This is a genomic window from Halorubrum sp. B53 (assembly GCF_059752395.1).
This window is the reverse complement of sequence record NZ_MWTH01000007.1, coordinates 1-46,384: the sequence shown is the minus strand read 5'-3', so window position 1 is coordinate 46,384 and position 46,384 is coordinate 1. Positions and strand designations below refer to the sequence as shown.

At 55.9% G+C, this 46,384-nt stretch carries 42 protein-coding genes and 2 pseudogenes; 18 read left to right on the top strand and 26 right to left on the bottom strand.

From position 1 onward, the window contains the following. The 4 genes and pseudogenes from B4V06_RS07425 to B4V06_RS07410 form a co-directional block, all read left to right on the top strand. Nucleotides 1–821, top strand: a pseudogene (locus B4V06_RS07425) (hypothetical protein); the annotation flags it as partial. Nucleotides 822–985: 164 nt separating this feature from the next. Further along, nucleotides 986–2,710, top strand: coding sequence for a DUF2254 family protein (locus B4V06_RS07420; RefSeq protein WP_498168768.1), 1,725 nt, complete (start codon nucleotides 986–988; stop codon nucleotides 2,708–2,710). Beyond that, entirely contained in the window at nucleotides 2,707–2,934 is a 228-nt protein-coding gene (locus B4V06_RS07415; RefSeq protein WP_498168765.1) for a DUF8139 family protein, read from the top strand. The genes B4V06_RS07420 and B4V06_RS07415 overlap by 4 nt, the downstream gene beginning before the upstream one ends. Before the next feature lie 200 nt (nucleotides 2,935–3,134). Next, a complete protein-coding gene (locus B4V06_RS07410) occupies nucleotides 3,135–3,302 on the top strand; it encodes a DUF1931 domain-containing protein (RefSeq protein WP_498168763.1) in 168 nt (55 codons plus the stop codon). Nucleotides 3,303–3,316: 14 nt separating this feature from the next. On the opposite strand, the gene B4V06_RS07405 is transcribed toward B4V06_RS07410, so the two are convergent. Both B4V06_RS07405 and B4V06_RS07400 read right to left on the bottom strand, forming a co-directional pair. Continuing rightward, nucleotides 3,317–3,940, bottom strand: a complete 624-nt coding sequence (locus tag B4V06_RS07405; RefSeq protein ID WP_498168761.1) for a hypothetical protein — start codon at nucleotides 3,938–3,940, stop codon at nucleotides 3,317–3,319. 194 nt (nucleotides 3,941–4,134) lie between these two features. Beyond that, entirely contained in the window at nucleotides 4,135–5,214 is a 1,080-nt protein-coding gene (locus tag B4V06_RS07400; protein WP_498168759.1) for a transcription initiation factor IIB, read from the bottom strand. 580 nt (nucleotides 5,215–5,794) lie between these two features. Here B4V06_RS07400 and B4V06_RS07395 point away from each other — a divergent pair. Then, a complete protein-coding gene (locus B4V06_RS07395) occupies nucleotides 5,795–6,316 on the top strand; it encodes a hypothetical protein (RefSeq protein WP_498168757.1) in 522 nt (173 codons plus the stop codon). 132 nt (nucleotides 6,317–6,448) lie between these two features. Here B4V06_RS07395 and B4V06_RS07390 read toward each other — a convergent pair whose 3' ends face one another. Together B4V06_RS07390 and B4V06_RS07385 are read right to left on the bottom strand one after the other, a co-directional pair. Next, nucleotides 6,449–6,778 carry a DUF8158 family protein gene (locus B4V06_RS07390; RefSeq protein WP_498168755.1) on the bottom strand — a complete coding sequence of 110 codons (330 nt, stop codon included), beginning with the start codon at nucleotides 6,776–6,778 and terminating at the stop codon, nucleotides 6,449–6,451. A 5-nt stretch (nucleotides 6,779–6,783) separates the two neighbouring features. Continuing rightward, complete coding sequence (locus B4V06_RS07385) at nucleotides 6,784–7,170, bottom strand: DUF8105 family protein (RefSeq protein ID WP_498168753.1); 387 nt, start codon at nucleotides 7,168–7,170, stop codon at nucleotides 6,784–6,786. An 818-nt stretch (nucleotides 7,171–7,988) separates the two neighbouring features. Here B4V06_RS07385 and B4V06_RS07380 point away from each other — a divergent pair. Beyond that, nucleotides 7,989–8,957, top strand: a complete 969-nt coding sequence (locus B4V06_RS07380; RefSeq protein WP_498168750.1) for a hypothetical protein — start codon at nucleotides 7,989–7,991, stop codon at nucleotides 8,955–8,957. 267 nt (nucleotides 8,958–9,224) lie between these two features. Here B4V06_RS07380 and B4V06_RS07375 read toward each other — a convergent pair whose 3' ends face one another. The 4 genes from B4V06_RS07375 to B4V06_RS07360 all read right to left on the bottom strand — a co-directional run bounded on the left by B4V06_RS07375 (nucleotide 9,225) and on the right by B4V06_RS07360 (nucleotide 12,187). Further along, a complete protein-coding gene (locus B4V06_RS07375; RefSeq protein ID WP_498168747.1) occupies nucleotides 9,225–9,947 on the bottom strand; it encodes a hypothetical protein in 723 nt (240 codons plus the stop codon). A 65-nt stretch (nucleotides 9,948–10,012) separates the two neighbouring features. After that, entirely contained in the window at nucleotides 10,013–10,969 is a 957-nt protein-coding gene (locus tag B4V06_RS07370; RefSeq protein WP_498168744.1) for a phage NrS-1 polymerase family protein, read from the bottom strand. Nucleotides 10,970–11,434: 465 nt separating this feature from the next. Next, the gene (locus B4V06_RS07365; RefSeq protein WP_498168742.1) at nucleotides 11,435–11,806 is read right to left on the bottom strand and encodes a hypothetical protein; all 372 of its coding nucleotides are present in this window, start codon (nucleotides 11,804–11,806) and stop codon (nucleotides 11,435–11,437) included. 147 nt (nucleotides 11,807–11,953) lie between these two features. Continuing rightward, nucleotides 11,954–12,187 (bottom strand): SWIM zinc finger family protein, encoded by a 234-nt coding sequence (locus tag B4V06_RS07360; RefSeq protein ID WP_498168740.1) that lies wholly within the window; start codon nucleotides 12,185–12,187, stop codon nucleotides 11,954–11,956. A 39-nt stretch (nucleotides 12,188–12,226) separates the two neighbouring features. On the opposite strand from B4V06_RS07360, the gene B4V06_RS07355 reads away from it, so the two are divergent. Beyond that, nucleotides 12,227–12,352 carry a hypothetical protein gene (locus B4V06_RS07355; RefSeq protein ID WP_498168737.1) on the top strand — a complete coding sequence of 42 codons (126 nt, stop codon included), beginning with the start codon at nucleotides 12,227–12,229 and terminating at the stop codon, nucleotides 12,350–12,352. A 31-nt stretch (nucleotides 12,353–12,383) separates the two neighbouring features. Here the strand turns inward: B4V06_RS07355 and B4V06_RS07350 are convergent, their stop codons facing one another. Together B4V06_RS07350 and B4V06_RS07345 are read right to left on the bottom strand one after the other, a co-directional pair. Beyond that, nucleotides 12,384–13,103, bottom strand: coding sequence for a hypothetical protein (locus B4V06_RS07350; RefSeq protein WP_498168735.1), 720 nt, complete (start codon nucleotides 13,101–13,103; stop codon nucleotides 12,384–12,386). A 261-nt stretch (nucleotides 13,104–13,364) separates the two neighbouring features. Continuing rightward, nucleotides 13,365–13,814 carry a hypothetical protein gene (locus B4V06_RS07345; protein WP_498168732.1) on the bottom strand — a complete coding sequence of 150 codons (450 nt, stop codon included), beginning with the start codon at nucleotides 13,812–13,814 and terminating at the stop codon, nucleotides 13,365–13,367. A gap of 160 nt (nucleotides 13,815–13,974) precedes the next feature. On the opposite strand from B4V06_RS07345, the gene B4V06_RS07340 reads away from it, so the two are divergent. Beyond that, nucleotides 13,975–14,679: a tyrosine-type recombinase/integrase gene (locus B4V06_RS07340; RefSeq protein ID WP_498168730.1), complete on the top strand. Its 705-nt coding sequence runs from the start codon at nucleotides 13,975–13,977 to the stop codon at nucleotides 14,677–14,679. Between the two features lie 33 nt (nucleotides 14,680–14,712). Here the strand turns inward: B4V06_RS07340 and B4V06_RS07335 are convergent, their stop codons facing one another. Continuing rightward, complete coding sequence (locus tag B4V06_RS07335) at nucleotides 14,713–16,467, bottom strand: hypothetical protein (protein WP_498168728.1); 1,755 nt, start codon at nucleotides 16,465–16,467, stop codon at nucleotides 14,713–14,715. Between the two features lie 77 nt (nucleotides 16,468–16,544). After that, nucleotides 16,545–17,270, bottom strand: a complete 726-nt coding sequence (locus B4V06_RS07330) for a DUF8102 family protein (RefSeq protein ID WP_498168726.1) — start codon at nucleotides 17,268–17,270, stop codon at nucleotides 16,545–16,547. A 369-nt stretch (nucleotides 17,271–17,639) separates the two neighbouring features. Between B4V06_RS07330 and B4V06_RS07325 the strand changes: the two genes are divergently transcribed. From B4V06_RS07325 to B4V06_RS07315, 3 genes are all read left to right on the top strand, one after another. Further along, nucleotides 17,640–18,272 (top strand): hypothetical protein, encoded by a 633-nt coding sequence (locus B4V06_RS07325; protein WP_498168723.1) that lies wholly within the window; start codon nucleotides 17,640–17,642, stop codon nucleotides 18,270–18,272. 148 nt (nucleotides 18,273–18,420) lie between these two features. Then, complete coding sequence (locus tag B4V06_RS07320) at nucleotides 18,421–19,335, top strand: nucleotidyltransferase domain-containing protein (protein ID WP_498168720.1); 915 nt, start codon at nucleotides 18,421–18,423, stop codon at nucleotides 19,333–19,335. Between the two features lie 50 nt (nucleotides 19,336–19,385). Further along, nucleotides 19,386–19,967, top strand: coding sequence for a Cap15 family cyclic dinucleotide receptor domain-containing protein (locus tag B4V06_RS07315; RefSeq protein WP_498168718.1), 582 nt, complete (start codon nucleotides 19,386–19,388; stop codon nucleotides 19,965–19,967). A gap of 697 nt (nucleotides 19,968–20,664) precedes the next feature. On the opposite strand, the gene B4V06_RS07310 is transcribed toward B4V06_RS07315, so the two are convergent. Further along, nucleotides 20,665–21,054, bottom strand: coding sequence for a DUF8115 family protein (locus B4V06_RS07310; protein WP_310931009.1), 390 nt, complete (start codon nucleotides 21,052–21,054; stop codon nucleotides 20,665–20,667). Then, entirely contained in the window at nucleotides 21,047–21,913 is an 867-nt protein-coding gene (locus B4V06_RS07305; RefSeq protein WP_498168715.1) for a ParA family protein, read from the bottom strand. Before B4V06_RS07305 ends, B4V06_RS07310 begins: the two co-directional genes overlap by 8 nt. 195 nt (nucleotides 21,914–22,108) lie before the next feature. On the opposite strand from B4V06_RS07305, the gene B4V06_RS07300 reads away from it, so the two are divergent. The 3 genes from B4V06_RS07300 (at nucleotide 22,109) to B4V06_RS07290 (ending at nucleotide 23,947) form a co-directional block, all read left to right on the top strand. Continuing rightward, nucleotides 22,109–22,333 (top strand): ribbon-helix-helix domain-containing protein, encoded by a 225-nt coding sequence (locus B4V06_RS07300; RefSeq protein ID WP_425499664.1) that lies wholly within the window; start codon nucleotides 22,109–22,111, stop codon nucleotides 22,331–22,333. Next, complete coding sequence (locus B4V06_RS07295) at nucleotides 22,323–22,709, top strand: PIN domain-containing protein (RefSeq protein WP_498168712.1); 387 nt, start codon at nucleotides 22,323–22,325, stop codon at nucleotides 22,707–22,709. The genes B4V06_RS07300 and B4V06_RS07295 overlap by 11 nt, the downstream gene beginning before the upstream one ends. A gap of 176 nt (nucleotides 22,710–22,885) precedes the next feature. Then, on the top strand, nucleotides 22,886–23,947 hold the full coding sequence (locus B4V06_RS07290) for a hypothetical protein (protein WP_498168709.1): 1,062 nt from the start codon (nucleotides 22,886–22,888) through the stop codon (nucleotides 23,945–23,947). Between the two features lie 99 nt (nucleotides 23,948–24,046). Here B4V06_RS07290 and B4V06_RS07285 read toward each other — a convergent pair whose 3' ends face one another. Next, nucleotides 24,047–25,159, bottom strand: a complete 1,113-nt coding sequence (locus tag B4V06_RS07285; protein WP_498168707.1) for a hypothetical protein — start codon at nucleotides 25,157–25,159, stop codon at nucleotides 24,047–24,049. A 263-nt stretch (nucleotides 25,160–25,422) separates the two neighbouring features. On the opposite strand from B4V06_RS07285, the gene B4V06_RS07280 reads away from it, so the two are divergent. Further along, nucleotides 25,423–26,001, top strand: a complete 579-nt coding sequence (locus tag B4V06_RS07280; RefSeq protein WP_498168705.1) for a DUF8170 family protein — start codon at nucleotides 25,423–25,425, stop codon at nucleotides 25,999–26,001. Between the two features lie 18 nt (nucleotides 26,002–26,019). Here B4V06_RS07280 and B4V06_RS07275 read toward each other — a convergent pair whose 3' ends face one another. Both B4V06_RS07275 and B4V06_RS07270 read right to left on the bottom strand, forming a co-directional pair. Continuing rightward, on the bottom strand, nucleotides 26,020–26,358 hold the full coding sequence (locus B4V06_RS07275; protein WP_498168702.1) for a DUF6788 family protein: 339 nt from the start codon (nucleotides 26,356–26,358) through the stop codon (nucleotides 26,020–26,022). A 382-nt stretch (nucleotides 26,359–26,740) separates the two neighbouring features. Continuing rightward, nucleotides 26,741–28,066, bottom strand: coding sequence for a Cdc6/Cdc18 family protein (locus tag B4V06_RS07270; protein ID WP_498168700.1), 1,326 nt, complete (start codon nucleotides 28,064–28,066; stop codon nucleotides 26,741–26,743). Between the two features lie 1,038 nt (nucleotides 28,067–29,104). On the opposite strand from B4V06_RS07270, the gene B4V06_RS07265 reads away from it, so the two are divergent. Then, entirely contained in the window at nucleotides 29,105–29,773 is a 669-nt protein-coding gene (locus B4V06_RS07265) for a helix-turn-helix domain-containing protein (protein ID WP_498168698.1), read from the top strand. A 174-nt stretch (nucleotides 29,774–29,947) separates the two neighbouring features. Here the strand turns inward: B4V06_RS07265 and B4V06_RS07260 are convergent, their stop codons facing one another. The 4 genes from B4V06_RS07260 to B4V06_RS07245 all read right to left on the bottom strand — a co-directional run bounded on the left by B4V06_RS07260 (nucleotide 29,948) and on the right by B4V06_RS07245 (nucleotide 34,128). Next, on the bottom strand, nucleotides 29,948–30,823 hold the full coding sequence (locus tag B4V06_RS07260; protein WP_498168695.1) for a DUF8172 family protein: 876 nt from the start codon (nucleotides 30,821–30,823) through the stop codon (nucleotides 29,948–29,950). A gap of 31 nt (nucleotides 30,824–30,854) precedes the next feature. After that, nucleotides 30,855–31,715: a type IV toxin-antitoxin system AbiEi family antitoxin domain-containing protein gene (locus B4V06_RS07255; RefSeq protein ID WP_498168692.1), complete on the bottom strand. Its 861-nt coding sequence runs from the start codon at nucleotides 31,713–31,715 to the stop codon at nucleotides 30,855–30,857. A 145-nt stretch (nucleotides 31,716–31,860) separates the two neighbouring features. Further along, on the bottom strand, nucleotides 31,861–33,399 hold the full coding sequence (locus B4V06_RS07250) for a hypothetical protein (RefSeq protein WP_498168690.1): 1,539 nt from the start codon (nucleotides 33,397–33,399) through the stop codon (nucleotides 31,861–31,863). Between the two features lie 39 nt (nucleotides 33,400–33,438). Then, entirely contained in the window at nucleotides 33,439–34,128 is a 690-nt protein-coding gene (locus B4V06_RS07245; RefSeq protein ID WP_498168687.1) for a hypothetical protein, read from the bottom strand. A gap of 73 nt (nucleotides 34,129–34,201) precedes the next feature. Between B4V06_RS07245 and B4V06_RS07240 the strand changes: the two genes are divergently transcribed. Further along, nucleotides 34,202–36,619 carry a DUF262 domain-containing protein gene (locus B4V06_RS07240; RefSeq protein ID WP_498168685.1) on the top strand — a complete coding sequence of 806 codons (2,418 nt, stop codon included), beginning with the start codon at nucleotides 34,202–34,204 and terminating at the stop codon, nucleotides 36,617–36,619. Between the two features lie 98 nt (nucleotides 36,620–36,717). Here B4V06_RS07240 and B4V06_RS07235 read toward each other — a convergent pair whose 3' ends face one another. The 5 genes from B4V06_RS07235 to B4V06_RS07215 all read right to left on the bottom strand — a co-directional run bounded on the left by B4V06_RS07235 (nucleotide 36,718) and on the right by B4V06_RS07215 (nucleotide 45,415). Continuing rightward, nucleotides 36,718–37,266, bottom strand: coding sequence for a TATA-box-binding protein (locus B4V06_RS07235; RefSeq protein WP_498168682.1), 549 nt, complete (start codon nucleotides 37,264–37,266; stop codon nucleotides 36,718–36,720). Next, complete coding sequence (locus tag B4V06_RS07230) at nucleotides 37,267–40,233, bottom strand: DEAD/DEAH box helicase (RefSeq protein WP_498168679.1); 2,967 nt, start codon at nucleotides 40,231–40,233, stop codon at nucleotides 37,267–37,269. It lies immediately after the preceding gene. 175 nt (nucleotides 40,234–40,408) lie between these two features. Further along, nucleotides 40,409–40,954: a TATA-box-binding protein gene (locus B4V06_RS07225; RefSeq protein WP_498168676.1), complete on the bottom strand. Its 546-nt coding sequence runs from the start codon at nucleotides 40,952–40,954 to the stop codon at nucleotides 40,409–40,411. Between the two features lie 162 nt (nucleotides 40,955–41,116). Beyond that, nucleotides 41,117–45,220, bottom strand: coding sequence for an Eco57I restriction-modification methylase domain-containing protein (locus tag B4V06_RS07220; protein ID WP_498168674.1), 4,104 nt, complete (start codon nucleotides 45,218–45,220; stop codon nucleotides 41,117–41,119). A 3-nt stretch (nucleotides 45,221–45,223) separates the two neighbouring features. Further along, entirely contained in the window at nucleotides 45,224–45,415 is a 192-nt protein-coding gene (locus tag B4V06_RS07215; protein WP_049908457.1) for a hypothetical protein, read from the bottom strand. Between the two features lie 182 nt (nucleotides 45,416–45,597). On the opposite strand from B4V06_RS07215, the pseudogene B4V06_RS07210 reads away from it, so the two are divergent. Next, nucleotides 45,598–46,384: pseudogene (locus tag B4V06_RS07210) on the top strand (hypothetical protein); the annotation flags it as partial.

Genomic DNA, 46,384 nt, shown 5'->3' with positions numbered 1-46,384 from the left:
CGAAACACAATTCCGAGCATACGGGCCTCGACCTCAGCTGGACTGGGAATCAAGCGCTTTCCGAAGCGGCCGCGATCGCGAAACAGGTCGTTACGGCACTCCGGCTTTGGGCCCCGAAAGAGTACGCTGGGCTTGGCCCAGGGTATCTTCTCCGTGATTCCTGGAAGACGTATCGCGGTATCAGCGCCGACGTCGACCGGGTGATCATTCCGGAGTTCGGGCAGCGCGGGAAGTCCTTCCACCGTGACTCAATTGAACTCCCGGAAGCCGAGCAAGACGTCCTTCGTGAGCACTGGCAACGGATCGGGCCGTACTGTACGTTGGAAGATGAGACGTCGAATACGCTCTATCGGTGCCTCACTCGGTTCAACCGAATGTACGAGCGGTCGACGTCCGAAGACCAGATCGTAGATGCCTTTCTCGGCTTCGAAACCACGCTTATTCGTGGTGATCCTGGCTCAACGCTCCCAAACCGGGCTGCAGCTCTCCTCCGCAACCAGGATGGCTGTGACCTTGATGAGGTGCGGACGTTCTTAGAGGGAGTACGACGCATCCGGAACCGAATTGTCCACAACGATGCGAGTCTCTCTGAGGAGCTGTCTGGCGACTATCCTGGCCCGAATGAGACTCAGGCGTATCTCAAAGAGGTTCGCTGGTACTTGGCGCAGGTTGTCATCGCTTATTCGGTGTTACTGGACACACCTAGTGATTCCATCCAGGCTGTCAATCAAACGATCGTGGATTCGAGGATCGACGAGATGGTTGAGGATAATCAGAAATCGATCCTGCATACGCTCCTACGTACGTTGATTGGTCGCTAAGGGCTGCATTAGTCGGAGGTCAATATCGCAGTCCGGGCTGACGGAACACGGTTGTCTTACCAAATAATTCGGAATTTTTCTCGCATTATGTTTGGTAAGACACGAGAACCAGACATCACAGAATTATGTAGGGGTGGTGAGGAAGCCTGTATGAGACTGACTTTATGAGCAATCGGAATTGGCGAGAGAGAATCTCGACGTGGGCCCATTCACTCACAGTTCGATATCTCCTCCTCACGCTTACCGCGGCGGGGGTGGTCGCGACGCTGACTGCTCTCCTCAACCCGGGTGTTCAGACCGAGAATATCAGGGCGCTATTGACGACCTTAGCGACGGCGGAAGCCTCCGTTCTGGCAATCGTGTTCTCCGTGACTGTCGTCGCCCTACAACTCGTTGTGACGCGATATTCGGCCCGCCTCACCTCGCTGTTCGTCAAGGAGCCGTTGTTCCGTACGACGTTCGCGCTCTTCGTCGGCGCCATCGCGTTCAACCTGCTGGTCGTCTATCTGCTCCCGATACAGAACAGCCGCCTGCTGAACGCAGTCGTCGGAATCGCATTTGCGCTTGCTGCTGTCTCTACGTTTGCGCTCTACCAATTCATCCAGCTAATGATCCAGCGCAGCTCGCCCGACGATCTCATCTCGGTGTTGGTCGAACGGGAACTCGCTCCCGACGAATACCTTCCAGCGACCGCAACGGAATTCACCGAAATCGAGGTCCATCCGATTCGGCCACTGTACCGAACGATTGCTCGAGCCATCGAGCTGGGCGAATACCAAACCGCAGAGCAGGGAATCGACGGACTTCGAACGGTTTTCACCCGGACGTTCGAGTACCTCGAGAGCGAGCACACCGAGGAAGACGCCGCCCAGTACGCATCGGCTGTTTCGACTGAGGCCCTCACGGAGTATGTCCCGCCGATCTTGGAGCAGGCATACACCCACGAGCAATACGACCTGGTTTCGGACGTAGTCGACGATGTCGAGGCGGTCGCTCTCGACGGGCTCGACCACGGCTTTACTGACGTCGTCGAGGACGCTGCTGAGGGACTCGGAGACGCGTTCGATGCGGCGCCCTTGACGTGGGAGGGGAATCGGCTTCGGAGCCCAGTCAAAGAGGTGCTGCTCGAACTAACGAAAGCCACAGCGAACGACGTCGACTATTCGACGTTTCGAGCAGTCTACCACCCACTGAATTTTCAAATGGGACTTCTCTTACGACGCAGACCGGACGCGAACGTCACGCACAGTCTCGTTGGGGACTATTACGGCCGAGAGGTGGCCGAGATATTCGAGGTGCTCATCGACCGGCACGGTCCTGCCGTAGAAAATCAAGACATCGATTGGATTTCGCCGACCAAGGATCGAAAGTGGACGCTTCCAGATGAAGCGAAACCACTGAGGCACTTCTGGCGAGAATACGTTAGCTTCACCCAGACAGTCCTCCGATATCGTGTCTCGGAAGAGGAGTACCCGTTTGTCGAAGGGTCAATCGATGACGGCTGGAAGCGGATTACAGAGTGTGCCGCTGATGCTGGGATAGATGGCCTGGCAACGCTGTGCTGTATTACGACGATCCAACTTGCCTACCGTGTTGATCAGCTTGAGGACGGCCGTCTTGGGAGGTGGACGAACAACCTTGGAGTCCTCAGGCGAGATTACGATTCAGCCATCGTCGATCGGGCATTTGCGCTCCTCAAGGCGGGTGAGCAACCGGAGGGACGCAACATCTCAGTTCGAACCTTTGATCCGACCTCGGATGACACAGACGGAGGACTGATCGAACGGTTCTTCGGAACTGAAGAGGAAGACACACCATTCGAGGAGTGGCTCGTTGAGTTCGAGGAAGACGTCCACGAACGAACGGAGTACCTTCGGGAGCGAGAATGACTAACCACCAGTTCGAGGAGGGCGACCGTGTGCGAATCGATATTCCTGATGAGACGGATCCGGACTACAACCGGCTCCACGGGCGACACGGCGAGATCATCGCTATCTTAGAGGACGACGCCGGCGCCGTCACGGGTGATGATCGTGATGCCGTGTTGTACCGTGTTCAGCTGAACGACGGGACAAAAACGGATGTTCGGTGGCGCGATCTCCGGCCACCCTGAGGTATCGTCTCACGTAATTGTCCAAGCGGTGGCTGTATTTGGACAACACACTCTTACCAAACCCGATGTCTACTATACACTCCTACTGTTTGGTAAGATACTGTCGGACCTCACCAAATCACCTGCTACACCGACGATTCACAGTTGAGAGACGCAATCGAATATCTACACTTATGTAAACGATGGCTGAACTGGGGTGTATGGCAGACCTGATTGTCAAATCAGCCGTGAAGGACGCACTCGACGACACCAACGTCTCCGCAGACTTCTACGAGGCGCTGGACGACGAAGTCGCCGAACTGCTCGACGACGCCGCACGACGAGCTGAGGCGAACGACCGGAAGACGGTCCAGCCGCGCGATCTGTAACTGACGCGTTGCGATCAGTCCTTTCTGAGCGGCGTGGGAATCCCGCCTGCAGTAAAGCGAGCGACCGCTCCGCAGCTGGGACACTCATCGACGAACGCACAGACTCGAAGCGAGGTTTCTAACTCACGAACGTTCCGACACACGGAACACTCGTACGCGGTTCGATACCGGACTGACGGACGGTGGTGTTGCCGTCGTGTACGGGGGTTCGCTGACGGTGTCGTCTTGCCGTGAGACGTTGCGCTCGGGGATCGCTCCCGGTTCGTCGTGGACTGATCGTGATCGAGCTGCCAGGCCGAATCGGGAAGCGTGTCGTAGATGCGATCTGACTTGCTGATACCCATATCGAGAGCATCAGGCCCAGCTGGTTCGCGTGCGTCATCTGATCGGGATTCATCGACTGGGCTCCCGTCAACACGTGATGTGTCTCGGTGGCCCAGAGGACCCGCCCGTGCCCACGCACCGAGTTCGACGGCCTCTGCCTGCTCGTAGAGCACGCCGTCGATGGCAGCTGCCAGTTCGGCGAGTGGCTCGGAGATCTCGGACTCGCCGTGTTTCTCGACAGCGTGCTCGAACAACCATTCTCGAAGCGTCGCTGCGGTCTCTCTATCGACCGTGTACGATGGAACAGCGTTCATTCGTCACTCACTCCGCCCCTCTTGGATGCGACAAACCACACACTGTCTCCATCCCCTTGATGAGGCTCTACACAGGTGTTAGCGAGGTTGTGGCTGCGCGCGCAGCGACCGCAGGGAGCGAGCACGGAGCGGTGGGTGGGGCGGTGGGGCGTCTACGGGCGGTGGTCGCCAATAAAAACGGGGGAGTGCCCCGCTCAGCGCAGGGTGTCCCGTTCCTCTTCAAGGCCGACACCCGGGTCGTCGGTGCCGTGTTCGGCTTCGTAGGCGTCGACGAGCTCCCGACTGTACCGCGCGATCCGGTTTCGGGACGTCGGCACAATCGTGCTCGCCGCCACGGCGACCTGCTCTTGGGTGAGGTGCTTGCGCGAGAGCAGTCGATCCGCCGCGTACAGCGCTGACGCCGCGACGGTGCACCGTGGCGTTCCCGGCCCAACCGGCACCTGGTCGCCGAGTTTCATCAGGTGTTGGGCCAGTCGCCACGTCCGCACGGCTCGCGCCCCGGGGATGGCGTCGTCATCGAGGGCGTCGACGACCTCCATCACGGCGTTGGGCCTGATGAGCGGCGCGTCAAACCCGCACTCGCACCGGATCTTCCGCGCCGCAGCGCACACCCGCTCGTGGGGCGCTTTGGTGTGCGTCGCGACCGCGACGTCGATCTCGTCCCGGTTGACCGATGAGGCCCGCGCGGCCAGGAGGACGGCGCCGCCGGCGAGTGCCTCCCAGGCCATCCGGCCGCCCGGCAGCCGCGCTTCCGAGGCGCTCCGGAGGAACTGTGCCGCCATCTTGACGACGTGGTCTGGCAAGCTCAGGTTGCCGCCGATCATCTCGACGTCCCGCAGCCCCTCGTTGAGCCGCTTCGTCCGCTTGCGCTTCTCGCCGAACTGCATCCGCTTGTGCCACTTCCGGAGGCGCTGGACCTTCTCCCACTGCTCGTTGCTCAGGGGATTACCGCGACCGTCAGTGTTCCGCCCGATCTTCGTGTGCAGGCCCTTGTCCGTCCGCAGCGGGTCCACTGTCTCGATGCTCTGGTCGGCGTCTCCAACCAGGCCCAGGTCGTTCAGCGTCGGGCTCAGGTTCACCCACTCGTCGGCGACGATCAGCCCGCAGTCCGTGCAGAATGACTGCTCGTCTTCGGTGATCACCTGGCCCTCACACTCGGGACAGGCCGACCGGCCCGACGGTTCGTGTTCGACCGTCGGTTCGTGACCGCGTTCTTCGGTGGTCGTATGCTGTCCGTCCGAAACCGTCTTTTCGCTCGCGTTGTTACTCGACATTGCAGTCTCCTGAAGGCGCTCACCACAGCGCCCGACACCGCGGCCCCAAACCGCGGTTTCCTCGACGTCACGACCGACAGAGCCGTCTGCGCGCTCTCGCTCGCGCCTTCGCGAGCGCCCTACCGGGCGCGAGCGAGAGCGCGCCCGCACGGAGGAACACAACCAGCGCCGCGCGCCGACCCGCTCGGAGCGAGCGACCAGCGGAGAAAGCGTGGGGGGTGAGCAGCGACGCCGCGCAACCCCCCGCGCTTTCCCGCTGGCGTCGAGGGCACATTCACTTTAGCCCGGCAGTCCGCCCGCTACTGCAGGCAGACCGCCCGGAATGGTCGGTCGCGAGCGACGCGGAGGGCGGCAGCGGCGAGCGGCGCGAGCCGTTCGAGACACACCGGACAGCCGATATCGTTGATGAGGAAGCAGGCCACTACCTGGCGGACTCAGAAAGGGCGAGGCCGTCTCGATTGTCCCCCGACCCCGCAAGCACCGCAGGCACGGGGCGCGCAGCGTGGGTCGCGGGGCGTCGAGCGGCCGAGGGCTTTCGACGATGATGCTTTACAATTGCGGGCTGGCTATCGGCACCCGAATGTCTGGCCTCTATGATGCGATTATGTCGTGGGCTGCGGACAGTGAGTACATCGACCCCGAACACGTCTGGCCGCTCGGGATTGGCTCCATCGTCGTCCTCGTTGTGCTCGTCGATGTCCGGGCTCTGGATCAACTCCTGGCATCACTTGACGGATTCACGCAGCTCCGACAGTTGCTGGTGATGGCACTGAAGGGGATTGCCGCCGGGATGATTACACACTTCGCCTACAGTACGAGCGACATCTCGTTCCGGAGTCGGCAGACACTCCAGAGCAAGGAACGGGCACTCCTGATTATTCTCGGCGTCGGTGTCGGCGCTGGCCTCCTGATTGACGTCGTCATTCCCCAGTTGGTGGAGCCCTTCCCGTTCGTCGTTGTCCAGACTACCGGCCTCCTGCTCGTGGTCGGTATGTGGTACCTGCATCTGCTGATCGAGAATTGGAAGCTGTCGAACGAGTGGCCCCACGTACTGAGTGGGCTGCTCATTGCCTTCGGTCCCTATGTCCCATACCTATTGTAGGACGAAGACAGGGGATATCGCGGTGAATGGCCGTATTCGGGGCTATAGGAATCACTACAGGATTTGCTAACAACCAACGCTACCGTCGGCACTGTCAGAAGCATCCCACGGACGCTGCGGCAGGAATCAATTTCAATCGTCCTGTCGCGCGTTCAGCTCTGCAAGGAATTGGCCGGCCGCCGTCCCGATTCGGACGCCGTCGACGTTGTCGACGTCGAGGTCCGCCGTCGCAGTTCGAAACGGATACTCCTCAACGAGAATCCGATGGAGAATAGTCCGGACAGCCTCCGAGCCATATCTGTCGACAACAGTCGCCATCACTTCGTCTAGGTGGGCGTCTTGGTGGTCCGCTCGTGGGTGCTCTGCTCGCTCGAGGACGAGGTCGACGACGTCATCAACCGATGGATGCTCGGGGTTCCCGGTGCGCTCACGAACGTCATAGAGGGGCTCAGCGTCGGTCATCATACTTACTCCGTCGCATTCTCGTTCGTGTCTTCCACCGCTGGCTCCAGCCGTCGCTGTCGACGAACCTCCGCGAGCGTGTCCTCCAGCGTTCCGAGAGCCTCGATGGCTTCGAGTTCCTCGGTGATCGCCTCTAGAAGACGGGCACGCTCGATTGCGTCTGCATCGCCGGCGGTCGTATCGATTGCCTCAACGCGGAGCTGGCGCTCCTCTTGCCACCCACAGTCCCAGCACGTCCTGACGACGTCGAGACGCTCGTCTTCAGCAGCATCGAGAACCGCGTCGGACAGTGACGTCGACGGTGGTCGATCCGGCCCGACCTCGAGCGTGACCGGGCCACCGCACGCAGGACAGTCCATATCCCACGGGATGCGCGCCACCGTCATCAACATCGGGGCCCCACGAGACAGACTCACAAATGGTGTTGTCGAGGACCCGATCCCGATACCCGAGCAAGTCGTTGGGACGACAATTACCTCGGTGACTCAGTACACAAGACTGTTCTCTCAAACTGATACATCTTGGAAGTCAGGACTCCACAGATGGCCCCTCGGCCGGAGAGAGCCGGCGGCCTTCGCACATTGCATATCGCCCCTTTCTTTGGACGAAACCCGCGATATGCAAGGCGATATAACGCGCTCAAATCGCAGAAGAACCCCGTCGGGCCGATTTGAGGCGATAGGAAATACCTCGACGAGCTACCGCCTCACCACTATTTCGTTAAAATTGCTCGACCACGGGGTAAACGGGGGAAATTCGGGGAGTACTGATGAGTGCCACAAATGAATCTGTGTCAAGAATGCCTCGCTGGATGGCCGTGCGCTCCCGGATCACATCGAAACAAACCCCGATTCCCGCGAATTCGGGACGTTGAACCCACTCAAAATTGCCCGACGGGGGTTCAGTACAAGCGAGACAGCACTACAACCCATCCTCTCGATATCCTGAGAGGACACTCGTTCACAGTCCGAACTCGGTAGTAGGCCCGTACAGGGCGTTAACCAACAATCCGAATCGAAAACAGAGTCTGTTGGTTAATAATCTACCCCCTCCACTGTTTCCGAAGCTTTGTCGCCGGCGATCCATCTGAGAAGCGGAACCGGCGAGGACTCAATGTCAGTCACGATCGGTGTACAGGCCTGGCTCACCTCACGAGTAGGACGGAATTTGAAGACCACAGCGCACAAAGGAGTAGTAGAGGCGATGGCCGATGGATCACGCACCACCAGAAGCCCGAACACAAGCTGACGACGTCCTCGAGGACTGGTCCCCGCCGACGCTCGATATTCTCTGGACGATCGCGCAGTGGTACAACGGCGCCGTGCTGGAGCGAGACAACCAGCGCTATCACATCGGGTGGCACCGTCCGCCGGACCTTCAGACGCTCCTCGGCTGTTCCGACGCGGAGTGGGAGCAACGATACGAAGCCGTATTCACCGACCTGCAGGCCCCTGCCACGTCGCCGACGCTCGTCGACGACCGACACCACGGCCAGAGCGAGGAGTCACAGCCGTGGCTCACGGAGCAGTATATCCTCCGGCGCAAGGTTCGGTGGACACCGGCCCGGACCGCCCGAACCGCGATGGACACGCTCTTCGCCGGCCTGTTCGACGCCGACGACCTCCCACGGCACCAGCTCGAGGCCGACACTGGTCTCGTCGGCGATTGGGACGAATCGCTCCTCCACCGTACCGGCGTCGCCGCCGTGGCCACGGTCTGGCGCCAGCAGGGACGCTCCGTCGTGCTGTATCCCGGCAAACAGGGGCAGGCCCAGCCGGATGTTCGGAGTACCGCAGTCGACGGTACCACCTGGGAAGCCGAAGTGCTGACTGACCACCACGACCGGGCGATGCCCCGATCGAAGTTCGCGACCTTCGCCGAACAGTCGGAGCGACAGCATCTCTGGATCTTCGAGAACAGAGAAACTGCTTTCGAGACGCTGAACCGCCTCCACGAGGCCGACGACGTCGACTGCCGGATCGCGAACGCGCCGTTCGATACGCCAGAAAACTACAGCATCCAGGTCGGCAACCGCTACCTCGACCAGAGCCACACCGACGCCGACTACCACTGTCCCGGCATCGACCGGATCGACACGATCACCGGCTGGTACGGCCGCCACTACGACGACGCCGCTCGTACCCACCTCGCGACATCGACATCCACCACCCACTCCTGATACCTCTCACCTCTCGAACATACCTCACCTAGACACCTCTCTCGCAGAATAACCAACCCTCACTACCCCCCTAATAATCGCGGAGATTTACAGAGGTGAGAGCCACCGGTTCGAGAGTGTTTCAGTACCCAGAACCTGCAGAATAGTCCTGAAACACCTGTGTAAATGCCCACTCTCAGATCGGGACTAATTTACGGAGGTTCAAATCCGGAGTGGTAAAAATACTAGAATATACCCTGACGGATCGCACAAATTGCTGCGTTGGATCTATGGCTCAAACGTATATTCAACCGTATCATAGATATTCAAGTCAAGCCCATACTCACTGAAATCGACTGACGGGTAAGACTCTTCCAGAGAGACGAAACACGTTGAACAAATAGCATTCCCCAATTTGTACGCAATACCCTCCTGAACAAGTTCTACAGACGTTCTAGCATCTTCGTAATCACCGAGATGGTCAGTTAGTCTGGTCATTTCCCAAGGGAGATAATACGAGTCACGTCGGTTAGCGTCTTCACAGAAAGAGCAGGGCGCAGTTCCTGGATGGTGATGATGACCCTCATAATCACCGTCAGTAACAGTGTCCCAGATGTCTTCCTTGAACTCTTCTGGGCTGCGATCATACTTCGCTTGGACAGTCTCCTCAGAGGCTTCTATGTTACATCCATGGAGGAATCGCTCTTTGTCGGTTAGATCGATTTTTGCTTGGATCGGACAGTTAGTACCTGTAATCTTGCAATGCCAACTATCGATAGGAACTTCAACTCGTCCGAATTGGCAGGTCACCCAGTCACCACCGCTGGCGAACTCATCCACGTAATGTATCCCCGTGTCTGCTATGTACTGTTCAATCGTGTTCTCGATTTCTTCATCCAATAGTTCGGCGTCGTCGATATCAAGAACTAATTGAGGCCCAGCTCGCTCGAGCCAATGTGTTTTGACCTCGCTATGTGTGTGCTCAACGAGGATCTCACCGCTGAATTTCATACTCAGTCACTCAAGGCCGCGACGTACAATCTTACCGGCTTTTTGAATCGGGATCCGGAGAGCTCTCAAAGCCTACCAGGTTCTGACTGGGGATCGTGGTAATCGTCGACAAGCTCGAGTGCCTGTTCGATAGTTCGCTCGTCGTACAGCGTATCCTCTGAAACAAGACGCACCCACCTGGCCCGATGTCGATCCGATTGTCGAACCAGCTGTTCCATCTGTTCGCCATCACCACCAGTCCAATACGCAAGCTGGCTGCAGAACGCGACGTCAGCCTCTGTTTGACTCGCATACCCTACACTACTGCCAGTCCATAACCGCCGGAAGACGTCACCAGCGGGCCCGTACTGTGCCCGTTCGATGACGGTGGTATCACTCAAATCAACGTCGACACCAGACTCTGATGGTAGTCCACCGAATTCCTGAATATCGACGGCAGACAGCGTGGCTGCAGCTTCGGCTGGGTCGGTAGCTCCTTTCCATGCCTTGTAGACGGCCCGGAGTGCCGCCGTCCGCTCGGTAATCGTCGCCGATGTCGACGACAACTGCTCGCCCGTGATTGGGATATGGAACTCCGCATCACAGATATTGATCGGCCCGGAGGTCCAACTCGGTGGCTGCCCCGCAACGATAATCCGAATGCTTTGGCCGCCAGATACAATTTCGGTGTAGGAATCAAGCGTCTCAATCACCGTCTGGGCCCAGTCATCGAGATCGCCCGTCTTTGGGTCGCGACAGCTGCCGAGTACGACGCCAGTGAATGGGTCCTCACGAGTCGGGTAGAAAGCGAGTCCGTTGACATCCATCTCGGAAGTCGTTGCCGCGGTGTATGCATCCTCAAAACTTCCCCAGGTCATTTCATCATCAAAGGTTGCGCGCTCGCCAGTGGCCGGGTCGATCGGTGTAAGCCAAATTCCGTCTGCTGAGTCATCAGTGTCAACTGCACGCCAGCAGACCCACTGCTCGCGTTTGCGAAGCGCCTCGGGAACTGTCTCCCAATCGGGAATGTGTTCATTGAGCATCGGTATGACCTCCCTCTTGATGGCCGGGACGCCTCGTCTTGTCCGAACTGGCCCACAGTCCTGTAGAGCGTCGATACCTGGAGGACGACATTAGTGAGTGATAGGACCGCATGGAACTTGTACTCTCTGGGGCGGAGAAGTCTCACACTCGATCATAATCGGGATAACCCCGTCTACTAGCGGAGAGAATTCCGATTGTGAAATCCTGTTTTAGCGCCTTATTCGCAGGATATCCCCGAAACCAGGGGGTGAATCGGAGCTAGGAAAACTGACGAAGAGCTGAATGAATTGATTATATGAGAGCGACTGTTACAATATCTTGATACAATACGTTTGTTCTAAGAGATCTGTATCCAGATATCTCGGGTAAAGATCGCTTACTCGAGCTTATTTAGGGTATTCAGGATATACCTGCTGTGTATAAGACAATAGTAATACAGAGAATAAGGTGGAAAACCATTAAGTTCAGACAGAACCTCCGTTAGGGTAGGCCGTTGAGAATGCGACGCCGTCCGGTGAGAGCCCGCTCAGAGTGCCGTGGACGCCTACTTCTCGAACAGAACCCGGACTCACGCCGAGGAACTGCCACCCGTAGTGATCGAGAACCCACCACACTACACAATGAGTACCAGCGATTCCGACGACACTGACCGACTCGAACAGTATATCCGCGACGAGAAGGGCCATCTCGACAGTTGCGAGAGCATGATCGCGCTCGCGAATTGGCTCTACGCGAACGAGTATTTCGAGACCAATGACCGTGTGGTCCCCACGAGCGATCTCAAAGAGATCCTCGGCGACCGGCTCGAATACGGCGTGGACAGACTCCTTGACCATCTCGAAGGAATCAACGTCGTCGACGAAGTCTCACAAGGGGGCGGTCGGTTCATTCTACATGAGCGGACTGGACAGGCGTTCTTCGACCCGAACAACAGAGAGATGCTGCCACTCCTCGACGAAGAGATCTCGCGGTTCCTCGAGGACCTACATGAGCAAGAAAGCCAAGCGCTGGACTCCGAAGACGCCGGCGACGACGAGACTCAGTCGGTCGCTGACGGCGGAGAACCCGAAGACGTCGATCCAGATGAGACCGACGAGACGGAGGCTGGCGGCGAGGAGGACCCCGAGGATATGCCGACAACGCTTCGTGCAGTCGCCGCAGCTGCAGTAGACGTCGAGGGACCCCTCGAGGATGCGCTCACGGATCCCACGGATCATATCGAGCGGATCGTCCGATTCGATGACGTGGTTACGGCAGTGATCGAGAGCGACGACGTGAGCCGCGGACGTGCGTACGAGCCGATGGGCTGGCGCAACGCTGCCAACAAATGGGTGCTGACGACAACGGCGAAAGCACGCAAAGAGAACGAATCGTTGTCGTGATCGGTCAGCATCAGTAATCGGCGTTGACCAGTTAGTTCAATTCATTCCGCACAGCCGAGTAGAGGAAGTCCTCTACATCCCGGTACGTTGGGTCGCTTGCGACTTTCTCATCGATCCGTTCCCACAACTCGCGGGGCACTTCGAGCTGTCTGCCACCGGCTTGTTCCTCACGTAATTCCTCAAGATCGATGTCGAAGGCGTCGTCATCATAATGGGCGTTAAACGAGGCGTCCGCTGCCTCAAGATCTGCCGCAGCCGCGGGGACGTCTGGCGCCGACTCGGACTCGTTGACCACCGCCCGAAGATCGTACTTCTCGTACGCCTCCCGCACATCATCGACAAAGTCCCAGTACTCCTCAACGGACGCCGTCTGCCTGTTGGGAGCGTCGTAACCGAGGCCCTCCATCCCAGCTACCGCACGCTTGTTGAGGATCGCGTAGGTGTCCGGCGCGAGGACGTGGAGGAGCTCGGTCGCAGTAGCCCAGCCGAAGCCATCGAGTTCCAGCACATCCTCGAGCAAGTCCGTATTCTCGAGTGCTTGCTCGACTGTGGTGGCAACCTCCTTGGGCGTCTGGTCGTCGAACACGATATCGTCGACGTAGTAGTCGATGCTTCGGCGAGGCTCGGTCGCCCAGAAGCCGTCGTGGGCGACTAGCTCTGCGAATGCGTCACGAGTCGGGTTCTCGAGGAACGCCTCGGCCAATTCACGTTTCTTTTCGATGTCGTCGTTTCGGTTGGGGTAGTATGTCATTCGTGTTCCCTCCATTCTGATTTGTGTATCAGTTCTTCTCTACCGAGACATACCGTCACTTTCTGCTAAGAGAATATTTACATATAAGTCTTTCTCTGAATAGAGAAATAGAATTCCCGATCTAGAAAAATCTTAGAAAAAGAGCGCGTCTCTGCGGAAAACTCTTCGATCAGTACGAACCAGAAATGGCGGCAGGCTCTGTGGCTGTCCTGGCGTCTTAGTCTACCAGTAAAATGTACAGAATACGGCGGGTCGGTCGGCCTACTCGGAGGTTGCCGTGTTGAGCGGGACCCACTCCCCACTCTCGTCTTGGTACTCCCACCATGTCGGCCCACGATACCCACTATCGCGCGCATCAGTTCCCCGGATGTCCCGATCTGCTTCGCGGGCCGCTCCCGACGGACTCCACAGCTCCCCGTCGTACTCGAGGTGTCCCCCTCGAACGGTCGCCTCGGCGTCCTCGTACTCCCCCCGGTTGTATCGATGGCGTACCTCGGTTCCATCGTCCAGCGCTCGAACCGCAGGGTTGCCACCCTGCTCTGGCCGCTCGCGACTGAAGGTGGTGGTACGGTTCTCCCGATCCTCCCGGGCAGCGTCCTCGTCGAGGTGTTCCAGCACCCTCGCCACGATATCATTCCACGACTCATCCCGGTTTCCGTACTGACCGAGTTCTCGGTAGAGGTCTTCATCCAGGTTGATCGTCCCAGGCATCACCTCACAATTCAATAGCCGATGATAAATAGTTTTCCCTGAAAATTCGATAGAGTAGATTGTAATGTTTGTCCTGAGTTTGAAGTTCGAGGATAGTGGATATATGCGGTGGTGGAGTGAGTTTCCGACTTTGTTAATGAAGTCGGAAACTCAAAGGGCCATGCGGCCCAACCAGCACCACGAGCCATTTAAAGAGATGAGCGAGTCAACGAATTCGGAAACTCAAAACGAGCAGGCCCGTGTCTGGCTCACCCCCGAGCAGGTCGACGCGATGCGGGACGCCGCCACCGACACCGGCGCCAAGTACCTGCGGGCCCGGAACGAGGCCATTATCACGCTCCTCGCGGACACCGGCCTCCGCAACGAGGAACTGACCCAGCTCACCACGGAGATGTACCTCCGCGACGCCGGCGAGCTGTACCTCCCGAAGCATGTCCAGAAGCAGTCCGGGAACGGTCGCAACGACTGGCCCCGCTCCCACCATCTTGAACTGGACGTCGACGGCACGCTCGGCACCCAGCGGTCGCTCAACACTTACCTCGACAGCCGTTGGAAGGACAGTTCCTACCTCTTCCCCTCGCGCCAGTCCAACCGAATGACGACCCGCTCCGTCCGGAACGTCGTCAAGCGGCTCGCTCACGAGGCCGACGTGCAGCCGTTCAGGTACGACGAGAACGGCGAGTTCGGCCGCGGCGACCCAGAGGACATCCACCCCCACGTCTTCCGCCACAGCCTCGCCTACCGGCTCCTCCACGAGCACGACAGCGACGACGGCCGCTTCGACATCTACTTCGTCCGGAACCGGCTCCGCCACGCCAGCCTGCAGACGACTCTCCGGAAATACGACCACTTCCGAACAATCTGAAAAGGACTACCTTACAGAAGAACTCACACAGATTTATAGCTCTAAAAGCAAGTCCTCCACAGAATCTGAGAATGAGGAGATATCCTCGCTTTGGCTAATTAAATGAACGTATGTAGCAAGAGTCCATTTGTGTTCGTCGTCAATACAACTAACCTCGTCAAGCGAAGATCGGATACTCGGTGAGGTGGCAGGTCTACCAGCAACTATCTGAATTGCAGTCACAATCGGTGAATTTGGTTCGAATGTGGACTCAGCCTTGTTTATCGCCCTATCATATTCTTTATTGCTTACTCGAGATTTGACTTCAACAATAGCTCTACGCTTGTCCAAATCGAGCTTCGGATTATCTACTTCTGAATAATATTCTAAGGCTCTCTCATATTCGCCCGCCTGTTCAGATTCCAGTGCATTGGCCAACACCTTCATATCCTCTAACAAATCACCCCCTACATACTGGGGAACAGAATCAATAGTATTCCACGCCTGATCAAGATATTCACGAACCTGAGCCGGATTACTACGTTCAAAGGCGATGACAGCACTCGCTCTGTAAGAACGGAAGCGGTGGGATGCAACTGCCCCTATAATGGTTTCCTGTAAGCTCTCGTCTGCAGAGACGCTATCGGCGAATTCCCTTATAAATTCAACAGCATTTTCGTGTAGTTGTTGGCTCGGAAACCATCCCCGGTCAGGGCCGTCCCCATTGCGATGGGTTGCAGTTGCCTGATTTCGGAATGCTCTACTCAGATATTTTATATATCGGTGCAAGTCAACTGGACGGATACTATTTGCGGCACACAGATAATGACCTGCTGCCGAGTAAAAATTAGCCTCGGGAAGATCGTTGGGATCACGTTCTGACTGCCATCTGGCTCCAGAACGCAACTCGCCAAGAACAATCTGTCGATACGACTCCATCCGAGCTTGACGCTCCTCGTCTAATTGTTCTCCGAACAGATTAGTAATGCAATTGTATTGTCGTAGGGCTAACTGAAGTTCGCCACGCCACGGATCATCCCGATATTTGTGTCGATCCCTCTCAACAACATCCCGAGCACCAAGATAAAGAAATTCTTGTAGGGCATCAAGTTCACTTTGCCGAGCGAGACTAGAACGAACTAACTCTACCTTTTCGGGATCGGAGTAGCTTCGTTCCTCTGCAGCATCTAACAGTTCTGAAGCCGTTCTATCATCATCAGGTCGTGGATCGGGTAGATCGGACGATAAAGATTGGAGATAGTGTTCCAAGGCCTCAACCTCGGTATCAAGAGTTTCAGTCGCGACAACAAACCGGGCACGAGCGAAGATTTCAATTATTTCAGACGGCGAAGAAGAACATTCGCTCAAGAGACTATTCATAATATCGTAGCAATAAGACTGAGATTCTTCTTTATCAAAGATATGCTCAAGAACAGTAAACGCAACAGAGCGAGGAGTGACAGACTCAACGCCCAAGTTTTGATAAGATTTAATCCGACGCTGTAGTTCAGATAAACTACATATAGGGAAACGCTTCCCTGCCTGACTGGTGCGTAGTACCATATTCTTTAGTGATCTAGTAGAGTTACGTTCGAGATCATAGAAAACGAAATCAGTGGGGCCTGCTTCAATCGCCTGCGGATAAAATTCTAGATATTCATCGAATGAAGCCAGTTCAGTTTTAGCAGTATCACGCAATCTCTTATAACACGTTACTTCATCTTCAAACTCTTCTGCAATCTCATCAAATGTAGATGCATCCGACAAAACAGTCTGAAGAAACTCAGATGAGTCCGTTTCAGCGCACATAGGAAGTCGTCAAACGGGAGGCAAATATGTCTTTCCGAGGTGGGTGCTTCAATTATAGCCTTATCTAACAACAACAATTACTCCTCCTCGGTCTCGTTGGCAGTCTCATTCCACGCTTGCTCGACCGCTTCCAAGAACCGCTCAAAATCATCATAATCGTCAAACGAGACGGTCATCGTCGGTTCCTCATCTCCCTCCTCAATGCCGAACCCGACCTCCGATTCATCGGTCATCTCGCCCTCGTTATGCATATGACGAAGGTGTCGTTTGGCGAACTCCGCATCGCGTTCAATCTCTTCCTTCCTCAGTAGATAATAGAACTCTTCAGGAGACTCTTCCCCTAACTCATATTTTCTCTTCAATTCATCAAGGTCTGGCTGGTAGTAGTCGAGATCAATATCTACCTCGAGATCAACCAAATAGTCGTCATCAATACGAAGAATAGACCGCGTGATCGCACTTTCAATAAATGTTTCAAATTGACTGGTAGCTTCACTAATCGAGTCAGCTATATCGACGAGACCTCGGAAAAGTAACGCAATACCACCGTGAAACACGATGCTTCTCTCATCATCCTCAAGTTCTTCAAACACGAGCTGTCGATCATCGTCATCCAAATGCTCGTAGATCGTCCCTAAATCGATGAGTCCATCACGAGTTCGCTTTCGGATGCGGTATCTCGCATCTCGTTTTGATTGTTCCGCTAGATCTTCTTTTTCGCCGTGAAGAAACGCGCGGTCAGCAGGGGTCAAAATTCCCCTTTCTCTCTCTTCGTGTTCTTGGTTATTGCTATCATCAACCATAGTCTGATTTCACCTATGAATCTGATTTCTGTTGATTGATACGGGGTAGTGACCGGGACAGTAGTCCGATTCAACCGTAGCCCTTAATAAGCTTGCTGATATAGGAAAGTCCAACGAGGTGTGTGAGAGCGAGCATCACAGAGATGCGACTCAAGGACAGTTGGAACGCCTCCGCGTGCATCCGTCGAGTGTGGGAGCCGGGGGATGCACGCGGACGACCAATCGCCCCCGAAGATGCCGGGAGCAATTCCCGGCACCCGAGGCTAGGCCAACTTTCCCGGATGAGATACTTCGAGCCCATCGGCTTAGTTATTGGGTTACTGTTCGGGGGTCACGCCAACGCGAAAAACGCAAGACACGCGCAAGACGATGGCAAAGACCCACGTTAAGCGATACATCTACAGCCGCAAGCGAAGCACAGACAGCGTCGCAGAGCAGGTCGAGATCGCCCACGCGATGTGGGACGCTGGTATTGAGCCCAACCACGACGGGCTCAAGCTGAAGGAGATAGAGGATACCCTCGACTTGGAGCTGGAGTACAACGTCGATACCTCGGTCAAGACACACCTGACTGAGATCGACCTCGTCGAGGAGTTCCTTCCGCCCGGCAACGATACGCTGGTGATTGCAGAATGGCGTGACGAGGGAGAAGGCGTCGTCAACGGCAACGTCGACGAAGCAGTCGACGAAGGGATCGAAAACCTCATCGACCATATCGAAGAAGATGATCCCGCAAGCGACGAGGATACACCAGCTGTCGCAGATGGTGGTCGGGTAACACTCCGACAGGTCGTCGCAGACCGGTTCGACATTCGCATCCCGGAAACGGTAGAGGAGTTCCTCCGGGATGGCGACCGCCTCGAGAAACTGAATGCGGCGGTCGAAGCTATCGAAGAGAACGATGAGATGTCGAAGCGCGATGACTACGGGGAGATCTCGATCATCAATATGCCATACCGATACCGGCTGACCGAGTGGGCTGTCGAGCAGTACGAGAGATGAGGTTCAAGCCCACTCTCAGGTGGTTAAGTCGACGAGTCTCGCTATCAGCGAGCAGTATCACTTCCACCGCGGTTTGCATAGGGTTATGGACATCCCACCAGTATGAGTGGTTGCTTCCAACCGAAAACAACCCGGAAGCGTGACAAAGATGGCTATTCCGAAGCGACAACTCGATAGATGGACGAAACAGGGCGCAGTAACGAACTCCAAGAAGACCTATGGAAAGATCGAGCGGGCACTCAAGTCTGACCGATCTGCGTTGAGCCAACACGACCACGACTGGGAGATATATCTCCAAGGCTCGTACGCCAACCACACCAATATCTACGGCGACAGCGATGTCGACATCGTAGTCAGACTCAAGTCAACGTGGCGGTCCGACCTTAGCGATCTACCCAAAGAGCAGAGACAGGCCTATAACGAAGCCTACGTCGACGCCGATTACACCGGCCGTGATTTCTACGAGGACGTTAGAACATCGCTTTACCGGCGGTTCAGTCGAGGTGACATCGAGGCCGGTTCGAAGGCTATCAAAGTGAAGAGCGACGACGCCCCGATCCCGGTAGACGCCGACGTCGTCCCGTGCGTCGTGCATCGCAACTACAACTACTTCCACGGGAAAGACGATCAGGACTACGACGAAGGGATGAACTTCCGAACGCGAGATGGCGGCCCGACGATCATCAATTACTCAAAGCTTCACAAGACCGCCGGTGAGAACAAAAACAGCTCAGAGCGGACGAATGGAAACTATAAAGCGACCATTCGGATGTTCAAGAATGTTCGAAATAAGATGCGTGAGGAACGGATTATTAGCGATGACGCTGCGCCGTCCTATTATATCGAGTGTCTCCTCTCGAATGTCCCTGACCGCCACTTCAAGGGCAACACGAGAACGAGATACCAGAATATCGTAGGACACCTGAAAGGAGCCAGCCTCGACTCGTTCACAGAACAGTGCGGGCTTCGCGAGCTTTTCGACCAATCGCATCCGGATCGATGGAATAAACGAGACGCCCAACGCTATATTACCGGACTGGAGACCCTCTGGGACAGTTGGTAATGCACCCGTACGCCACTCATACCCGCCGCTGGAAGACTGTGGGAGTGCTAATGTTTAGTGCAGTCATTCTTACCGGTGGGTTGAATGCTCTCTTACAGACGTTCGGACGACAGTTCGGATTTCAGGCTGGCGGGATATCTGCGTTCGCCGTCTTCACCGCTCTCTATTTGGGATTCGACCACTACTTCTGGCGATGGCCGATCATGCGATGGTTCACTTCACCGCCAGATTTGAACGGAGAATGGGTCGGGGAGATCAATTCCTCCTACAACCACGGCAGTACCGATGACGAGCGACGGCCGGATGGGGGGCATTCTGACGAAGAAAAGCCGCAGATGTCGATTGCACAGAACTGGTCAAGCATCGAAGTTACAGTACTGAACCCCGGTTCATCCCGATCAGAAAGCACGAGCGCGACGTTTCGAACACACAAGAGCGATCCCGAATTGCTGTTCACGTACGTCAACAGACCAATCGGGGAAACTGCCGACGAACTCAGTATGCATGAGGGTACCAACACCTTGCGATATACTCAAAGTGCAGAAGGGGACGACATACTCGAGGGCGAATATTACACCGACGAACAACGGAACAATCACGGAACGATGCGATTCACTCGGGTTTCTGAATAAGCAACCTCGGCCTTGTTTAAACACTCAGTAGGTGATATGTTTCAGCAGTCCTGCTGAATACACAGCGCTCCCTGAACAGCTATCTCGACAACCGATGGAAAGAGAGTCCCTACCTCTTACCAAGCCGCCAGAAAGAGCAGATCACGACGCGATCAGTCCGGAATCTGGTCAAGCGCGCTGCGGTCGAAGCCGACATCCGTCCCTACAAATACGAGAATGGGGACTTCGGGCGCGGTGACCCCCAGGACGTCCATCCTCATGTCCTCCGCCACAGTCTCGCCTACTTCGATATCATTCGGCCTGTCGAAGTGCTACAGGCAGGCCGGATACGCAGCCCTCCTATTCGTGATAGACTACGCGCTCATCTGAGACTTCGCCTTCGGGCTCCGGTTCATCGCGCCCGATCTCTTTGGCTTTCTCAGCCACTCAACCATCGTATCCGGAGTAACCGCAATCGGAGCACTGTCCATCGCCTGGCGCTGGCATCGATCTCAACGATAGGCATTCGATACGCCACGTGAGGGGGAGCTGCTGGAACGGACAGCAGCTATACTGATTCCTATAGGAATAACATTAGAGATAGCTATAGGTCCACGCCAAACCGCTCACGGTGATTACAATCGGTCCGATATATCATATGTCGCTATACGGAATAGCGAGAGGACGCTACAGGTTTCTCTATAGGGAAAGCTATAGCTTAGAGGCCCTTGGTCGCCTGTTCGCGGGCCGCCTCCCGAACTGCCTCGAACTCTTTGGGAGCTGCCTCCTGGAACCCGAGACGGAGTGCAAGGCGAAGGATCTCACTCCGATCGACGGCCCCCTCCTCGAGATCGAGCTGACGCTGAAGCGCGTGGCCGACTTCCTCCAAGCGGTCAGGATTCTCTTCAAGTGCGCGAATAAATGCCGCAAGAGGCCCATCCCACACGCTGATAGTCTTCTGTTTGTCGCCGGCGTCGATAGCCCCCAACTCATCGAGGATGTCCTCGACGAGATCGCGCTTCGCGTCTTCGGCAGCCGCCTCTTCGATTCGGTCACCATGGGACGTTTGTTCGCGAAGGGCCGCGAGATCGTCGTCGTCTTCAGCCATGGTGTTCACCTCCGAGCCGTTCGACAAGCGTTTCAGCGGCAGCGAGATACGCCTCACGGGCCCGGCGTGCTGTCGTCGACGGCTCTTCGAGCGCAAACGCAGTCTGGCCGCGGTCCGCAGCGTTCCGAATGTCTTGCGAATACGGGACGTAGTCGGGCGCGATAGCGTCCGGATACTCCGACTCAAACGCGTCCAAATATTCCTCGGCGAGATTCGTTCGGGTATCGACCTTGTTCGGGAGCACGAGCGCGAGCTCGATGTCGACGGCGAAATTGTCGGCAATCTTCCCGAGGTCGCGGCGTAGCGCATCAGCCTGCTCAGCCTCGAACGGCCCCATCTCGACGGGCGTGATGACGTGACGGGCGGCCCACAGTCCGTTGTAGGCGACGTTATTCGTCATTCCCGGGAGGTCAACCAAGACGACGTCATAGCCGAGCGGGTCGACGTACTCGTCGAGGAACTGTTCGAGACGACTGTAGCGCTCGCGGGCATCGTCGATATTCCCGAGTTCGGCGTCGAGGGTGTCGAGGCCGGGATGGGCCGGGATGAGGTCCGGTCCCTCAGCAGTCGGAACGACGAGATCAGCAAGAGTGTCATCGCCCAGCTTCTCGGCGATCGTGCCCCAGGCGTCGTCGAAGACCGTGCTGATATTCGGCCATGCCTCGTCGGCCTCGATCCGCGCCTGGTAGTCCCCCCAGACGCCGAAGTGCTTCGCGAGATCGCCCTGCTTCCCGGCGAGATCAACGAGCAGGACCTCGTGGCCCAGCTCCTCGAGGGCGACGCCGAGGTGGGCGACGGTCGTCGTCTTCCCGGTACCGCCTTTGTCGAGAAACGCGGCGGCGCGCAGTGTATCGCTCATCGTGGTGTCCTATAGTATCTCCTATAGTGAAGCCTGTAGGCTTAAAACTACGTCAGACACTGGTGCTCTATCCACTATAGCTAATCCTATAGAATATTGGAGTCCTCCTTTTAGTACCGTTCAAGACGTGAGGTGGGAGCAAGGCGTTTCGATCGCCGAGAAAAATTTATACAATCGTATAGACTACGTGGAGGTATGAGCAGTGACCGACAGTCTGTTCCGGTCTCCCTCCCACCGGAACTCGTCGAACGTCTCGACAGACTCGTTGAGGACGGCGTCTTCGGGTCACGATCGGAGGCGCTCCGATACGGCGCTCGGCTCGTCGTTCGTGAAGAGCACCTGGAACGCCTCCACGAACAGGCGGACAGCGAAGCGCGGAAAGACGTCGAAGAGCGGCTGGATCGAAAGCGTGTATCTTGACCTCGACGTCATTCTCGCGGAGCTGAAGGCCGATGACTGGCTGGCGAGTGACGTCGATATCGACTCGATCGAGGAACCGAAGACGTCGGTCGCGACGGGAATCGAACTACAGTACGTGATGGAAGGCGAGTGGGAGCGTGACCGCGTCGTCCGAGCACACCAAGAGATCGCTAGTCAAAATATCGAGCTGGTTCCGCTGACGAGTGACGCCCTGGACGCCGCTGCCGACCTCCGAGCACAGTACGACGCACTGAATGTCTTCGATGGAGTGCATCTTGGCAGTGCGGCTATCCTCGACGAGCCAATCGTCTCGACGGATACGCTGTTCCCCGAGATCCCAGAAATCGAGCATATCGACCCGCGCGATCTCGAATAGGGGACCAGACCGGGACGAAACCAGTCACACTCGTAGGCAGCGCGAAACGAGTGCGAACGCTAGTTTGTGGTGTTATAATTTCCTATAGGAATTGCTATAGCCGGTCAGAGAAACGAGATAGTCGCAGACGAGATTCGGAGCCCAGTTATTTTGTGCCGGTCAGGAGGATTGGAGATATGGATTACCTCGATGCAGTCGTTGAAGCGACAGGTGAACACGATAGCGCACTACGGGAGGTTCTCCAAGAGCACCACGACGAAGAAGAAGTTCGAGAATTTCTCTCTGATGCGATCCGCTCGAAAATCCGTCGCGATTTCGTCGCCTCCCGACTCAAGCAAACCGTGGAGGACACTGCTACAGTCCCGGATTTAGACGATCCACCGGAGCTGCCCGAGAGATCCGATGAGGAGCCTATTCTGGTTCGTAAATACCTCGATCTCTCGAAGTTCGTTTCGTTGCTACAGGACGGGATTTGGTTCAGCCGACTCGACAATTTCGACGATGATTATGAAGGAAGGGTCTCCGATAAGACAGTCCGACATCGATTTGATAAGTGGGAGTACCTCGAATTCGAAGACGACCCACCGCCGTACGATCTGCGACAGATGTACGCGGCAGAAGACGAAATCCTCCGAAAGCAATCCTTTGTGTCCTGTTGGCGGTACGGCGGGGAGGAATCAGCTGTCTTCTGGAACGCCTACATTAATGATGGAAATGGGGTCGCCGTCGAGACAACTCTGAATACCCTTTCCTCAGCAATGGAACGGGCCGACCGGGAGGTACTGATCGGGAAAGTCAACTACAGAGAATACAAGGGGAGCGACGAGCGGTTCGCAGCAAATGGCGTCGACCGAGTATTCCACAAGCGTATCGCCTTCGGGGATGAGAAAGAGTTGCGCCTCTTAGCGAGACAGGAGCTCAACGATCTGGACCTGGAGGTGAGTGAAACCGGGGATATCGATATGGAACTCGAGGCGGATCCGGGTTTCAATCTAAAAGTCGATCCAGAAGATCTGATCGAGCGCATCATCCTCCCGCCCGATATCAACGATCGTCAGCTGACGCAGGTCGTCCAACTGATGGAGTATCACGACATCACGGCAGAAATCTGGCGGTCGATGTTAGATGTGAGTCCCGGTACGACGGCTCCAATACAGGTGACGGGCGATGATACTGGGAAGATTGCTCGGGATGATATGAGACACGCTCGACTCGTGGACAAATCCGAGTACCGGTGAATCGAGGCAACCACATATCTGACTGGCAGATAGTGGCCCAGTCTCGACGTCGAACGCTACTATTGGATTCGCTATAGGAAACCCTATAGGTGAAGATTACTATCCGTCCACACTCAGACCGTCTTCAGCTAAAGACACTCCAAACTCGGAGAGCCGATAGCGGTGGGCAGGGCTTCGGAAGATGACTCGTCCATAGTCATCGCCTTTGTCGATGTCTTCACTCTCTTCAATCGCGTCAACAGCCTGGTTCAGTTTTGCCAGCCGATCACCCTCACGAAGATGGGACTCGACATCGTCCGATGGGATCTCGAATTCTTCTGCCAAGATTGATCGGATCGTTCGACCGGCGCCATCCGCGATAACGACTCTGTCCCCGGGCTGTCCATCATCCATCGGCACAATCCGATCGTCCATATGGGCCACCATATGGTCGATGAGACGCTCGATTTCCTCGTCAACCGTCTCCTCAACCTCGCCGTTGATGATCTGATCTCGTCGTTCGCTGATGACGTACGTCGACGGACCAGGCGGCTGGAACTCCTCGAGGATATCGAGGTCCACAAGGTGGTTCAGCACCGTTCGCGACGAATACTCGAATGCCAGCTGTTCCGCGATTTCGTTTCGAGTCAGTCCCTCGTGATCAGGCCCGATTCCGTCCGCATACAGAGCAGTAGCTACGGAAACCTGGTCACCAACGCTGTGAGTGTTCGCCTTCTGGTCTCGAATATAGGCAGCAAGCGCATCGCTGCCGGTCAGTTCCTCGTCCTCACTCTCATTCCCTGGGCGTGGAGCCTGCGCGTATTTGTCGATTTCCTCCGTCGTTTCGAGCCTCTCGTACATATCCTGCAACGTGCCCTCAGCCCCAAGCAGCCCCATATCTTCCAAGAGGTCGCGACCGACGTCGGTGAGCCCGTAGAAGCGCCATGGCAGATCGCGCTTGCGCTGATCCTTCGGAAGCGTTCGCTCCGCCACGATCCCGTGCTCGATCAGCACCTCGAGATGTTCGCGGATGGTACTCTTGCTTTTGCTCGGGTTCACGTAGTCGAGCTCTTTGAGCGTGGGGAGCTGCTGGGGATGGGAGAGAATATTCTGAATCAGGACAAACCGCGTCTCTTGCGTAACGACGTTCAGGCGCTGTCGCTGGTTCTCAACCGTACTGTCGCTTGCATCGGTCGTATCGGGCTGATCCCGATGCGTCGTGTTGTGAGCCATGGTTTTGGGGACAGCTACAGTCGATTGGGAACCTGCTGTAGCTATCGCTGTGAGGTCGTGCTCCCTTCCCAGACAGAGGATGGGAGCGACGAAATACCGGTCTGAGGCAGGGTATCCGACCGGTATCGATCGGTGCTGGTTGTGTTGCTTGTGTTCACGCTAGCGTATAGTCGCCGGCGCCATAAATGCTTCGGCGTAAACCACATTGGTCTAAACCGTTGTGGTCGAAAGGGTTTTAATCTGGGCGCGCGAACCAGATAGTAATGCCGGACGGCTCCTCAGAGAGCGACCTCGAGGCCCGAGCTCAACGGCATCACTACCGGTCGTTAACGCCGGAGGAGTACGAGGGTCTCAATCACTTTCGAGCCGACTGGGCGGATCTCGCCGCAGAGGCCGATAACCGATTTTTCATTTTGGGGAGTTTCGCCGAGGACGACGTCGACCGCGTGAACCAGCTCAAAGACCACATTAACCAAGAGACGGGCGACGACGCCGTCGCCTACCGAATGGACGACTTCCTCCCCGATACCGATCTCGTTCTCCACCCGATTCTCAAATTCAAGCTCATCGCCGACGACTCACACCACATCCTCGGCGTCTGTGAACACGACCAGGGCGGCGCGCTCATCGAACACGGACTCCTGATCGAATCGCGGTCGTATATTGACAAAACCCATATCCTGAAACGTACCTACCCACCCGAACGGGAGAAAGAGCAGTACAGCTGGATGCAGACCTTCGGCGTCTTCGAGATCTTCGAGTACTACGACCAGCTCTACGAGTGGGAAACAGTACCAGAATACGAACAGCAGATCGAGGACCTCGTCGAGGACCTTCTGTGAGAAAGTCTCGCGGTGTAGCTACTCAGAGACCGGCCCTTTGTACTCCCAGTCGAGACTGTCTCCCTGTCGACGGACGATGTACTTGTAGGGGCCATGCAGTGCCCCGGATTGGCATTTGCAGTTGTCCTTTCCACAGCTGACCTTCTTGATCACCACGGTCCCCCCGCTCGATTCCTCAACGGCTTCGATTGACTCACCCTCGCCGGCGTCGATATCTTCGGCAGCGACGTCCTGACGGTATTCGAGGAGTTCGTCGATCCAGTCCTGGAGGGCGCGTAAGTCTGCGTCGTCTTGCTTCGGGACGCCCTCAGCGAGATACTGCGGGAGTGAATCGGGAGCCGGTGGTCGAGAGGCCATTATCTTACCAAACAATACGGACTAATAGAGAATAAATGTTTGGTAAGATTGGGGAACGACCCTCCAGTATTTCCGGAGAAACCACTGTCGAGAGTCGCTGAATCGGCTGATAATCGAGAATTCAGTAGCTTCGGAAAGTTCGGTATCAACCCTCCACCATTTCCGAAGCTATTGATCGAGATGGTGATACGCTCACCACCTTTGAAGAGTTCCCATGGAGTGGGCAATCCCACACCACGAGTGTTATCAGACAGAATTCACGAAACGGTGGGGGGTGGGGCCCAGAAGAGCACAGGAGTTCGCCAAGTATGCCCGAAATTGCTGAAACGGTGGGGGGTGTTGGGCGGGTGAAGAAGGAGCCGAAAGTCACCCAGCAACAAAACTACGCATTCGGTCGATCAGCACTAATTCGTTCGAAATCGATATCTGCGAACCGAGCCGTATCCTTGAGAACTTCGACAGCGATCTCGGTATCGACCTGGAGCTGGTACTCCCAAGCAGGACCACCGATCGAGCCCGCGGTCACCTTTTCACCATCGGCGATTCCCTGCATATCGAGTTCACGGAGATGGTCTTTGAACCGTCGCTGACCGAGTTTGTCGGCATCGATTCGTGAGGCGACACTCTTGTACACGCCGTAGATCGGTTTGGCTCGAACAGGTGCATCCCCAGAGAGTTCTAGCGCAGTGAGCGCGGCAAGGGCAAGATGGGCTTGTGTCGTCATTTCACGCATAGCCTCGACGACGGCTTCTCGCTCAACGAGCGCCTGGGCTTCACGGGCGTGCTCCGCACCAACTTGGTTGTCACCGTGTTTATCCGCCAATTCGCCGGCTTTGCGGAGGTATTTGATCGCTTGACGAGCGTCACCCGTATCTTGTGCCGAAAGTGCAGCGACGAGTGGGATCACGTCATCGGTCAGTACGCCACTCCGAAACAGATACTCCTGCCCGGATTGGTCGATTTCGACGACAGTTCCCTCCGGATCTCCATCGGCGTCGACTTCGTCGATCGGAGTCAGTTCGGTATCGCGAAACGCCTTCGCTGCGCGCCGGCGGAGGATCTGCTGGAGCTGCGTCGCATCATATGGTGAGAAAAGGACGGAATCGTCGTAGAGCGAACTCTTCACTTTCGGACTGAGATTATCTCGCCACTGGAGGTCGTTACTGATGCCGATGATGCTGGGGAAGACGTGGTCCTCAACGTAATCCTGCGCTCGAGCTCGGGGAAGACTGTAGAGAATCCGGTCGTCGTCCCCGAGCGTATCGATTTCGTCGAGGACGATGATGATCGTGCCACCGATCTCGTTCATCGCCTCGAACATCATGTCCATCACGACGTCGGTCGCGTAACCAGTCGGCCGGCTGTTGCCGGTGAGTTCCTGGTAGATGCGGGAAGCGGCCTTATATGACGTTGAGAGATCATGCGACTCACAGGAGACGTATGCCGTCGTGAGGTCCAGATGATCGGATTCTTCCTTGGCGTGGGCCTGCAGTTCCGAGAGTTTGGCTTTCGCAGCAGCAGTTTTCCCTTGACCGGCCTTCCCGTGGAGAAACACGTTGTTTGCACCGACTCCGCGGGCCGCGGGAGCCAGCGACATATGGAGGTCCTCCATCTCGTCAGTTCGTTCGGGGAGATCGTCGGGATGATATTCCTCACGAAGAACCTCTTCTCGTTGGAAAATAGGCGAGGTATTCGAGAACTGGGTCATATGCGGAACCCTCTGGGCAAGACGTAATAAAACCCCGGTTGCAGGAATGTCCTGAATGTCTTCAACGAGAGGTTCGAAACGAAATAGACGGACCACACCCACACCACCGTTTCAGCAATTCCCGTGGGAAAGGGTGGGGACGGTTAGTTTTGAGGTAAAGACACGATACCGTACGAAAACACGTTGTTCAGCCACTGAAACCTTCATTTCGTCCCGAATGAGTTCTCAACGACTACTATTATATATTATAACGTTTTCGTCTAGTAGTAGTAAGTGTAGTAGTAGAAGAGCTACTAGAACAGATTAGACGATAATACCTACCTCATTTTGAGGCATTTATTACTATAACGCCTTCGCGAGACCTTCTTTGATATTTGGCCCTCTCCCTAATCTAGGTGAATTGCTGAAACGGTGGTGAGGGTCCCGAGATCATTCGTTACTATATTCGAGCTGTCCGGCTATCTAGCTCTCTGAGACCTCTTCGAGGATTATGGCTACCTCCCTGAGACGACCTCTTGATGACGTGCTGGTCTCTAGTCTTCCGAAATAACCATCCTCACCCCTCCAAATCGAGTGTTGACCACTCTCTTGTCTTAAGTTACACACTCGCTCTAATCCTTGGGGAAGATGTTCTTCGGGTTAGAATAATTCCTGAAACACTGGTGGGTGTCCTGTGGATTTGTTGGAGCTCGCTTCCCTCTGGCTCGGAACAGAATTCGTGAACTGATGGTGTCCCCGTGCTTTAGGTTCGTTATTCTGGTCGACACTCAGGCCAAATTGGTGAAACAGTGGTGGGTGTGTCTCCCATCTCAATTGCTTAGCTTCTTACCAAACATAATGGACAGAATAGACGTGAATTGTTAGGTAAGATAACGAGGCTGAGATTGAATTGGACATCTCATAATCAAACTGTATTGTTCGATCAGCGGAGCCGCGTCTGACCAAACAGATCTATTCCGCCTCGTTAGGCAAGATAAGTCTCAAACAATACTGAGTGCTGAATATTTTAATTGTTACCGGAATTATGGTAACTATTAGATGTACGAGGTGCTCGACGACACCGCGGCGCAGGTCATCCTCGCTATCGAAAGTGGTGACTCCATCCGTCGTGTCGCCCAATACCTCCACACGCCCTACGAGACGGTGAGACAGGCCGTCAACCGACTCGAAGACTCAGGCTACGTCCGCTATGACGACGGCCTCTCAGTCGTCGACGAGCGCGTGAGGGACGCAGCACGAGAGCTCGTCGCTGCCAGCGCCAGCGTCAGTCCACCATCCATCGAGGAAACGTACGTCATCCCACAGTTCAGTGACTGTCCGTTCGCGTTCACGCGGATCGACGCCGTCTACGTGTGGACTCAGGGCGGCTACCAGGTCGGTCGCGAGCCCGACGACTATCCACTGTTCCTGGCTGTTCGTGAGCAGGACGTCGACGCCTGGGAGACATTTTTCGGGTGGTTCGACCTCCCGACCGCATTCGAACGACAGCCCCGAGACGAGTTGGACGGACCGCTGCAGATCGTCCTCGAGCCACACGCGTCACTCGATATCGAGCACGTCGAAGGGTACCCGGTGATCCCGAGAGCCGAGACAATCGAGTATATGCGCGAGAACTACGCTCAGTTCCAGTCGGCGCTCGCGATGCTTGACCGGATGTACGAGGACCTCGATCTTGACGTTGCCTACCGTGAAACCGAGCGTACCTAGGCAGATACGCAAATCGTGCGAGACTTTATACCTCGGCAGAGCCAAGATTTGTTTGACCGATGAGTCTGGACGACGCGGTTGAAGAAGCTCTCGCAACATACGGGATGTCGCGGAGCGAAGAAGCCGAGGAGACGGGCCGAACAGTCGCGACGCTCCAGGACTAACGTACGCCGCTTACTCGAGATTCCGGATTTTCTCTGCGAACTCCGCCTTGGATAGCCCAGGGGTTCTCATCAACTCGGGGTTGTCGGTGCGCTCAACCGCTTCTTCGACGAATTCGATCCAGAGCTCCTCGTGCGCTGTTGCGTAGACCGTTTTCGCTTCTGCGGGATACATATCCAGCTCGTATGCCGTCAGGTCGATCTGGACCTCGTGTTTCCGCTCAAGCTTTGTCGCTCCGAAGTCAGAGAGATGTTTGAGTAGAACATTCTTCCGACGAACCGTCAAGAGACGCTTTGACTCGTTAATATACTCGTTTACCCACTCCCGCCAGTCGTATGTCTCTGAGGCGATTTCCACGGAGGTCTCTGGCATCGAGAAATCGGGAGCAATCCGACGGAGGTAGAACTGAATCAGGGCAACAGCAGTCCGATGGTTCGCATTCGGAAGCGCGTGTTTGAGAATGAGATTTGAGGCGAGACGGCCTGCAACATCAGTCGCGTTGCCCTCCCACGACACCCGGTTGAGCGCGTCTGGGAGTGCATCGATGTCGATGTTCTTGTACGCTTCAACAGGAACTCCTTCTTCTTCCTCGTTCTGGGCTATGAGCGCTTGATAGATCTCGAGGAGCCGAGCAACGATGGTACCGTTATCAGCACCCATCTCTGAGAGTGCCTCGCCAAGATCGAATTCGAGATCCCCGACGTCCCCACCACCGACGCGGGAGGTATAGATACCGAAGAACTCGCTGTCAAGATCGTACTTGCGAACCTTCACCGCTACGTCATCGTCGTACTCGACAATCCTGGCAACGATCTCTGATGGAGCCTCGTGGACAAAATCAAGAGAGAACTGATTGTCGCCCGGATGGTGATAATAGACGTGACCCATCTACTTGATTCGCTGTACTTGGAGGAGCATCTTAATTCACGTCCCCCTCGGATCGACCCGGCATCAGGATTCCATCGACCCGAGTCTCCCGGTCGACGTTGATTCGGAGACGATACTCACTGTCGTAGCTTCCCTGTTCGCTTCGCGTTGGGTCGAGCAGCGAGTACCCGCTTGTGAATGATTCGCGGAGCGTCTCACGCGTCGGGAGGTTGATACCCAGCTCGTCTGCCAGGTAGACGATTCGCTTGGTCGCAGCGCCGTTGTCGAGTCGCTGGAGATACTCACCGACCGTCGCCCACGAACAGTCCCGATCGTCCGCGGCGACCATCGCCTGTGCGAGTTCCCGGATTCCACCACCGAACTCGGGATGGTCGGCACAGTCAACGAGCGTCTTTTCCACGTCTGCGACGTTCACGGTGGTGCCCTCGATGGACGTCGGCTCGTTACCGAAGAATTTGCGCTCGGTGACCGTCACGACGCGATAGGGGACGCCGTGGATCTCCCGACTCTGCGCCCGAGAGGGGGTGACGACGTACACCGTCCGAGGGACTTGTTCGGTCAACCCGTGATGGCTGAGAGCACTGTAGTAGCCGACGTACATCGGATCGGCGACGTGCGAGGCGATGAGATACTCGTGCGTCGTATACAGACCCTCTTCACCGGCCGCGAGCGGGATGATGAGGTATCGACCGGGGAACAGTCGGTCCAGCCATCCTTTCTCAGTAAGCCGGGAGGCGATCTCTCGGGCGGTGTTCGGGGTGACCTCTAGGGTCGTCTCGATGTCGTCGACGGAGATGATCTGGTTGCCCGCGCCGGCGAGTCGTGAGAGAAGTCGGCTCTCACGGGTGGACAGTCCCTGTCGTATATTTTGCGTGTCTTGTGAGTCGTTCATACCTGCATTTTAGGCATAGAATATGAATACGAGCGGGTTTTGAACGTTGCTCATCCGAAATTTGCTGGATAGAACGCTTTGGCATCTCTTTCGCCTGCTGGAGGGATCGAGATATAACCGCTGGTGAAATTAGTTCTGGACGGATTTAGAACAGCTGTTCGCGAATCTCTGTGCCGTACTCAAGTGTCTGGTTGTCAATCTGTTCGTTGACATCCTCGATGGACGCATCCTGAGATACAACTAGATCAAGGTACTCCAGGATGAGATCTGCATAGAGTTCGCGGGCGTGGATAAGAAACGTACTGGCAACGAATTCCTTGTCATCGACTGAAATCAGGTTTCCACCAGTCGGTTCGTCCGGCAGTGTTGTATCCTCGTGTACGACCTTGTTCCGGTAGTCATACAGTGTTCTGAAGAACTCTCCTATCCGTTTTGACGACCAATCGCGAGCATTCTGCTCACCCAGAAGCACTGCCGTCCGAACACCGAGCCGGTATTTGTTCCCGCCAGGAGAGCCGCCTTTCAGCACGGTTGTTTCGCAGCCGACGACGCAGTCGACTAATTGATCCTCGAGGGACTCCCGGCTGAACATTCGCTCGAACCGGGCCAGCGGGTTCTGAAACTTGTCATGGCCGGGTGCGATTCGACGTCGGTGATCTCTCCACAGCCGTGGGATATCCAAGGCACGATCTTCAGTGATATGTGTTCCTGTCGTGGAACCCGGACACTCGAATTCGAGTTCGAAAGTGACCGGTGCCGCAATCCCACGGTACGTTTCCCAGCCTGGCACCACGTTGTATCCCTTCTCGTAGCCAACAGTCCCCATCGGGCAGAGAAGCCGCAGACACCGACGAACGCTCGCTGCGAGATACTCGATTACATCGGTCAGTTGCTGCCAGGGATAGACGTCGACCGGTGTGACATCGAATTCGGGACGTTCCCAAGGCGTGATTTCGGTGTCATCGAACTCGCGAGCGATATCTCGATAGGGGCGGCGGCGACGGAGGACGATTTCTAATGCTGCGTTCGGGCTGCCTGCATCGAGCGTCTCGACTGGCTCGAGGACGCTCGTCTCTGGGGCTTCGTGCGTCGCGATTCCGGTTTCCTCTAAGCGGTCTAAGGGGCGAATCCGGAGCGTGTCAACGGCGTATGGTCCCAGATAGTCCGGGCTACCTTGGATCTCCGTTTCGAGGTCGATCGTGATGTCTGGCTCGATGGAGGTGTTCTTCAGAACGAGCAGAAATCGGGAGTATTCTCGATCGGTGAATCGGGGCTCGAACTGCTCCTCGAAGGCGGTTGCGAAGGCATCCTCGTCGAACTGAAACTCGCCGGCGTAGTTCAACACGACCCCGACGAACTCGAACAGTCCCCGTTCGATAGACTCGACACGGTTGGCTTCGGATAACTGATCGTCGTCGGGAGGATCCGGGAGCTGATCGTAGATAACCTGGGCCGCCTCTGCAAATTCACCAGCATAGAGAGTATCGAAGAGATCCCTGTCGTCGAAGAGGTCACCGGGAGCTGGAACCGAGACTTCCTCGGTGTTCTGCATAAACCCGCCAGCACTCAGCTGATTGAACGTCCGAGTTGGCGGATCGACATCCACGTCGGAGTGCCGTTCGATGACGGCTTGGACTCCATCTTTGATTAGCGGGCGCACATCAGCGCCCCACTCAGGTGGCATTCTATCAGGGACCACTCTACCCTTCCACTTAGTTCACCGTTAGACCGGCTGATTCTCGTCCGCCGCGTCCGTCGTGTCATCATCCACTGACCGCTTGGGTGACTTGTCCGATACCTCCGAAATTTCTCGATAGAGGTGTAGGAATACGTAGCTGAGACCACACACCCACGCTGCGAACACAGCAATCAAGCGCACTCTCGCTGATCCGAACTCGGTTGCTAGTCCCAGTACACGAAGGAGATACGCGAGTGAAGGCACAACGACCGCCAAGAGAATCGCGATCACACTCGCTTTGAGAGTTCCAGTTACATTCGCTGGGTCAAGAGCTTCGTAACGGCTCACGAGCCGCTGTCGTTCGTCGGTGAGTGCTTCCCGTCGACTCCGCAGCTGGAGCCAGCGGCGATGGTTTCGATTGTGTTGGTTGGCGCTCTGGATGTCGGCTTGAACGTTTGCCGCCTGTGACTCCTCTGATTCGCGATAGAACTCTCGTTCCGGCGAGAACCGGGGTTTTTCGACATACCGAGGCTCGTCAATATTGTGGGTCTTGTTCTCGATATCGGTCTGTTCGCTGTCGAGGCCGCGAACCTTGGCGTCGATCTCCTCGAGCCGCCGGTTGATCCAGTGGCGTTCGGCCTTGAGATTTGAGAGGTTACTGACTAAGAGGGCGGTCAGAATCCCGATAAAGACGCTTGCCGAAGTAGCGAGTGCGGCGTAGAAACCTGCTGGCATACGTTCGTAGGTGAGGTGTTGGTCCCCCGTCGGTACAGGAATTTATTACGGCGGCATTTAAACACCTGCTAACATGCCGAAGGCGGATCAAAAAACAGTCTCACAGGTCTTCTCGGACGCAAAATTACAAGTCCCACTCTATCAGCGAAGCTACGCTTGGGAATCGCAGCAGGTCGAGGACCTCCTGAACGATATCGACTACGTCTATCGCCGGCGCTACGGCTCTCCGAATGCTCGTAGCGTGACTACTGCCCCATCTGATGCGGACAGCAACGACACGAATGGAAATTCAGACGTCTACCACTACTTCGGGACGTTGGTTCTCAACGCGAGAGGCAAGCAGGATATGATGGGGTCGGAGTGGACCGTTTACGACATAATTGACGGGCAACAGCGGCTCACGACGACCAACGTCTTCATCGCGTGTATCGTGGAGGAGCTTGAGGCGATCGCGGATGCATTCGATGCTGTGGGGCTCGGCAAGGAGGATCTCCCGGAAGGTGTCGTTCGCGCTCCTGGCTATCTTGCCACGAATTACACGGAGAACTATCTCAAGCTGGGCGACCGGAAGGAGGGCCGCCATCTTGAGCCCGGGGAACTCACTGAAGCAGCGTATGCTGAACTCATCATCGACCAGGGTAATCCACAGACGATCCTTACCGATGACGAGCGGCTTGTCCCGGAGAAGAAGCTGGCCAGAGCGAAAGAGATCATCCAGAAGTGGATCCGTGAGAAGCGGGAACTCTTCCTCGGTGATGAAGACCTGGGGCAGGCTACGGAAGCGGATCTCCTCGAATACTATACGGCCATCAAGCGGTATACGGGTGTTCTCACCTCCCAATTCAAACTCACTTCCCAAGAGGTCGAGAGCACGGACGAGGCAGGTCGGCTCTTCGAGGCTGTTAACGACCGAGGGCGGGATATCACCCTTGCCGACAAGGTCAAATCGTACCTGATCTACGTCTCCGGCGAATTCGACACGTTGGACTCAGAAGCAGTCGCCCGCCGATTCAACGATGCCGTCGAAACGGTCGCCCAGTACGCCACCGACGATGACGATATCGACCAGCTAGTTCAGTTCCACTGGGAGCTCTTTACGGGAGAGTACAAGAAGGTCCGCAAGAACCGATCTGGCCCGACGCCAATCCACCGGCGTATCAAGGAATCACCCCGCCATATTCCCCTCGAACGGGATCCAGAAGAGGTCGCGACGTGGGTCAACAACTACGTCGACACGCTCTCGACCGTCTCCAAATCCTACGTCCAAGCGAATTACCTCGACGTTTTCAACCGGCAAACCGACGTCTCGCCCCAGGTGCAGGCTCGGGTCAAGTCCCTTCACAACATCAACTTCTCCAATATCGCGCCGCTCATCATCGCAGCCATTGAGCGATACGATGCTGACAGCCCGGAATTCGCGCGGATCGCCACGCTCTGTGAGGTCTATTCGTTCCGCGTCTACCAGGTCGCCAAACGATCGCAGCGGACCGCACGCCGCGAGTTCAAGGAGGCAGCACACCGGCTCTACGCCTCCGAGTTCGAGGACGGCTTCGTCGAGGACCTGTTCGGTGAAGCGGTCGTTGACCCGCCCTACGAGAACCCAGTTGTCGCAGTCGACGAGGTGACGGCGTATCTCGACAATTACATCGGCCGACACTGCCCCGACAACGACTTCGTCGAGTACCTGACGCGGTCGGACATCATCCAGGGGAGCGACACGCGCGGGTGGCCGGGCTTCTGCAACAAGGGTGCGATCCGGTTCCTGTTGTTCGAGTATGAGAAGCACCTTCGCCAGGAGAAGAACACGGATACGTCGCTGAAAATGCTCCCCAGCGTGATGGACCTCGACGAGTTTACGATCGAGCACATCGCGCCGCGAACGCCGGAGACCAGCGCTGCGGAGCTTGAAAATCACGAGGAGAATGTGAATCGGTTGGGGAATCTCGCGCTCCTCGGGCCGAAGGATAATCCGTCAGCGTCGAACGACGATTATGCGACGAAGTACGAGGAGATCTACCAAGACGCGCAGATGGAGATCCTTGGTGATGACCTCCCAGCTCCGGCAGCGGGCTGGGACGTCGACGCGCTGGATGCACGAGCGCGGGATATCGTGGCTTTCGCGCTCGACCACTGGAGTGGCGAATCGGCGGCCGTCGTTACGATGGCACAGGGGAGTTCCGACGCAGCTGAGGAGGCAGCCACTGATCCGAGGACGGACACCGCGTTCACCATCCGTGATGATGCACAACGGACGTATGCGGAGGACGTCGACGCGGATCCTTCGCGAGTGAAACTCGTTCGGCAGGGTGACGCGGATATGCCGAGTTCCGGCGCCGATGGGGTAACCGAACTCCCACAGTGCTCCTGTGGGGCGCTCTACACTCGCATCTCCGATGGAGAGGATGACACAGAGATGTACGAGTGCGTCTGTGGGTCCTCGTTAGAAGCTCCGAATCTCGCCGGGATCACTCGGTCGGTTCTCGCTGACTGAGGTGTCTTGCCTCTTTTTCGAGACGTCGTCGGCTGGAGATCACTCGTCGTATCTTACCAAACAATTCGGATGTATCCCTTGGCTATATTTTGGTAAGATTAGTCGGTGAGAAGCCCCTCCACCTTTGTCTGAAGGTGGTCGAATGCCTCCTCAGCAGTCTCCACATCTGCTGCGCCGGTGATAACGGCATTACCATTCGCGAAGACTAACAGCACGGCTGGGAAGTCCGGTGGGCGATAGATGAGACCAGGGAACTGCTCGGGTTCGTACTCGACTGCTTCTAGTCCCAGCCCGATCGACAGCGCATTGAGGTTCACCGATCGCTGCAACTCTCCCGTACAGACGACGTTTTGGACGGTGAATCCGGTTTCGATGGATGAATTGATGATGTCCAGCTCGGCTAGGGTTTGCAGGAACGCACGGTTTGTCTCGTGTAATTCCTCGAAGCTGGAACAGCCGCTGATGATGTACTTGCCACTCCGGTAGAGGGTGATGAGTGGTCCGTCCTCGACGAGCCGTACGTAGAGACCGTGGTAGTTCTCGGGATCGTATTCAGTGTACGGAACCGGCAGATCTCCCTCGACTTCCGCAATGTCCAGTTCGACACCGACATCGCCCGAGCCAACGGCGTTCGCGATCTCGACCATTCAGTCCCCTCCGGACGGCGGTGACACAACGAACGCTGCCGTCACGAGGTCTGGTTCCTGTGGCGTGACGTGTTTCTCTTCCTCAAGCCGGGACAGCTCCTCTTCACGTTCTCGTCGGAGACTCTCGAGTTTCTGCTTCGCGTTCCCAATCGGCGCAGACATATCCGCACCCTGCTCAGCCCGCTGTTGGTACTGCTCTAACCGCTCCTCCCACTCTTCGATTTGCTCTTCGAAGTATCGCTCAGCGTGCTCACGTTTGATTTCGATCTCCCGTTCTCGTTCGGTTCGGGCCTCTTCAGCAAACGACTCAACGTGCGTCCACGCCTCCATCTCTGCGGCCTCGTAGAGGTCCTCAGCCATACTCGAGAGCCGATCAACCTCGTGCGACAACGAGACGTCACTGGGAGCGACCGTCTTCGAGAGTTCAGGAACATCCGTCGTTACACCGCCATCTGGGCGAGCATAGAGGCGTACGAACTTCTCGGTCACCACATCCCCAGCACCGGAGACGTAGCCAAGGCGGTAATTGAACAAGATTCCGGGGGTTTGAGACGCCGTCGCAGCGACCTTCGTCGCAATTTCACCCTGGATGCGGTCGCCGTCCAGGCAGAATTCGATGAGCGACTCGACGAGAGGATGGTCAAGCGAGATGAACTCGACATCATCCTCCTCCATCGCGATATCCTTGGTGAACGTGGCGCGTGGGTACTGTCGTGCTACCTGATTTCCACTCAGGACCTCAGGGACATCCAACTGGAACACGTCCCCTTCCATCCGGGCCGGTCCGGGTCGAACACCCTTGATAGAGCCACCGAATTCGTCGAAGAACACACGCACGAGCGTCTCGATATCGTCCTCCGACACCTCGCCGTGCTGACTGCGTTCGATCACGTCGAGAATCTCATCGTCCTCGCCGGAGAGGTCGAAGCGATCGCGAATCAGGAACTCGTTTTCGACGGTCTGAATCGCTTCGCGTTTCTCCTCGATGGTCGCCTCGATATCGGCGACGACACGTTCAGTCGGCTCCCCTTCAGCGATAGCCGCCATGATCGTCTCGTCCAAGTCGACGTCCTCGAGGACGCGACCGAGGACATCAGAGCGCATCCCGAGGTCCGACTCGATCTGGTTCGTCTTCTCGATGAGCAGGTTGAGGATCTCGCTCTCGCGGGTATCGGCGAAGAAGAGATTGCGAATCTCGACTGTGTGCTCCTGGCCGTAGCGGTGGAGCCGCCCCATCCGCTGGTCGATGCGGATGGGATTCCACGGGAGGTCGTAGTTCACCATGATGTGGGCGAACTGGAGGTTGAGCCCCTCCTGGGCGGCGTCGGTTGCGAGCATCAGGTTGGCCTCCTCCTCGAATTTGCTCATCTCTTCCCGTCGACGGGACTGCTCGAGGTCGCCGTACACCTGGGCGACGTCGTGGTCAGCGAAGACCTCGTCACGTAGATACTCCAGCGTGTCCGTGTATTCGGTGAATATCAGGATTTTCTCGTCGGGGTCCTCTGAGAGAATGCGGTCGACGAACTGCCGGAGCAATCGGGCCTTCGAGTCCGTCTCGATGTTCTTGGCCTGCTGCCAGAGCTGTTTCACGCGGTCCAGTTCCTGCTGGACTTGCGACTGATTGAGCGTAATCGTGACCGTCTCAAGCGCCTCCTCGACCCGAGCGCGTTCTGCGTCGGTCAGCGTCTCGGGTTCGGTACTATACCGCGGAATGAGGTCCTGAACCTCGTCGGGGAGGTCCTCAGCAACGGCGTCGTTCTGAATCGCCCGCATCCGGTTTTCGAGGGACTTCCGAATCGCGTAGATACTCGAGACCAGCCGCTTCTGGTAGATGACCATCGTGAACCCCGCCGCTTGGTTCTCCTCCTGCTGGGCGAGGTTGTAGTACTCGCGGATGTACTCGGTGACGTCGTCGTACAGCTTCCGCTCCTCGCGAGTCATCTCGACCGGGAGTGCCTCGATGTTCTTCTCGGGGAACATTCGGGTCCCGTCGGTCTCGTACATGTCGTCCTTCAGCCGGCGTATCATCAGGTCCTCAAGCGCGTCGGGACTGATCTGCGACTCGTGGCTGAAGCGATACGGGTCGAGCAGGCTGACGAGGAAGTAGAACTGATCTGATTTCCCCTTGTGCGGGGTCCCGGTGAGCAGCAGCAGCGCATCGGAGTTGTCGGCGACGGCCTCACCGACCTGATATCGCTGTGTCCGTTCAATGGAGTCGTCGCTCGACCGTCTGGCCGTAAGGTGGTGGGCCTCGTCGAAGACCGCAACGTCCCACTCCTCGTCGAGATTCTGAAGGGCATCGAGGACGGAGACGCGGTCCGACTCGGGGTCGTCGGTGGTCTGCTTCGCGAAGTCGATGGAGGTGATGATGAGGTCCTCTTGCTTCCAGACGTTCTGGCTGGGGTGGGACTTCCGGTGTGTACGAACCGTCTCGCGGTCGTAGATGACGAAGTTGCGGTCGAACTTCTCGCGCATCTCCTCCTGCCACTGGACGGTCAGCGGCGCCGGCGCGACGATGAGCACCCGGTCGGCGCGGTCGCGAGCGATGAGCTCTTCGATGACGATGCCGGCTTCGATGGTCTTCCCGAGGCCGACCTCGTCGCCGATGAGGTAGCGGTGGTCGTAGGAGTTGAGGATCTCGTAGGCGGCCTGTACCTGGTACGGTTCGATCTCGATGCGGTTGCTGGTCAGCGAGAGGAATCGATCGTACTTGTAGGCAAGATCCAGCCGGATCGCCCGTTCTCGAAGGTCGTAGTGGAGCGGTGGGTCGGATTGGCCGGCCGCGAGGCGGTCGACGAGTGAATCGAGCTTCTCAATGTGGGGGAGACCGCTGGGGAGTTTGCGGAGCTGGCCCTCTGAGGTGTAGACGTGGAGAAGGTGGCCGCCGTTGGGCCGTTCCTCGATTTTCGTGATTTCTCCACGCCCGCCGGCGAACTTGACGTAGTCGCCAATCTCGAAGTTATTCATAGTAAACTACCGATTCGACGGTTCCCCCATCAGCCAAGCCGTAGAGGGTGTGCTCCTTAACCAGAAATTCATCGAGATAATCGAGATACTCATTGATGGTACGGGTGAATATATTCTTGTGACGATTGTCGATAAACGGAGATACATTCTACAGTATGATGAAAGAAGAGTCATTTCACATTCCAACCCCCTCGAGCAGGGTTATCACCGACTCAATTGTGTCTGCTGCGAGTGATTCGTTTGTTACACCTGTTATGACCACTTTTCCAGTCGCAAAAACCAGGGCAACTGAATCAATGGATGGAGGACGAAAAATAAGACCAGGGAACTGCTCGGGCTCGTACTCAACATTTTCTAGTCCGGCGTGGATAGCTAATGCCGACAAATTAATACTGTTTTCAAGGTCGCATGTGAATACCATATTCTTGATGGAAAAATGTAGATCTTCTTGACTGCTTGTAACGCCCATCTCTTCAAGTAAATCAAGAACATTTGAGCGTGTGTTTTGTAGCCCATCTTTCGATGTTGCACCACTGATAATATACTTTCCAGTTCGTGCTACAACAACGGTTGGGCCTTCGTCTTTAAATTTGAAATATAGTCCTGGGCCTTTGATATAGACAATTTCAAGCGGCAAATCATCAGCTAATCTACGGAGGTCTATTTCAACGTCAAGTCCCCCAGAACCTACTATATTAACAACTTCTAATTTATTATTCATATTTGACCAACTGTCTTGTCGGGGAAGGCCACGGGGGATTTGCGAAGCTGTCCCTCTGTAGTGGAGACATAAGGAGGTGACCGCCGTTCAGTTGTTCTTCGATCTTCGTGACTTCTCTATGTCTACCAGCGAATTTGACGCAATCATTGACAACGAAGCCAGTCATCCTTCTTCTGACTCAACGACTTCTATTTCCTCATCGGTCAACCCGTAGAGATCATAGACGATTTCGTCGATGAGTCGGTCAGTCTTTACGATCTTCTCGTCCAACTCTTCGGCACGCTCTTTTGTTTTAATATACCTCCGGAGATCGTCAACGACCTCGTCGGGGTCAGGGAGTGTGATGACCTTCAGCCGGTCAATTAGCGAGTTGGTCTTCGTGGCATTGTCTCGGAAGCCTGCAAAGCCGTCGGCCTCCTCAACTGCGACAGGGACGAACGCTCCAACCAGCGCGGCCTCCTCCTCGCTGAGGTCGGTTAGTGCGAACGCTTCTTTGTAGTCGGTTTCCGTGTATCCCCACTGATCTGTGTCGTGTTCATTCTCGTTCTCGGGCTTGTATCGGGCCGTTGCGTAGATGGTAACGCGGCGACCGTCACGTTCGGTTTTCACATCGCCGACACGAAGGTTCTCGTAGTCTTCGGTGGTGGCGTTAAGGATGCTGGAGTTAGTAGGCTGAAAGAGCCCGATATCGGGAAGAGTAGGGCCATCAGTGTAGTTGCCCAGGTAGTCGAGGAGATCGAGGTTGAGATCTCGAAGTGAGTCATAATCTGATTCGATGCTCTGAGCTAAGAAGGACAAAACATCGTGCTTAGTTCGGTCTGTTTGTTGGCGGAGGTGATCGACGAATTGTTTCAGTGAGGTATCCGAATTGATATACTCCATATACTCTGAGTTAATATTGTAGTCATCAGACTCCGAAGAAGTCAAATCAAGATCTTTTATTGGGAGTTTTCGTAGATGAGACGGTTTGACTTCATATTCGTCAAATACCCAATTGAAGTACGAATCAAGCAACTCCGAGTTCAGGAGTGCTAAAATATAACCTAAGTCATAGTTCACTTCGTCATTCAATACAACGTTAGATACACGATTTAGGTTATAATACTGTTCGCGGTCAAGAGTTGCAACCAATTTCCGAGCAAGCCCCCGTCGGGTTCTCTGAAGTAGAATTTTGTCATCTGTAAAAATATACTCAGGAGGAAGTGTACGGGCTTTATCGCCATACTCTTCAATTAACTCGGGATCATAACATATCCACTCGCCACTCCATTCTAGGTGATATCGATCAATATCCCTGCCCGAAACCATCCGATGATACCGATCATCTTCTTTTTCGTCACTCACCATCACATCGCGTATATACCCCGTATTTATTCCTACAGTCACATATGCCAATTTTTCCAGCAGAATTTCGCTTTCCATTTTGTCGACAATATTTCGGCGTTCAGGCGAAATTGAAATATTGAAAATTTTATTTTCTGAGGACTCAAATTCGGATTGATGAATGTCGTATTCTTGGTTCGGAGATTGTAGGTCCTGTCCATCTTCGTTGAACCGAATCCGAGTATCCGTGGGTTCACCACCCACTTCTAGTGTCTGGATTACGCTTTCAAGAGTTACACCATCAAACACCCCCTGACCAAGATAGTATATTTCCTTTATTGATGAGCTGTTTAGAATATATTCGCGGAACCTCTCCATCTTATCGGCAGATAGATAGGTATTTGGAATTATATACGAGGTCCTTTTGCCATCTTTTGCCAACTTAATCGCCTTCTCAGTGAAATAGATGTAGTTCTCATAATTATACTGATGTGAATCATACACTGAAGAGAGGTAGTCTTTCTCAGCATCACTCGGAATCTCTCGGTATCCATATGGGGGATTACCAATAACCGCATCAAACCCTGCGTCAGCTGATCGTTCACCCGCTTCTCCATAGTAAGCGACCGGGAACTCAAGCTCCCAGTGGAAGAACTTCTCCTCTTCGGCTATCGCCTGAGCGCTCTCAAACCAGTCTTGCTTTTTGATTTCTTCCCACGTATCGTCCCGGAGTGCCTCGGCCATCCGTTTGTAGGCGTCCTCTGGGATATCCACCCCGAACGCTTCAGCAGTGTGGACATTCGCCATTGCCAACAGGCGCTGATATAACGGATCGTCCTTGACGTCCTCGAAGGCCGCCTCCATCTCCTTAACGTCCGCTAGGGATTCGTTGTCGATAGAGAGCAAGTCTTGAAAACGATCCATCACGTGCTCCAGAGCCTGCTGACGCGTGCGTGCGAACGACTGCTGCAGGGTAAGCTGTCCGTCCTCAGTCCCAGACTCGCCGTTGTCGAGCACATCCTCAATGTCGCTCCCGATGAGCGAGTTGCCCGTCTTCAGATGGTGGTCGAGGAATGCAAGTGGCTGTTCAGCGGCGAGGGTACGGAGCCACAGCGACACCTTTGCTAATTCCACCGCGAGCGGGTTTAGATCGACACCGTAGATACAACGCTGGGCGACCTGCCGGCGCGCCCAGTTGATGTCACGTGACTGGTCGATAGACTCAATTCCTTGCTGTTCAGCCTGTCGCTCTTGTGCGTTGATAATCTCACGGGCGAGGTAATCAATCGCGTTCGTCAGGAAATGTCCGCTCCCCATCGCTGGGTCAAGGATTTTCAACTCGAACACCCGTTCTGCGAAATCCTCGGCAAACTGGCCTCCACCCTCCTTCCCCCAAGGATCACTAGCTAACAGGTCCTGGTAGATATCGTCGACGAGTGGTCCAAGCGTCTCCTCGACGATGTACTCAACGACGTACTCCGGCGTGTAGTACGACCCCGTCGCTTTCCGTTCGCCAGAGCCAGTCGAAAGGTGGACTTCACCCTCCTCGACGATCACCTCGTCACCCTCGTCGGCAGGGACGTACTCACCGTCCTCCAGTGCGAGCGGTTCGTCAGCGACGTCGAGCTGATACTCGAGAAGTCCCTCGTAGATGCTCCCCAGGTGGCGGACGTCCAGCGACGAGTAGTCGACGAAAATCTTCCCGCCGCCGTTGCCGTTCTGACTCCGGGTGAGCAGTTCGATTACCTCAGCGAGATAGGCATCCCCGACCTGGTGGTTCGCGAGGAACCGGGCTTCGACGCTATCGTCCTCGTCCGGATCAGTTCTGAACAGTCCGCCGTTGTACGCCGGGATGTAGAGGTCCTCCTCCGGGATACCGCGGGACTTGCTCCCCTGGTCGATGAGTTTGAACAGCTCGTCCAGTCGGTCCCAGAGGTTGTCTTGCCAGTCGCGATACTTCGGATTCGGGCTGTCGAGTTCTTCAGCGACGTCCTGCTTGAGCGTATTCAGACTGTAGGATTCCTCGTAGATCTCGTTGTTCGTATCGAGCAGGTCACGACCCTCACTCTCGGCATAGAGCACGAAGATGAGCCGGTAGAGGTAGATGAGCGAACTGTCGTGAATGAGGCCGAGATCGTCCTCGGAGAGGTCGTTGTCGGGGTACTGCATGAATCCCTCCGAGAGCACCTTGATCGCCTCGTAGATATTGTCCTGGAGGTCCTCTCCCAACTCTTGGGCGAAGACGTTGGACTCGTCGTAGACTTCGTCGAGGAAGCACTCGCCGCTGGAGTCCTCGAGGAATGCGCCGTGCCTGAAGAAGAGGTAGAAGTATTTGAAATCCTCAAGATCCCCTTTTTCGAGGACGGTCGGCAGGTCGATCTCGTAGTAGGAGTCGAGGCGGTGGCTCGTCGGGCCGTAGTAGAGCCGCCACTTCTTCCCGTCGGTGAGGACGGCCCACCGCGCCGGCGTCTCCTGCAGGTAGACGTGAATCTGGTAGCTCGGGTTCTCGAAGTCCCGCTCGTGTTCCCCACTCCCACGGGTGTCGAGTGGCCGACCCCAGCGCTTGGCGTCCGCGACGGCGACGGCGTCCTTGTAGAAATCGCCTCCTTCCTCGCGGCGCTCGAACGCGCCGCGTGCAGCGTCCTCGGACTCGAAGAAGCCATAGTCGGGGCGGCGCTGGGTCCGGCTGGTGCTTTCCTCAACCTCGAAGGGAATGCCCAGCTTCCGGAACATCGGCCGGATAAACTTCTCCTCGAGCTGGGACTCGTTACGCTTGGGAGCAGTTCCCTTCTCGCGCTCCCACAGGTCCATGATGTCCGCTTTCGCCTCGCGGAGTTCATCGTCGCTAAGCTCGTCCCACGCCTCGGTTTCGGGGAGGTGCTCGTCCAGGTAGTAGTTCGAGAACAGGTCGCGATTCGTCCGGTAGGTGAGTGCCGTTTGCATACGTTATAGTGGAGTGACGATGAGGAACTGGTCCGTGTCCTTGCTGTCGATGATAGCGTGAGCGACGTCCTTCGTATCGGCAACGTCGACGTCGACATCGTCGCCGATCCCGGCTTCAAGCATTTCGAGCTCAGAACCCGAGATGTTCACCCGCCCGGAGTTGCCTGAATTCCGGGCGATTGTTTTTCGAGTCATTCGTGATGCTTTGCCCAACTGACCGCCATTATATAGTCTTTACTTAGACTATTCCACTTCCCCTCGGTGAAGACCGTGGAATCACTTGGTCTTACCAAACTTCTCTCCTGACTCTCCATCTGAGATTTGGTAAGACAACCGCAGATATACATCACAGACTCAACTACACACCGTTAGAGCAGATGTCTTCACCGGCGGCACAGGCGTATCCTCAGATTCGAGAGGCGGTTGAATCCTTCGTCGCGGACGTACAGGACTACACGGAGGATGCCTACGAGCAGCTCCCCACAACGACCATCACCGAATCCAATACATTTCGCGACCGGAAACACGAATACACCGTCGAACAGCCGTCGAAAATCGTCCGTGATACGAACCGCTTCAAACACTTCTATTTCAGTGACCTAGCCGAATCTCTCATCGACGACGGCCTCTCATTCTGTCCGCACCGACGCGACGACGTCGAACAAAGCCTCCACGGCAAACGCATCTTCAGACTCGCGAAGCTGACTCTCGATTACGCCGGCGCCGTGACGTTCGACGAAGACGCATTTGACACCGCCTATGAGGACCACCTCGCACCCCTCTACGCGAGCACTCACGTCCACCGAGTCGTGTTCCCCCTCCCGCGAGTGATCCTGCGGCCAGACGATTTCAGAGAGGGATTTCAGCTAACGCTTGATCCCCTCGAAGACTCGGTCGATAACGGCGAGTATGTGGCGTCTCTCACGGACGATCTACTGCTCTCAAAGATTCCTGACTTCGAGATGACGGCGATGCAGACGTACGGCACGCCCGGTATGATCACTGAGCCGGATCAAACCCAGAAACGACTCGGGTGGGCGACGACTCTCGAAGTCGAGTTCGAAGTCACCCATCGTCCCACGAAACACAATTCCGAGCATACGGGCCTCGACCTCAGCTGGACTGGGAATCAAGCGCTTTCCGAAGCGGCCGCGATCGCGAAAC

Bases quoted from the DNA above. Each gene is read 5' to 3' on its own strand.
- B4V06_RS07420 (WP_498168768.1), top strand. From the start codon at position 986: ATGAGCAATCGGAATTGGCGAGAGAGAATCTCGACGTGGGCCCATTCA.
- B4V06_RS07415 (WP_498168765.1), top strand. From the start codon at position 2,707: ATGACTAACCACCAGTTCGAGGAGGGCGACCGTGTGCGAATCGATATT.
- B4V06_RS07410 (WP_498168763.1), top strand. From the start codon at position 3,135: ATGGCAGACCTGATTGTCAAATCAGCCGTGAAGGACGCACTCGACGAC.
- B4V06_RS07405 (WP_498168761.1), bottom strand. From the start codon at position 3,940: ATGAACGCTGTTCCATCGTACACGGTCGATAGAGAGACCGCAGCGACG.
- B4V06_RS07400 (WP_498168759.1), bottom strand. From the start codon at position 5,214: ATGTCGAGTAACAACGCGAGCGAAAAGACGGTTTCGGACGGACAGCAT.
- B4V06_RS07395 (WP_498168757.1), top strand. From the start codon at position 5,795: ATGTCTGGCCTCTATGATGCGATTATGTCGTGGGCTGCGGACAGTGAG.
- B4V06_RS07390 (WP_498168755.1), bottom strand. From the start codon at position 6,778: ATGACCGACGCTGAGCCCCTCTATGACGTTCGTGAGCGCACCGGGAAC.
- B4V06_RS07385 (WP_498168753.1), bottom strand. From the start codon at position 7,170: ATGTTGATGACGGTGGCGCGCATCCCGTGGGATATGGACTGTCCTGCG.
- B4V06_RS07380 (WP_498168750.1), top strand. From the start codon at position 7,989: ATGGATCACGCACCACCAGAAGCCCGAACACAAGCTGACGACGTCCTC.
- B4V06_RS07375 (WP_498168747.1), bottom strand. From the start codon at position 9,947: ATGAAATTCAGCGGTGAGATCCTCGTTGAGCACACACATAGCGAGGTC.
- B4V06_RS07370 (WP_498168744.1), bottom strand. From the start codon at position 10,969: ATGCTCAATGAACACATTCCCGATTGGGAGACAGTTCCCGAGGCGCTT.
- B4V06_RS07365 (WP_498168742.1), bottom strand. From the start codon at position 11,806: ATGGTCAAGGAGTCTGTCCACGCCGTATTCGAGCCGGTCGCCGAGGAT.
- B4V06_RS07360 (WP_498168740.1), bottom strand. From the start codon at position 12,187: ATGATCCGTGGGATCCGTGAGCGCATCCTCGAGGGGTCCCTCGACGTC.
- B4V06_RS07350 (WP_498168735.1), bottom strand. From the start codon at position 13,103: ATGACATACTACCCCAACCGAAACGACGACATCGAAAAGAAACGTGAA.
- B4V06_RS07345 (WP_498168732.1), bottom strand. From the start codon at position 13,814: ATGCCTGGGACGATCAACCTGGATGAAGACCTCTACCGAGAACTCGGT.
- B4V06_RS07340 (WP_498168730.1), top strand. From the start codon at position 13,975: ATGCGGCCCAACCAGCACCACGAGCCATTTAAAGAGATGAGCGAGTCA.
- B4V06_RS07335 (WP_498168728.1), bottom strand. From the start codon at position 16,467: ATGTGCGCTGAAACGGACTCATCTGAGTTTCTTCAGACTGTTTTGTCG.
- B4V06_RS07330 (WP_498168726.1), bottom strand. From the start codon at position 17,270: ATGGTTGATGATAGCAATAACCAAGAACACGAAGAGAGAGAAAGGGGA.
- B4V06_RS07325 (WP_498168723.1), top strand. From the start codon at position 17,640: ATGGCAAAGACCCACGTTAAGCGATACATCTACAGCCGCAAGCGAAGC.
- B4V06_RS07320 (WP_498168720.1), top strand. From the start codon at position 18,421: ATGGCTATTCCGAAGCGACAACTCGATAGATGGACGAAACAGGGCGCA.
- B4V06_RS07315 (WP_498168718.1), top strand. From the start codon at position 19,386: ATGTTTAGTGCAGTCATTCTTACCGGTGGGTTGAATGCTCTCTTACAG.
- B4V06_RS07310 (WP_310931009.1), bottom strand. From the start codon at position 21,054: ATGGCTGAAGACGACGACGATCTCGCGGCCCTTCGCGAACAAACGTCC.
- B4V06_RS07305 (WP_498168715.1), bottom strand. From the start codon at position 21,913: ATGAGCGATACACTGCGCGCCGCCGCGTTTCTCGACAAAGGCGGTACC.
- B4V06_RS07300 (WP_425499664.1), top strand. From the start codon at position 22,109: ATGAGCAGTGACCGACAGTCTGTTCCGGTCTCCCTCCCACCGGAACTC.
- B4V06_RS07290 (WP_498168709.1), top strand. From the start codon at position 22,886: ATGGATTACCTCGATGCAGTCGTTGAAGCGACAGGTGAACACGATAGC.
- B4V06_RS07285 (WP_498168707.1), bottom strand. From the start codon at position 25,159: ATGGCTCACAACACGACGCATCGGGATCAGCCCGATACGACCGATGCA.
- B4V06_RS07280 (WP_498168705.1), top strand. From the start codon at position 25,423: ATGCCGGACGGCTCCTCAGAGAGCGACCTCGAGGCCCGAGCTCAACGG.
- B4V06_RS07275 (WP_498168702.1), bottom strand. From the start codon at position 26,358: ATGGCCTCTCGACCACCGGCTCCCGATTCACTCCCGCAGTATCTCGCT.
- B4V06_RS07270 (WP_498168700.1), bottom strand. From the start codon at position 28,066: ATGACCCAGTTCTCGAATACCTCGCCTATTTTCCAACGAGAAGAGGTT.
- B4V06_RS07265 (WP_498168698.1), top strand. From the start codon at position 29,105: ATGTACGAGGTGCTCGACGACACCGCGGCGCAGGTCATCCTCGCTATC.
- B4V06_RS07260 (WP_498168695.1), bottom strand. From the start codon at position 30,823: ATGGGTCACGTCTATTATCACCATCCGGGCGACAATCAGTTCTCTCTT.
- B4V06_RS07255 (WP_498168692.1), bottom strand. From the start codon at position 31,715: ATGAACGACTCACAAGACACGCAAAATATACGACAGGGACTGTCCACC.
- B4V06_RS07250 (WP_498168690.1), bottom strand. From the start codon at position 33,399: ATGCCACCTGAGTGGGGCGCTGATGTGCGCCCGCTAATCAAAGATGGA.
- B4V06_RS07245 (WP_498168687.1), bottom strand. From the start codon at position 34,128: ATGCCAGCAGGTTTCTACGCCGCACTCGCTACTTCGGCAAGCGTCTTT.
- B4V06_RS07240 (WP_498168685.1), top strand. From the start codon at position 34,202: ATGCCGAAGGCGGATCAAAAAACAGTCTCACAGGTCTTCTCGGACGCA.
- B4V06_RS07235 (WP_498168682.1), bottom strand. From the start codon at position 37,266: ATGGTCGAGATCGCGAACGCCGTTGGCTCGGGCGATGTCGGTGTCGAA.
- B4V06_RS07230 (WP_498168679.1), bottom strand. From the start codon at position 40,233: ATGAATAACTTCGAGATTGGCGACTACGTCAAGTTCGCCGGCGGGCGT.
- B4V06_RS07225 (WP_498168676.1), bottom strand. From the start codon at position 40,954: ATGAATAATAAATTAGAAGTTGTTAATATAGTAGGTTCTGGGGGACTT.
- B4V06_RS07220 (WP_498168674.1), bottom strand. From the start codon at position 45,220: ATGCAAACGGCACTCACCTACCGGACGAATCGCGACCTGTTCTCGAAC.
- B4V06_RS07215 (WP_049908457.1), bottom strand. From the start codon at position 45,415: ATGACTCGAAAAACAATCGCCCGGAATTCAGGCAACTCCGGGCGGGTG.